The 57671-nt window shown below is 54.0% G+C and carries 35 protein-coding genes, 1 other RNA gene and 1 other annotated feature (1 of these 37 running past the window's edge); of the genes, 32 read left to right on the top strand and 4 right to left on the bottom strand.

The genetic code is table 11. The annotated features are described in order from the left end of the window. From BMW41_RS00885 to yihA, 7 genes are all read left to right on the top strand, one after another. Window positions 1–374 carry the end of a peptidoglycan D,D-transpeptidase FtsI family protein gene (locus BMW41_RS00885; protein ID WP_242870253.1) on the top strand. It extends 1126 nt beyond the left edge of the window, so only the last 374 of its 1500 coding nucleotides appear in the window; its start codon lies beyond the left edge, outside the window; it ends in the stop codon at window positions 372–374. Between the two features lie 140 nt (window positions 375–514). Then, on the top strand, window positions 515–1078 hold the full coding sequence (locus BMW41_RS00880; RefSeq protein ID WP_074648013.1) for a DJ-1 family glyoxalase III: 564 nt from the start codon (window positions 515–517) through the stop codon (window positions 1076–1078). A 216-nt stretch (window positions 1079–1294) separates the two neighbouring features. Then, on the top strand, window positions 1295–2581 hold the full coding sequence (gene tig, locus BMW41_RS00875; RefSeq protein WP_074648008.1) for a trigger factor: 1287 nt from the start codon (window positions 1295–1297) through the stop codon (window positions 2579–2581). Between the two features lie 100 nt (window positions 2582–2681). After that, window positions 2682–3266 (top strand): ATP-dependent Clp endopeptidase proteolytic subunit ClpP, encoded by a 585-nt coding sequence (clpP, locus tag BMW41_RS00870; protein ID WP_031471861.1) that lies wholly within the window; start codon window positions 2682–2684, stop codon window positions 3264–3266. A gap of 27 nt (window positions 3267–3293) precedes the next feature. Further along, window positions 3294–4604 carry an ATP-dependent Clp protease ATP-binding subunit ClpX gene (gene clpX / locus BMW41_RS00865; protein ID WP_074648006.1) on the top strand — a complete coding sequence of 437 codons (1311 nt, stop codon included), beginning with the start codon at window positions 3294–3296 and terminating at the stop codon, window positions 4602–4604. 112 nt (window positions 4605–4716) lie between these two features. Further along, complete coding sequence (lon, locus tag BMW41_RS00860; RefSeq protein WP_074648002.1) at window positions 4717–7251, top strand: endopeptidase La; 2535 nt, start codon at window positions 4717–4719, stop codon at window positions 7249–7251. Next, on the top strand, window positions 7248–7838 hold the full coding sequence (gene yihA / locus BMW41_RS00855) for a ribosome biogenesis GTP-binding protein YihA/YsxC (protein ID WP_074647997.1): 591 nt from the start codon (window positions 7248–7250) through the stop codon (window positions 7836–7838). Before lon ends, yihA begins: the two co-directional genes overlap by 4 nt. Before the next feature lie 121 nt (window positions 7839–7959). Here the strand turns inward: yihA and BMW41_RS00850 are convergent, their stop codons facing one another. Further along, window positions 7960–8493 carry a DUF4364 family protein gene (locus BMW41_RS00850; protein WP_074647994.1) on the bottom strand — a complete coding sequence of 178 codons (534 nt, stop codon included), beginning with the start codon at window positions 8491–8493 and terminating at the stop codon, window positions 7960–7962. Window positions 8494–8527: 34 nt separating this feature from the next. Continuing rightward, a complete protein-coding gene (locus tag BMW41_RS00845) occupies window positions 8528–9676 on the bottom strand; it encodes an NAD(P)-dependent malic enzyme (RefSeq protein WP_074647991.1) in 1149 nt (382 codons plus the stop codon). A 272-nt stretch (window positions 9677–9948) separates the two neighbouring features. Between BMW41_RS00845 and BMW41_RS00840 the strand changes: the two genes are divergently transcribed. The 15 genes from BMW41_RS00840 to BMW41_RS00765 all read left to right on the top strand — a co-directional run bounded on the left by BMW41_RS00840 (window position 9949) and on the right by BMW41_RS00765 (window position 45425). Beyond that, window positions 9949–13425 (top strand): DUF5717 family protein, encoded by a 3477-nt coding sequence (locus BMW41_RS00840; protein ID WP_074647986.1) that lies wholly within the window; start codon window positions 9949–9951, stop codon window positions 13423–13425. Window positions 13426–13442: 17 nt separating this feature from the next. Next, window positions 13443–14666 (top strand): DUF5716 family protein, encoded by a 1224-nt coding sequence (locus BMW41_RS00835; protein WP_074647980.1) that lies wholly within the window; start codon window positions 13443–13445, stop codon window positions 14664–14666. Continuing rightward, on the top strand, window positions 14663–15475 hold the full coding sequence (locus BMW41_RS00830; protein WP_074647976.1) for a hypothetical protein: 813 nt from the start codon (window positions 14663–14665) through the stop codon (window positions 15473–15475). The genes BMW41_RS00835 and BMW41_RS00830 overlap by 4 nt, the downstream gene beginning before the upstream one ends. A 10-nt stretch (window positions 15476–15485) precedes the next feature. Next, complete coding sequence (locus BMW41_RS00825; RefSeq protein WP_074647971.1) at window positions 15486–15902, top strand: zinc-ribbon domain-containing protein; 417 nt, start codon at window positions 15486–15488, stop codon at window positions 15900–15902. 95 nt (window positions 15903–15997) lie between these two features. After that, window positions 15998–16244, top strand: a binding site (T-box leader). Window positions 16245–16419: 175 nt separating this feature from the next. Then, entirely contained in the window at window positions 16420–17469 is a 1050-nt protein-coding gene (pheS, locus tag BMW41_RS00820; RefSeq protein ID WP_074647965.1) for a phenylalanine--tRNA ligase subunit alpha, read from the top strand. A 16-nt stretch (window positions 17470–17485) separates the two neighbouring features. Next, entirely contained in the window at window positions 17486–19906 is a 2421-nt protein-coding gene (gene pheT / locus BMW41_RS00815) for a phenylalanine--tRNA ligase subunit beta (protein ID WP_074647959.1), read from the top strand. 320 nt (window positions 19907–20226) lie between these two features. Beyond that, on the top strand, window positions 20227–20943 hold the full coding sequence (locus tag BMW41_RS00810) for a hypothetical protein (protein ID WP_074647956.1): 717 nt from the start codon (window positions 20227–20229) through the stop codon (window positions 20941–20943). Further along, a complete protein-coding gene (locus BMW41_RS00805; protein ID WP_083378712.1) occupies window positions 20940–22223 on the top strand; it encodes an ion transporter in 1284 nt (427 codons plus the stop codon). Before BMW41_RS00810 ends, BMW41_RS00805 begins: the two co-directional genes overlap by 4 nt. 44 nt (window positions 22224–22267) lie before the next feature. Beyond that, window positions 22268–24298 carry an NlpC/P60 family protein gene (locus BMW41_RS00800; protein WP_074647953.1) on the top strand — a complete coding sequence of 677 codons (2031 nt, stop codon included), beginning with the start codon at window positions 22268–22270 and terminating at the stop codon, window positions 24296–24298. A gap of 151 nt (window positions 24299–24449) precedes the next feature. Continuing rightward, complete coding sequence (locus tag BMW41_RS00795) at window positions 24450–24839, top strand: thioesterase family protein (protein WP_074647950.1); 390 nt, start codon at window positions 24450–24452, stop codon at window positions 24837–24839. A 66-nt stretch (window positions 24840–24905) separates the two neighbouring features. Continuing rightward, window positions 24906–25148 carry a preprotein translocase subunit SecG gene (gene secG, locus BMW41_RS00790; RefSeq protein ID WP_074647947.1) on the top strand — a complete coding sequence of 81 codons (243 nt, stop codon included), beginning with the start codon at window positions 24906–24908 and terminating at the stop codon, window positions 25146–25148. 544 nt (window positions 25149–25692) lie between these two features. After that, a complete protein-coding gene (rnr, locus tag BMW41_RS00785) occupies window positions 25693–27831 on the top strand; it encodes a ribonuclease R (protein WP_074648147.1) in 2139 nt (712 codons plus the stop codon). A 16-nt stretch (window positions 27832–27847) separates the two neighbouring features. Continuing rightward, a complete protein-coding gene (gene smpB, locus BMW41_RS00780; RefSeq protein ID WP_074647943.1) occupies window positions 27848–28321 on the top strand; it encodes an SsrA-binding protein SmpB in 474 nt (157 codons plus the stop codon). A gap of 27 nt (window positions 28322–28348) precedes the next feature. Then, window positions 28349–28705, top strand: a complete 357-nt coding sequence (locus tag BMW41_RS00775; RefSeq protein ID WP_074647940.1) for a hypothetical protein — start codon at window positions 28349–28351, stop codon at window positions 28703–28705. Window positions 28706–29390: 685 nt separating this feature from the next. Further along, window positions 29391–45425 (top strand): Cna B-type domain-containing protein, encoded by a 16035-nt coding sequence (locus BMW41_RS00765; RefSeq protein ID WP_177171120.1) that lies wholly within the window; start codon window positions 29391–29393, stop codon window positions 45423–45425. A 178-nt stretch (window positions 45426–45603) separates the two neighbouring features. Here BMW41_RS00765 and ssrA read toward each other — a convergent pair. Continuing rightward, window positions 45604–45948: a transfer-messenger RNA gene (ssrA, locus tag BMW41_RS00760) on the bottom strand. A 209-nt stretch (window positions 45949–46157) separates the two neighbouring features. Between ssrA and BMW41_RS14075 the strand changes: the two genes are divergently transcribed. The 9 genes from BMW41_RS14075 to BMW41_RS00715 all read left to right on the top strand — a co-directional run bounded on the left by BMW41_RS14075 (window position 46158) and on the right by BMW41_RS00715 (window position 54769). Continuing rightward, complete coding sequence (locus BMW41_RS14075) at window positions 46158–47183, top strand: NADPH-dependent FMN reductase family protein (protein ID WP_083378710.1); 1026 nt, start codon at window positions 46158–46160, stop codon at window positions 47181–47183. A 126-nt stretch (window positions 47184–47309) separates the two neighbouring features. Then, complete coding sequence (gene add, locus BMW41_RS14875) at window positions 47310–48956, top strand: adenosine deaminase (protein ID WP_242870251.1); 1647 nt, start codon at window positions 47310–47312, stop codon at window positions 48954–48956. Between the two features lie 294 nt (window positions 48957–49250). Further along, window positions 49251–50639, top strand: coding sequence for an MATE family efflux transporter (locus BMW41_RS00745; protein ID WP_074647930.1), 1389 nt, complete (start codon window positions 49251–49253; stop codon window positions 50637–50639). A gap of 387 nt (window positions 50640–51026) precedes the next feature. Continuing rightward, entirely contained in the window at window positions 51027–51521 is a 495-nt protein-coding gene (gene infC, locus BMW41_RS00740) for a translation initiation factor IF-3 (protein WP_031473742.1), read from the top strand. 30 nt (window positions 51522–51551) lie between these two features. Continuing rightward, complete coding sequence (gene rpmI / locus BMW41_RS00735) at window positions 51552–51749, top strand: 50S ribosomal protein L35 (RefSeq protein WP_031473743.1); 198 nt, start codon at window positions 51552–51554, stop codon at window positions 51747–51749. 28 nt (window positions 51750–51777) lie between these two features. After that, complete coding sequence (gene rplT, locus BMW41_RS00730) at window positions 51778–52137, top strand: 50S ribosomal protein L20 (RefSeq protein ID WP_074647927.1); 360 nt, start codon at window positions 51778–51780, stop codon at window positions 52135–52137. 373 nt (window positions 52138–52510) lie between these two features. Next, window positions 52511–53185, top strand: coding sequence for a hypothetical protein (locus BMW41_RS00725; RefSeq protein ID WP_074647923.1), 675 nt, complete (start codon window positions 52511–52513; stop codon window positions 53183–53185). 111 nt (window positions 53186–53296) lie between these two features. Further along, entirely contained in the window at window positions 53297–54223 is a 927-nt protein-coding gene (locus BMW41_RS00720; protein WP_074647919.1) for a ketopantoate reductase family protein, read from the top strand. A 327-nt stretch (window positions 54224–54550) separates the two neighbouring features. Further along, a complete protein-coding gene (locus tag BMW41_RS00715) occupies window positions 54551–54769 on the top strand; it encodes a DUF6485 family protein (protein ID WP_031473750.1) in 219 nt (72 codons plus the stop codon). Between the two features lie 2 nt (window positions 54770–54771). Here BMW41_RS00715 and BMW41_RS00710 read toward each other — a convergent pair whose 3' ends face one another. After that, a complete protein-coding gene (locus BMW41_RS00710; protein ID WP_074647915.1) occupies window positions 54772–56493 on the bottom strand; it encodes an MATE family efflux transporter in 1722 nt (573 codons plus the stop codon). 296 nt (window positions 56494–56789) lie between these two features. On the opposite strand from BMW41_RS00710, the gene BMW41_RS00705 reads away from it, so the two are divergent. Next, complete coding sequence (locus tag BMW41_RS00705; protein WP_074648141.1) at window positions 56790–57458, top strand: MBL fold metallo-hydrolase; 669 nt, start codon at window positions 56790–56792, stop codon at window positions 57456–57458. Window positions 57459–57671 lie beyond the last annotated feature (213 nt).

Here is a 57671-nt window from a genome sequence, read left to right as displayed (position 1 = left end):
ATCTGGCGGATCACGTGGAAGCGGCGACGGGGCAGACGGTGAAGAAATTTCTTCCTTCATCGGCGGGCTCGATCATGAGCGCAGCGGAGGCGGAAGCCCTGACAACTTATATGAGAAGTGTTGTGACGGACGGAACCGGATCCGCATTCAGCGACGCATCGTATCAGGCCGCGGGAAAAACCGGTTCGGCCGAAACCGGCGTCGGGGACAATTCTCATGCCTGGTTTGTGGGATTTGCGCCGGTGGATGATCCGAAGATCGCTGTCTGCGTGATCGCGGAGGACGGCGGATCCGGCGGATCGGTGGCAGCGCCGATTGCGCGGAAAGTGATGGATGAATACTTTAAAGATTACCCGGTGACCGGGAAGAAATAACGGAGGGATCACCGGAAGATACAAATGGGCAGCGGCAGCCGGAAGGAATCACTGCGGAGAAAACCGGAAATACTGCCCGGACGCAGCCCGCCGGAGGAAAACCTTCGGGAGATGCGGATTATCGGAAAGGAGAGGGAAAGATGGCACTGGTTTATGCTTTTTTGGCGGACGGTCTCGAAGAGGTGGAATGCCTTGCGGCAGCGGACGTGCTGGTACGGGCGGGAATTGAGGTAAAGTTCATTTCCGTATCGGGAAAAAAGGAAGTGACGGGAACGCACGGCTTCCGGATAACTGCGGATGCCTGCATCGGGGATGCGGATCTCTCCGCTCCGGATTGTTATCTTCTTCCGGGCGGACAGCCGGGAACCCGGCATCTGGCTGAATGCGGAACACTCTGCGATGCGCTGCTCTCTGCGGAGAAGAACGGAAAGCGCATCGCGGCGATCTGCGCCGCACCCACGGTTCCGGGGCGTCTCGGGCTGCTTCGGGGAAAACGCTGCACCTGTTATCCGGGGGCGGCGAACGAAGAAAAGCTTTTGGGAGCGGAATACACCGGACTCGGTGTTGTGACGGACGGTTATGTCACCACGGCGAAGTCCGTCGGATACGCTCTGGATTTCGGACTGGAAGTGGCATCACTTCTTGCCGGACCGGAAAAGGCGGATGAGGTTCAGGACCGGATGATTTATGAGAAAAGGGTCTGAAGGACAGCGCGGAATCACCGCAGCACCGGATGCTCTCCGGGGGGACGGAAGGTGCGGATGAATCATACCGGAAAGCACGCAGAACATGCGGAGAGAGCGCGGAAAGAGCGGCACAAAACCGCTTGAACACCTGCATTTCGTGTGATATAATGTTGATTCGTAGTGTGACGCCGTGAAGAAGAATGGCGGTACAAAAATTCAAGGAGGACTCCACTGATGAGTGTAAAGGTAGAGAAGACAGACGAAAAGAATATTATTAAGCTGACCGTTGAAGTACCGGCAGAGGAATTTACGGCAGCGCTGAACCAGGCGTTCAACCACAATAAGAAGAATATCAACGTTCCGGGATTCCGTAAGGGTCACGCAACCAGAACCATGGTTGAGAAGATCTACGGAAAGGGCGCTTTCTATGAGGAGGCTGCACAGATCGTTGTGAACGGTTCTTACCGCCAGGCAGTAGAGGAGTCCAAAGAGGATATCGTTTCCGGACCGGCGATCAACATCGTTGAGATGGAAGAGGGCAAGACTTTCGTTTACGAGGCAACCGTTGCTGTAAAGCCGGAAGTTGAGCTCGGCGAGTACAAGGGCATCACAGTAGAGAAGGCTGACGATCAGGTTACCGACGAGGATGTTGAGAACGAGCTGAAGAACATCGCAGACAGAAGCGCACGTCTTGTGGATGTTACCGGTGAGATCAAGTCCGGCGATCAGACCGTAATCGATTTCAAGGGCACCGTTGACGGTAACGCATTTAACGGCGGCACAGCAGAGGATTATCCGCTGACCATCGGCTCCAACCAGTTCATCCCGGGATTTGAGGATCAGATCATCGGACACAAGACCGGTGAGACCTTTGATGTCAATGTGAAGTTCCCGGAGGACTATCACGCAAAGGATCTTGCAGGCAAGGATGCGGTATTTGCCGTAACCGTTAAGTCCGCAAAGCAGAAGGAGCTTCCGGAGATCAACGACGAGTTCGCTGACAACCACTCCGAGTTCTCCACTCTGGCAGAGATGAAGGAAGATCTGAAGAAGAAGGTTCAGGAACGCAAGACTGCAGCCGCAAAGACCGAGAACGAGAACAAGGTCGTTGAGAAGGTTGTTGAGAACGCAAAGGTTGAGCTTCCGCAGCCGATGGTTGATACCGAGTGCAGAAGCATGATCGACAATTATGCAAACCAGCTTCAGAGCCAGGGCCTCAGCCTTCAGGATTACCTGAAGTACACCGGCCAGACCATCGATTCCATGATGGAGCAGCTGAAGCCGAACGCTGTTAAGAACATCACAACAGGTCTTGTTCTTGAGGCAGTTGCAAAGGCAGAGAACATCGAAGTATCGGATGAGGACTTTGAGAAGGAAGTTCAGCACATGGCAGATCAGTATAAGATCGAGCTTGAGCAGATGAAGAAGTTTGTGACAGAGGACCAGAAGGAGCAGATCGTAGAAGGCCTCGCAAGAACCAAGGCCATCGATTTCCTGGTTGGCGCAGCAAATCTTCAGTAATTCGTATTTAACAATATAAGAAAACTGTCGAAATATTCCCGGGGGCATCAGCTCTCGGGATATTCGCGATATACGCGATTTATAAGAAAGGACGAAGACAATGGCATCATTAGTACCTATGGTCGTTGAGCAGACCAGCCGCGGTGAGCGTTCCTATGATATTTATTCCAGACTTCTGGCCGACCGTATCGTGTTTCTTGACAGTGAAGTCACGGACGCACAGGCAAGTCTGATTGTTGCACAGATGCTGTTCCTGGAAGCAGAGGATCCGGAAAAGGATATCAACTTCTATATCAACAGCCCGGGCGGTTCCGTAACCGCAGGCATGGCGATCTATGATACCATGCAGTACATCAAATGTGATGTATCCACGATCTGCCTCGGTATGGCAGCCAGCATGGGGGCATTTCTTCTGGCCGGCGGCGCAAAGGGCAAGAGATATGCGCTTCCGAACGCAGAAGTGATGATCCATCAGCCGAGCGGCGGTGCTCGCGGTCAGGAGACCGAGATCCGTATCGTAGCGGAGCAGATTCTGAAGACAAGACAGAAGATGAACGAGATTCTTGCCGCAAACACCGGCAAATCTGTTGAGGAAGTTGCCCGCGACACGGAGCGTGACAATTATCTGACCGCCGAAGAGGCCAGAGAATACGGCCTGATCGACCGTGTAATCGAAAAACACTGATAGAGTGAAAGAATAAGAGGTGGGCGGATGCCAAACAGAAACGACAATGAGATCAGATGCTCCTTCTGCGGAAAAACGCAGGATCAGGTGCGAAAAATGATCGCAGGAGCGAACGGAGTATACATTTGCGATGACTGTGTAGAACTCTGCGGAGAGATCCTCCAGGAAGAGCTGGAAGATTATAAGGGAAAACAGAAAAAGAATATCCGCCCGGATTTCACCGGCATCAATCTGCTGAAGCCGAAGGAGATCAAGGAATTCCTGGACGAGTATGTCATTGGTCAGGATGAGGCGAAGAAAGTTCTCTCTGTTGCGGTATACAATCACTACAAGAGAATCACCTCCAAGTCGGAGACCGATGTGGAATTGCAGAAGAGCAACATTCTCATGCTCGGCCCGACCGGTTCCGGCAAAACCTATCTTGCGCAGACACTTGCCAAGATTCTGAATGTTCCGTTTGCGATCGCAGACGCGACCACACTGACGGAGGCCGGATATGTCGGCGAAGATGTCGAGAACATCCTGCTGAAGCTGATTCAGGCGGCAAATTACGATGTGAGCCGCGCGGAGTACGGTATCGTATACATCGATGAGATCGATAAGATTACCAAGAAGTCTGAAAATGTCTCCATCACCCGAGATGTATCCGGTGAGGGTGTACAGCAGTCCCTTCTGAAAATTCTTGAGGGAACCATGGCAAGCGTTCCGCCGCAGGGCGGAAGAAAGCACCCGCAGCAGGAACTGATTCAGATCGATACGACCAACATTCTGTTTATCTGCGGCGGTGCCTTCGATGGTTTGGAGAAGATCATCGAGAGAAGAATCAATGCCGGATCCATCGGATTCAACTCGGAGCTGGTGGATAAGAACAGCTTCGACTTTGATTCTCTGTTCCGCCAGGTGACCACACAGGATCTGACCAAGTTTGGTCTGATTCCGGAGTTTATCGGACGTGTTCCGGTGACGGTGGAACTCAGCACACTGACCACCGAGGCCCTGATCCGGATCCTGACCGAGCCGAAGAATGCGCTGATCAAGCAGTATCAGGCGCTCTTTGATCTCGACGGTGTAAAACTCGAATTCACGGAGGATGCGGTAGAGGCGGTTGCCAAAAAGGCAGTGGAACAGAAGACCGGCGCGAGAGGACTTCGCTCCATTCTGGAGAACATCATGAACGACATCATGTATGAGATTCCGTCGGATCCGACCATCGGCATCTGCACGATCAACGCGTCCTGTGTCAACGGTGAGACAGAGCCGGCGATCACACACCGTGATTCGTCCGCGGCCAGAAAGTCCTTTGCGAAGAAAAAGGGCAGCCCTGTCGAGAGCGCATAAAAGTGAATAGTAATCCTGCCGGAACATATGGGCAGGGATATAAAGAGGGGTGTGAGATTTCCGCGTCTGCGGACGTTTTACAGCCCTCCTTTGATAAAACGAGGTTTATAGAATGGCAAAAAGCAAGAAAACAATTCCGATGATCGCTCTCCGCGGTCTGACACTCCTGCCGGGAATGAAATCGACCTTCGACTGCGTCACGGAAAAGTCTGTGGGCGCGCTTGCCGCTGCAATGGCGGAAGGCCGGAATGTGTTTCTGGTCAGCCAGATGGATGAGGATGCGGTGGACCCGCTGCAGGATGATCTGTTTTCACGCGGTGTAATCGCACATATTCACCAGTACATGAAGGCTGCGGACAATCTGGCCCGTGTGACGGTGGAGTGCGGTCCCATCGCGGAATTACTGAATATGAGCGATGCCGGAACGTGCTTCCGCGCGGAGATCGCCCGGATCGACCATGTCACCGATGATCTGCCGGCGGAATCGAAACCGGCAATGCTCCGCGTGCTGCGGGACCAGCTCCGGGAACTTCATCGCTTTGCGGGGGAAACCGTGTATGAGACGGTGGATGAACTTCTCAAGATCCGGAAGCTGGAGGTGCTGATGGAAAAACTTCCGACGGAGCTTCCGTGGAACTGGGAGGCAAGACAGTCGGTTCTGGAGAGCGCAACTCTCAGCGAAGTTTTTCAGGTTGAAATGCAGATCCTGATCATGGAGACACAGGCGGATCAGATCCGTCACACGTTCCAGGAAAAGGTTCAGGAGCGCATCGACAAGCACCAGAAAGAATATGTTCTTCACGAACAGATGGCGGAGATCCGGGAGGAACTCGGAGAGCGGAGCGATCCGGAAACCGATGCCGATGAGATGCGGAAAAAGGTGGATGAACTGGTGGCCTCCGACGAGATCAAAGAAAAGATCCGAAAGGAAATCAACCGGTTTGAGAATATGCCCATCGGAAGTCAGGACACGAATGTTCTCCGAACCTATCTGGAGACGGTTCTGGAACTTCCCTGGGACAAGCGGACGGAAGACAACATTGATCTCTCCCATGCCCGTGAAGTGCTGGAAAAAGACCACTACGGCCTGGAGAAAGTGAAAGACCGCGTACTGGAAGCACTTGCGGTCCGCATTCTGACCGGAGAAGGCAACGGACAGATCATCTGTCTGGTCGGACCTCCGGGAACCGGAAAGACATCCATCGCCCGCTCCATTGCCCGGGCTCTGGGACGCAAGTACGTCCGCATCAGTCTCGGCGGCGTTCACGACGAGGCGGAGATCCGCGGACACCGGAAGACGTATGTCGGCGCGATGCCGGGACGTCTTGTGGAGGCCCTTCGTCAGGCTCAGGTGAGCAATCCGCTGATGTTGCTGGATGAGATCGACAAGGTCTCCTCCGACTATCGCGGCGACACCGGCGCAGCTCTTCTGGAGGTTCTCGACACGGAGCAGAACTCGCATTTCCGCGATCACTATGTGGAGATGCCGATTGATCTATCACATGTCATGTTCATCGCGACCGCAAACAATAAGAGCACAATTCCGCTGCCGCTGCTGGACCGAATGGATATCATCGAGGTCAGCAGTTATACGGAAAATGAAAAATATCACATTGCCAAGGATTATCTGATTCCCAAGCAGCTGGAGAGAAACGGCCTGAAGAAGAGCCAGCTGACCATACAGGCGGCAGGACTTCGACGGATCATTCACAATTATACGAGAGAGGCCGGCGTCCGCAACCTGGAGCGACGGATCGGCGACATCTGCCGCAAGACGGCGAGACAGATTCTGGAGAAGGATGAGGTGAAAGTCCGGGTTACCGAGAGCAATCTGGAGAAATATCTCGGCCCGGAGCGGAATCCGGAAGAAGACCGGAACCGTGTGGATCAGGCCGGAATCGTGACCGGTCTTGCATGGACCAGTGTCGGCGGCGTTACGCTTCAGATCGAGGTCAATACCATGCCGGGCAAAGGCCAGCTGATCCTGACCGGGCAGATGGGCGATGTGATGAAGGAATCCGCGCGGATCGCTCTTACCTGGGTCAGAAGCGTTGCGACAGACTATCAGGTTCCGGAAGACTGGTTTGACCGGCATGACATTCACATTCACATCCCGGAGGGAGCCGTGCCGAAGGACGGTCCGTCTGCGGGTATCACCATGTCCACCGCCATGCTGTCGGCGGTCAGCGGACGCAAAGTCCGCGCGGATCTTGCCATGACCGGAGAGGTGACTCTCCGCGGACAGGTGCTCATGATCGGCGGACTGAAGGAGAAACTTCTTGCGGCGAAACAGGCGGATATTCACACGGTTCTTGTGCCGGCCCGCAACCAGCCGGATGTGGAGGAACTCTCGGGAGAGATCACGGACGGACTGGAAATCCTCTATGTGGAGGAGATGAGAGATGTGATTAGGCGCGCATTCTGCCCGGATGAAGCGGGAAAGAGCGCGAAGACAAAAACATCGAAAACATCAAAAACAGCGAAAAAGACACTGAAAAAGACGGCTGCCGCAGATACAGAGAAGGCCGTGAAGGCGGAGAAACCGGTTAAGAAGACCAAAACGTCAGAACCGGTAAATGCGGACCGGCTGTCCGGCAAGACGGAGTCAGCCTCCGGGGAAATGGTTACAGGAAAGAGGAAGAAATGATCATCAAGAATTGTGAGTTAGAGAGGGTATGCGGCATTACCAGTGTTCTGCCGGAGAATACACAGCCGGAGATCGCATTTGCGGGGAAATCCAATGTCGGAAAGTCCTCTCTGATCAACTCCCTGATGAACCGGAAATCTCTTGCGAGAGTCTCCGGAACACCGGGAAAGACGCAGACCATCAACTACTATAAGATCAACAATGCATTTTATTATGTGGATCTTCCGGGTTACGGATATGCGAGAGCCAACGAGGAAGTGAAGGCGCAGTGGGGAAAACTCATCGAGGATTATCTTCATCAGTCCCGCCAGCTCCGCGCGGTCTTTCTTCTCATTGATATCCGCCATGATCCGGGTGAAAATGACCAGATGATGTTCCAGTGGATTACGACCCGCGGATATACGCCGGTTATCATCGCAACCAAGGCGGATAAGCTGAAGAGAAGCCAGATTCAAAGCCATCTCGCAGCGATCCGCCGGACACTGAATCTGGTGGAGGATTATCCGGTTATCCCGTTCTCCTCGGAGACAAAGCAGGGACGGGAGGAAGTCTGGAACATGATCGACGAGATTGTGTCTGCGGAATAAAGAAAGAGTGTTTGGGCGCCACAGGAAAATCCGGGGGACTTTCCTGTGACATAAATAGAGGGGACATCCGCCGGTTTCGGCGGATGTCCCCTCTATTTTGTTCTATACAGTGCACAGCCGTTTACAGTTCGTCGTCTTCCTTCATCAGGGTTTTCATGATGAAGGCGTAGATCTCCTGACTGCGTTTTTTCCAGTGATTGCTCATTTTTCCGGCCTGCTCCTCATCGGGAACCGCGATCTCGAGATTGATGAGATGGGATTTGCCCTCCCGGATCTCGCAGTGGACCATATAATCTCTGGAGTCAGCGCGGTAGAATTCCGAAACGGTACCGACAGCCTCCTTCATGCGGAGACGGTTTTCGCTGAGAAAGGAATCGATGTCCTCGATGATCTCCGGGGAGATCTTGGAACCGAAGAAATCCAGAGCCTGAACGCCTTCGTGCGTGATCTCATATCGGCTGGAGCTGTGAAGCTCCTCCTTCCGGATCAGGCCCGCTTCTGTAAGCTCTGTCAGGGCGTTCTGGAGAGAGAAATAGTTGGTATATTCCCTGGTCAGAAAGAAATCCGAGAACTGTGCGCCGGTGAGCGGGAATGTGACCTTGCTCAGCATGTACAGTACCATCAGCTTATAGAGTGTAACCGGTTCAGACATCATGGTGAAATCTCCGTTATGTTTAATCTATCGTGGATCAGATGAACTTTTTAACTGCTTCCGCGACCGCGTCGGCCACACCCGGAGCAAATGCCGGCGGAAGGATATGGGTGTCGTCAAGCTGGTCATCCGGGACAAGCGCTGCGATTCGGTCTGCGGCGGCAAGCTTCATCTCCTCGGTGATGCCGGCAGCTCTTCCCTCCAGCGCACCCTTGAAGATGCCCGGGAAGATCAGGACGTTGTTGACCTGATTCGGGAAATCGGAGCGTCCCGTTCCCACAATTCTTGCACCGGCTTCTCTGGCGAGATCCGGCATGATCTCCGGAACCGGATTTGCCATGGCAAAGAGGATGGAATCGTGGTTCATGGATTTCACCATTTCCGGAGTGACAATGCCCGGAGCGGATACGCCGACGAAAATATCGGCGCCGACAAGCGCATCGGCGAGAGTGCCGCGCTTATGCTCGAGATTGGTTACCTCCACCATCTGCTCCTGCATCCAGTTGAGTCCGTCCATGCCCTTCGAGAGCATGCCGGCTTTATCACACAGGGTGAGGTGCTGGAAACCGTAGCGGAGAAGAAGCTTGGAAATGGCGATTCCGGCGCTTCCTGCACCATTGACCACGACCCTGCAGTCTTCCTTTTTCTTGCCGGTGACTTTCAGCGCATTGATGATGCCGGCGAGAACGACGATGGCGGTACCGTGCTGGTCATCGTGGAAAACCGGAATCGAAAGACGCTTTTTCAGACGCTCCTCGATCTCAAAACAGCGCGGCGCGGAAATGTCTTCCAGATTGATGCCGCCGAACGCCGGAGCAATGCGGCAGACGGTCTCGATGATCTCCTCGGTGTCCTGTGTGTCCAGACAGATCGGGAAGGCGTTGACACCGCCGAATTCCTTAAAGAGAACACATTTTCCCTCCATGACCGGCATTGCGGCAAGAGGACCGATGTTGCCGAGCCCGAGAACCGCGGAACCGTCGGAGATGACAGCAACGGTGTTGGATTTGATGGTATAACGGTAAACCGCCTCGGGATCTTCGGCGATTACTTTGCACGGCTCGGCAACGCCCGGTGTGTAGGCGAGAGCCAGATCTTCGGCGTTGTTTACTGAAGCCTTACATTTCGTTTCGAGTTTACCGTTCCATTCTTCGTGAAGCTGAAGCGCTTTTTCTGCATTCGTCATTGCATGCTCCTTTTGCCATCCGTGCGGCTGAAAATTTTGGAAATGTGGGTCCCGCGGCCGAAAAAAACAGGAAATGAGGGCGGGAATATCAATATTATGTACAACATAACTATATTATCAGGGAAATGTGGTTAAATCAAGATTCTGACGAATGGAAAAATTGAGGGGCGGATAGTGAATTCAGTGAAAAAATATGCTATGATTAACGTCGATGTACTCTGCCCTGACGGCGGGAATTTTCGGAATTACTAAGATAAAAGGTGACATAGGGTATGAAAGAACGAATCAATCGTCTCGCAAGAGGCATTATAGATCAGGAAAAGCCTGAGATGACATGGCAGCCGGAAGTGGCCGGAGAGATTGTTCGTGCAGACGGAGTTTCCGGGCATGAACTGATCGTGAGCTCGGCAAACGGCTTAAATGTCAAGGGATTCGTGTACTCATCGTCAGCGAGAGTGAGGATTCCGGAGTCGGGAAACTCATTCGGCGGTCTCCGCAACCGGATCCGCTATGAGGTGGATACTTCTTACCTGGCACCGGGGGACCGGATTGAAGGAAAATTTATTCTGGTAACCAACTGCGGAGAGCAGGAAATCCCATACGAGTTTACGGTGGACAGCGGGGCTCCGGGAGAGCGGCTGGCGGATCTGAAGACGCCGAAGGATTTTCTGCGGATTGCGGAGCAGGATCAGGAGACAGCACTCCGGCTGCTGGGATACCGCGATTTTATCGATGCCCCCTTTATGCAGGATCTTCATATCCGTACCGTTTATGACGGTCTGGCCAATCACGGAAGCCGCCAGAACTTTATGGAAGAATTCCTGATTGCCATCGGCGTCAAGAAACCGGTGCGTCTGATGACGGACGGAGCTCCGCGGGAATATTCGGATCCGGCGGAACGGATCGAGGACAACATCGTGATCCGCTGTGATTCGTGGGGTTATTTTTCGCTGGAGGCGGAGAGTGATTCGGATTTCATCCTTCTGCCGAAAAAGAGCGCAACCGAACAGGACATCCGGGACGGTGCGCTGCGGCTGCCGTTTACGGTGCTGCCGGATCATCTCCATCAGGGGATCAATCTGGGAGCCATCCGCATCCGGTCGACACTTTTGAATATCTCGATTCCGGTCACGGTTCGGATCTCCTCCGACCGGAACCGCGACGAGAGAGTCTGCGCCGGCAATGAAGTGGTTGGGATCTTTTCAGAAGCGCTGGAGTCGCTGAAAAACGGAGAGTCCGGCACACAGATGGCGGAAAAAATCCGCAGAAGAATCGAACGGCTGGAGGCAATTGACGGAGAGCAGAAGAACCTTCTGATCTACCGTCTCTGTGCCGATACGCTGGATGAAAAGCGAAGCACCAAGCAGTTCATGGCGGATATGCGGGAGGCAGGAATGTCGGGAAACCGCACCGGCGGTTCGGCCGGGGATTCGTATCTTGCCATGCTGGAAGCATGCGGGATGTTTGACGGAGACGAGGACGGCATTGCGCTCTATTCCATGCTGGAGCGTGTCTTTGACCGCGGATCCCGAAGCCCCTTCCTTTATCAGCGGGTGCTTCAGATTTTTGAGGTCCATCCGGAGATTATGAGGGAGGCGGATGATCTCACCGTTCTGACGGGCTGGTATGCCGTCCGGAAAGCATCTGTTTCGAGGGAGATGGCATTCCGTCTGGCGGCGCTGGTGGAAGAGCGCAGGGACTATTTTGCTCCTGCCGTGAGCCTGATGAAGAAGCTTTACGAACAATATCCGGACGACCGGATTCTGACTGCCGTTGTCCGGATGCTGATCCGCGGCGACCGCAGGGAAGAAAAGGATTTTCCGTGGTATGAAAAAGCCGTAAAGCATGACATCAGCCTGACCAAACTGTACGACTATTTTCTGTATTCTCTTCCGGAGGCCTATGACCGTCTGCTTCCGGAGAGCGTGCTGATTTATTTTACCTATGCGCAGAATCTGGACCGCGAAAGCAGAGAGGTTCTGTATTACAATATTCTCCGGTATGCGGCACCGGATTCCCGGATTCTTGAGGAATATCGTCCGATGATGGAGAGGGCGGCGCTGGAGGAACTGTTTGAGGGCCGGATCAACCGGAAACTGGCGTTCCTTTACCGTGCGACCATCTATGACGAGATGATCGACGCGCAGCTCGCGAGAATTCTCCCGCCGATCCTCCGGAGCGCGCGGATCACCTGCCGGAATCCTCAGATGAAATACGTTGTGGTTGTTCATGAGGAGCTGGCCACGGAGGACGCGTATCCGCTGAAACGGGGCAAGGCATATGTTCCGCTGTTCGGCGATCGGGATGTCATCCTCTTCCAGGACAGCTTCGGAAACCGCTATGCATCGGTGAAATACGAGTGTACACCGGCCATGGACAATATTGACGCTACGCTTGCGGCATGCTATGCTCGGTGTCCGGACAATCCGATTCTTCAGACGGATGCATGTATCCGTGTCATGGAAAAGGAGGAGATCGGAGCGGAGGAAGCGGAGATTCTGATCCGTGCGGACGAGACGCTGGAACTTCATCCGCTTTTCCGCGCGAAACTGCGCGCGGTGCTGATCCGTTATTATCGGAAGAACGCCGGTAAGGAAAATGATTTGCTGAGCGACGGGGACATCCGGTATCTGCTCCGCCTGGATCCGGCCCGGCTTTCGCAGGATGACCGGACCATGATCTGCGCAATCCTTGTGGAGAGCGGACGGCTTTCGGAAGCCTGGGAGATGATGGAAAAATACATCCTGACCGGACTTTCTGATGAACTGACGGCGGTTCTGGTTTCCCATCTGATTCTGGAACGGCTCTTTGAGGAGAACGGTCTTCTCCTTCATCTCGCGTTCCGGCTGGGAGAGAGGGACCGGGAAGACAGTATCATTCTGGATTATCTGTGCGAGCATTTTAACGGCACGATCTCGCAGATGATGGGGATTCTCCGGAAAGCAATCCGGAGCCATGTCGAGACGTATGACATGGAAGAGCGCATTTTAGCCCAGATGCTGTTCACCGGACTGACCGAGAAGATGGATTCGGTGTTTGAACTCTATGCTTCCGGGGAACACACCAGTGAGAATATTGTGCGGGCATATTTTACCGTCCGCTGCCGGGAATATTTCCTTGAGGACCGGAATCCGGGCGACCGGATGTTCCAGTATCTGGAGGGACTGGTGGATGCGACGGCAGAAAAGGAAAAACTTCCGGACATCTATATGCTGGCGCTGACCCGTTATTACGCGACACTGCCGGATCTGGACCACGCGCAGCGCGCGATCTGCCAGACACTGGTTGATGCGCTGATTGCCGAGGGACGGGTATTCGCCTATTACAAGGATCTCGCAAAATTCATTCTTGTCCCCGGGGATATCATGGACAAGGAGATCGTCGAATATCACGGGAAAAAGGATATCGTCCCGTATCTGCAGCTACGGATCCTTCCGGAGGAGGAAGAGTTCCACTATGAGGGCATGAAAACGGTTTATCCGGGAATTTACATCCATGAGAAGGTTCTGTTTGAAGGGGAGATCATGGAGTACCGGATCGAGGAAGTGCAGGACGGCGAAAAGACCATTGTGGATGAGGGAAGCGTATCCTGCAGGGAAGTACGGACCATTGCCCCCGGAAACCGCTTTGCGAATCTGAATGAGATGAGCCTGTCAGCGGACATGAAGAGTGACAGGGGACTTCGCGATAAAATGATCGAATATATCAAAAAAGACGCCGCAGTGGGAGAGCTTTTCCCGCTGCAGTGAAGGGGAATTGATTTGAGATGGAAGGTTTGATAATTGGCATTGATTTGTGCAACAACCGCACGCATATTACGCTTGCGGAGCCGGAGATGACCTGGGTGATCCCGACGGTCCTCTGCAAAAACCGCAAATTCGATGAATGGTATGTGGACGAGGAAGCCTACGCCCACACTCTCGTCGGCGACGGCGTGATGGAGGACAAACTCCTTACGCAGGTTATGAAGGACGGCACGGCGACCATCAGCGGCGTAAAATACGAGGCGCTGACGCTGCTCAAAATTTTTCTGGAGAAATGCCTTCTCTATCCGAGGAAGGAGACCGGAATCACGGAGATTGAGAGTCTCGTCATCACAACAACCAGACTGGATGTAAAAATGATGGACAGCCTGATGTACTGTGCCGATTATCTCGGCATTGACCGAAGCAAGGTGCACATCATCAGTCACACGGAGAGTTTTGTCTATTATGTGGCGAGCCAGAGAAGAGATGTCTGGAGCAATCAGGTCGGTATGTTCGACCTGGAGGATGAGGAACTCCATTACTATGAAATGCGCGTACAGAGATCCCTTCGCCGGACGGTGATTCTGGCGGACGGCGAGCGCATGGAGGAGGGGTTCCGTCTGGACGTCCTCGACAGCGACGCAGGTCAGAAGGTGGGCGACCGGATTATGAGCGCCTGCGCGGACCGCAATCTCGGACGGAGACTGTTTTCTGCGGTCATCCTGACGGGAAAAGGGTTTGAGGACACCGATTGGGCACCGGATTTTATGAAGAAGGTCTGCTATCGCCGGAGAGTCTTTACCGAGACGGATCTCTTTTCCAAGGGAGCCGCGCTTCGGGCGAAAGATCTGACTGCCGAGAAGACGGCATTTCCGTTCACGTGCATCTGTGACGGTCATCTGCGGACCGGTGTCTCGCTTCGCATTCAGGACCGCGACCGGGAAGGGCAGCTCTCCATGGCGGCGGCAGGCGAGAACTGGTATGAAGCCAGAAGCACAACGGAATTCATCGTGGCCGGAAAACCGGAGATCGAATTCATCCTCACGCCGATCGATCAGAAGAAACAGACGACGGTGACCATTCCGCTGGAGGGATTCCCGGACCGGCCGGACCGCACGACAAGAATCAGTCTTTCTCTTGGATTTGCCAGTGAAAACCGGATGATCGCGGTGATCCGTGATCTCGGCTTCGGAGAGTTCTACCCGGCAACGGGGACCGTGATTCGGAGGGAGGTAGAGTTATGAGTCTGATCATGGTCAGACCGGAGCAGGTAGAACATCCGTATTATGTGGAACCGCTCGGCGTCCATATCGGGTCTTCTCAGGAACTCTGCTATGTGATTTACAACAATCTTCTGATTGTCATGAATGATTTTGTCAATGACCGCCTGATCGATTTTATCCGACGGGAACTGGGACGCCCGCTCCTTGCCGACCGGCTTTCCGCGTGGAAGCGAAGCAGAGAGAATCCGGCCGAAATGCTGGCGATCATTCTGGATGACTGTAATTATTACACCACGAGAGAGGTCAACGCATTCCGCCAGAGAATCGAATCCCTACGGAAGATGACCCAGAGTGAATTCTGGAAGGAGACGGCGGACAATTACTATCGTCTTCGTCAGTACGGAACGGCGGTGCGCTATTACGAGAAGATTCTCGATGAATGGCGGAACGGCTCCCTGACGGACGAGTTTACCGCGAATGTGTGGAACAATGTCGGCGCATGTTATGCGGGCATCTTCTGGTTTGAAAAAGCCATGGGCGCGTATGAAATGTCCTACAATTTCCGAAAGGAAATGTCGACCATCAAAAAGCTCTATCTTCTGACACTGCTGAATCCCGAACTTGTGCTGAAAGACCGTTACCGAGTACTGATCACAGAGGAAAAACGCCTCGAGTGGAAAGCGGAGCTCCGGAAGGCGATGGAAGAAGCGGGAGAATGCCAGAAGGTGAAGGACGTGGAACGGCTGTTTGACCGGGATCCCATCCGAAGAGCCGAGGGGGCGGAAAAAATCATATCCCGATGGAAACGGGAGTATCGAAAGATGCTGTGAGGAGGAAGGAATGTACTGTCCAGAGTGCGGCGCAAAAGTGCGCAGAGATGAAGATATCTGTCCGGAGTGCGGGGCGGATCTGTGGGCGGATGAGACGTCCGGGCCGACCGAGCAGGAACTCCTCCGGATGGAAGCGTGGGTTACAAAGCGGAAAGTACAGCATCGGCTTCTGTCTTTGCTCGGTTTTCTGTTGGGGGTGATGATCTTTTTCGGATCGATTCTGTTTGCCGCACAGAAACTGGCCGGCAGCGATAAAGTTTCCAAGATTTATAAAAAACTCGGAATCAGCACGGAAGAGGCGGGTCCGGAGGAAACCGTATCCGTGGAAAATGCTGCCGGGGTAGTCATGGAAGACCAGCAGGCGGAGAATACCGAGGCCCGTGAGACGTCGACGGCTGCCGCCAAGGCGAAGTCAAAGAAGGGATGACGGCGTTCCGGCAGAGGAGGATCCGACTTCCCGCCGGCAAATCTTGACAAAAGGACTTTGTGCCGATAGAATAATCAATGTTTACAACATGAAAGCAAAAAGCGATGAAGGTGAACAGTAGGAAAGCGCACACCCCGACAGAGAGAGAAGATCACTGGCTGGAAGTCTTCTCCGGAACGAGCACCCTCCGAATTTCGCACCGGAGCTGCCGTGCTGAATCCCCAAGACGGGGCGGTAGGCGCGGACGGGCCGTACACGTTACGTATAAGATAAGAGCCTGTATTCAAGGAATACGGGAACCGGGGTGGTACCGCGGGATCAAAAGAAGATCACGTCCCTGCAGCGTAAGCTGCAGGGATTTTTTGTTTCATCGGAAATTCTCCGAAATTCCCTATGAAACAAAATCGCTCCGCGAGGATGCGTCACCCACCGGGCGGGAGAAAAAAAGCTGCCTGAGCAGCACGCACAGGGCGCGCAGAGTTTCCCGTGTGAGACTCAGAAACTATGGAGGAAAAAGATGGCTGATTTAAACGAACTCAAAGAAGCGGCGAAATCGCTTCGCGATGAGATCCTGAACAATGTCAAGGATCTGGCAAACTCGAAGGAAGCGTATGAACTGCGCAAGGTGTTCCTGGATTCCAAACAGGGCAAGATCGGACAGCTCATGAAAGAGATGCGCACGGTTCCGAACGATCAGAAGCAGGAGTACGGAAAGACCGTCAATGAGCTGAAGCAGTGGGCGCAGGCCCGCTTCGAGGAAGTGGACCGCGCGATGAAGGAGAGAGAACTCCAGAGCCGCTATGAGAGAGAAAAACTGGATGTCACCATGCCGGCGGTGGAGACCGTTCCGGGAAATCTTCATCCGGTCACCCAGGTCAGAGAAGAGCTGATCGACATTTTTGCCTCCATGGGTTTTGAGGTCTACGAGGGCAAAGAGATCGAGAACGATTATTACAACTTCACGGCGCTGAATACCCCGCAGGATCATCCCGCCAGAGATATGCAGGATACCTTCTATGTCTCCCCGGAGTTTCTTCTGAGAACGCAGACCTCCGCAGGTCAGATCCACGTCATGGAGGCGAAGAAGCCGCCGATCAAGATTCTCTCTCCGGGACGGGTTTTCCGCTCCGATGACGATGCAACCCATTCTCCGATGTTCCATCAGATGGAAGGTCTTGTGGTGGATAAGCACATCACCCTCAGCGATCTGAAGGGAATGTTGGATACCTTTGTGCAGAAGATCTACGGCGAGAACACCACGACGAGACTTCGTCCGTCCTATTTCCCGTTCACGGAGCCGTCGGTGGAAGTGGATGTCAGCTGCTTTGAGTGCGGCGGAAAGGGCTGCGGACTGTGCAAGGGAACCGGTTGGATCGAGGTTCTGGGCGCAGGTATCGTCAACCGCAAGGTTCTGGAGAACTGCGGTCTGGATCCGGATGAGTACAGCGGTCTGGCGTTCGGAATCGGTCTTGAGCGTATTGCGATGCTGAAGTACGGCATCAACAACATCAAGCTGATGTTCGAGTCCGACATGGACGTTCTGAAGCAGATCAACGATCAGGAGTAAGACGGGGGGAAGAAATATGTTAGCACCATTAAGCTGGCTGAAAGAATATGTAGATATCGACGTAACACCGCAGGAACTGCAGGACAGACTTTTTTCCTGCGGATTTGAGGTGGAAGAGCTTTATCAGGTCGGAAAAGACATCGACGGCGTCGTGGTAGGATATGTGGAATCCTGCGAGCCGATTCCGGATACCCATCTCCACGTGTGCCAGGTCAATGCCGGCTCTCACGGAACCTTCCAGGTGTGCTGCGGCGCGGACAATGTCACCGCGGGAAAGAAGTTCCCGGTAGCCCTTGTGGGCGCGCAGGTCATCGAGACCGCAAAAGATCATGTGACGGTTCTCGGAACCGCAAAGATCACCAAGGGAAAGCTCCGCGGATATGAGTCCAACGGCATGCTCTGTTCCGGTACCGAGCTCGGCCTGAACGAAGACCTCTATCCGGGTGCCGGATACAACGGCCTTCTGGTTCTTCCGGATGACGCGGAGATCGGCGCGGACATCAAGCCCATCGTCGGACTCGACGACTGGATCTTTGATATCTCCGTCACCGCGAACCGTCCGGACTGTCAGTGCATCTACGGCATTGCCCGCGAGGTTGCCGCAGTGCTGGAAAAACCGCTGAAGGCACCGGCTCTGGATTATCACGAGACCGATGTGAAAAATGATGGCTTTGACGTAACCGTTGAGGCGGAAGATCTCTGCCCGCGCTATATCGGCCACTATGTATATGATGTGACCATGGGAACCGCTCCGCAGTGGATGCGACGCCGTCTTGCCCTTGTCGGACACAATTCCATCTCCAACATTGTCGACATCACCAACTATGTCATGACCGAACTCGGACAGCCGATGCACGCCTTTGACGGAAACTTCCTCAGAGGAAACCGGATCATTGTTCGCAGAGCGGCAAACGGAGAGAAAATCACCACTCTCGATGAGAAAGAGTTTGAGCTGACCGAAAAGAACCTGGTGATCTGCGACGCGGAAGGACCGGTTGCGCTGGCCGGTGTCATGGGCGGTCTCAATTCCGAGATCCGCGAGGATACCACAAGTGTCACTTTTGAGGCGGCAAAATTTGCCAGAGACAATATCCGCAAGACATCCCGCGGCCTCGGACAGATCTCTGATGCATCCGCGGCATTCAGCAAGGGCGTCAACGAGTACACGGTGGAGATGGCCATGAAGAGAGCGCTTCATCTGGTGGAGGAACTCGGCTGCGGCAAGGTTTCCTCAACGCATGTTGACCGCAACACCGGCAATTCTCTTCTTCCCACCGAGATGAAGGCGAGCATCCGCCGCATCAACGGCGTTCTCGGCATTGAAGTGCCGAATGACGATATTGTCCGCATCCTGACCAATCTGGATATGAAGCCGGTGATCAGCGGCGATGAGCTGACCATTCAGGTTCCGGCCTACCGCGAGGACATGGAGTCTTATCCGGACATCGCCGAAGAGCTGATCCGTATGTATGGCTATGACCATGTAAAGAGCACCTTCCTTCAGAATGCGCAGGTAACCGCCGGTGGAAGAAATCCGAGACAGAAGGCGGAACTGAAGCTGAAGAGACGGCTGTGCGAAGCCGGCGTATACGAGGGAATGCATTATTCCTTCTTCGGCCCGTCGGATCTGGACCTTCTCCGTCTTCCGGACGATGCGCCGGAGAGACATGCCATCCGTCTGATCAATCCGATCACGGTGGACCTGTCACTGATGAGAACAACGCTGGCTCCGCAGATGATCCGCGCCATCGCCCGCAACCAGAAGAAGGGCAACTATGACGGCCGTGTCTTCGAGCTGGCAAGCCGTTTTATTCCGAAGGATCTTCCGCTGACCGAATATCCGGAAGAAAAGTCCACGCTCTGCATCGGAATCTGGGGCGAGAAGGAGAGTTTCTTCACGCTGAAGGGTTTGTGCGAAGTCGCAGCGGAAATGCTGAACGTGAAGTTCACTTATGAGCCGGCGGAAAAGACCTACCTTCATCCGTACCGCACCGCGAAGATTCTGGTTAACGGCGAAGAGGCGGGTTACCTCGGACAGATCGCATATCCGGTTCAGAATGATGTGGATATGCGTGATCCGGGTTACATTGCGGAGATCGATATGGAACTGCTGTCGAAGTATTACGGCGCAGTCCGCAAATTCCGTCCGCTTCCGCAGTTCCCGGTGCAGAAGAGAGACCTGGCTCTGGTTATGGATAAGACCGTGAGCTGCGCGGAGGTAACCGAGGCGATTGAGAGCTCTTCCAAGCTGATCACGGATGTCCGTCTCTTTGACGTATATGAGGGACTGCCGATTCCGCCGACCAAGCGCTCGATGGCATTCACTGTCACCTTTACGCCGGACGGAGAAGAGCTGACCGCGGAGACGGTGGACGGTCAGGTTGACCGCATTCTCCGCAAACTCAGCCACACCATGGGAATTGAGCTGAGAAGCTGATATCATAAACGCAATCATGGACGAAACTGAAACGGGTCGAAACACGCTTCGCGGGTCTCGAGCGTTTCGCGGCAGCCGACAGTGCCTCGCCGGAGCGTGGGCTTTGGCGAGTCAGCCGCGTAAATTCAAGGGATCCGGGGCAATATCGGCCCCGGATTCTTTGTTTCCTTTATCAAACTGTGTTATGATCAATGCAGACAGTGAGTGAGGGGCCGCGCCTGCACGGGGGGCTGCGACTGCCGCGATGACGGGCGGAATCCGGAGATCCTGTTCCGGGTGTGTCCCGTTTCACAGGATATGTTTATTTCGGGGGTGTGTATATGAAGAAAAAGCAGGTATGCGCTGCGGCATTTGCGGCCGCAATGACACTTCTTTTGACTGTTCCGGCTTCTGCCGCGTCCTGGCACCTTGGCGACGGCGCCAATGCCGGACGGTATTGGTACGGTGATGCGGCCAATTATCTCCGGAACGGATGGTTCTGGGTGGACGGCAACTCGGACGGCGTTGCCGAGCGGTACTATTTTGACGCGGAAGGATGGCTTTTGGTCAACGGAACCGCACCGGACGGGAATACCGCCAACGACCAGGGCGCCTGGGTGCTGGACGGCGTTGTCCAGAGAACCTGGGTAAGACCGGGACCGGCTCAGGACATTATCTCCGCGTCCTACGGCGGCCCGACAGGAGAGATCAAGCGCGGAAACAACAAGCCGCCGACAGCGGACGGCCGCGAGGATATCTCGAATTTCCAGAAGGCTGAGTACACGGGCGGATCCTGGAGAAAGAGCAAGTACAGCGGTAAATACTACATCAATTCCGACGGATACCGCGTCTGCAATACGCTGGCGGTGGTGAACGGAGAGACCTTCCTCTTCGGCGACGGCGGTTTCCTTCTGACCGGCTGGAGAAATGTGGACGGCCACTGGATGTATTTCTACAAGAAGAATGATATTCTCGGCGGAAATGAAGGCGCCGCCGCGGTGAACACCTATGTCGGAAGCTATCGCCTGAATGATCAGGGCGTATGGGACGGTGAATGAATACGGAGAAGCAGGGAGACGGAACGAACAATAAGGCGTCCGCGGCCGGTGCGCGGAAAGAAGGAAAATGGCCCCGCATTCAGGAAAGACTCTTTAAGATGGTGTCGGTCGGCGTGACGGACGATGTGCTGAATTTCGGCTATGACATCGTCAGCACGGCGGCGCTGGTGGTCAATCTTCTGGTGTCGATTCTCGGAACGTATGATTCGTTCCGGGGATCCTACGGGGAGCTGATCACAGCGGTCGAAGCGGTTACGGTTCTGTTTTTTACGGTGGACTATGTCCTGCGGGTCCTGACGGCGGACAATCTCTATCCGGCGTGGAATTCGCGGCATTCGATTCTGAAATATGTCTTTTCGGTGGCCGGCATCATTGACCTGTTTTCGTTTCTGCCGTATTATCTGCCGTTTTTCTTCCCGGCGGGAGCGGTGACGTTCCGTATGTTCCGTGTGATCCGCATTTTCCGGCTGTTCCGGATCAATGCGTACTACGATTCGCTGAATGTCATCACGGAAGTTCTGGAGAGTAAAAAACAGCAGCTGCTGAGTTCGGTCTTCATCATTCTGACGCTGATGATCTCGTCGAGCCTGTGCATGTACAGTCTGGAACATGAGGCACAGCCGGAGATCTTCTCGAATGCGTTTTCCGGGATCTGGTGGTCCGCGTCCTCGCTGCTGACGGTGGGATACGGCGATATTTACCCGATCACTCCTCTGGGAAAAGTCTTCGGCATTCTCATCACGTTTCTGGGGGTTGGCATGGTTGCGATCCCGACCGGTATCATTTCGGCCGGTTTCGTGGAGCAGTACACAAGGCTGAAGAACATTGGGGAATACGGTTCCGAACAGGATGTTTCTTTCATCAGTGTGAAGGTGACGGCGCCGGACCCGTGGATCGGAAGTGAGATCCGCAGTCTCGGACTGCCGCGCGGCATGCTGATTGCGGCGATCCATCGCGGAAAAGAGGCGGTGATTCCGCGGGGGAATATCCGGATCCGGTCGGGGGATGTGCTCATCATCGGCGCGGAAAATGTGAAGACGGAGTCCCTCACACAGATTCAGGAGATTCACCTTTTGAAGAATCACCCGTGGGTCGGCCAGAGTCTGAAGGACCTTGATATTTCCAGACAGAGTTTTATTATTATGATCCGCCGCGACGAAAAGACGATGATTCCGAACGGGCGGACGATTCTCCGGCCGGGGGATGCCGTTTTTATGTACACACGCCGGAGGGTCGGTGATTACGATCTCGAGCCGGAGGAACGGCCGAAAGAGAATTAAACGGATGCGCGGCAGCGTATCCGGAGAGCAGTAAGAGGTTAATTGTGCAGGAAAAAGATAATCTGTTCCGCCGCGGTCGGGATATCAGGCGGTTTCGCCGGCATTACGCCGGAATCGCGCTGATGATCGCGGCGGGAATTCTGATATGTGCGGTCGGTGGTCCGCTGGAACATCCGATCCGCGGTATCGAACCGGAACGTGAGACAGCAGAGGAGACGGAGGCGGAGAGCGAGCCGGAGACGATGACGGAGGCGGAAGAAGAGCCGGATTATGCGGCGGACCGCTTTAATCTCGCCCTGATCTGGCCGGAGGGAGCCGATCCGACGGATCCGATGCAGAGTTTTGGCGGGATCGAGTTCAATCGGCTGTTCGATATGGACAATGCCTGGGCGCAGACCGCCTTCGGAGCCGGCTACGGAACGCCGGCGGAAGCGGCGAAGAAGATGGGACGGAGCGTCATGGGGCGCTACAACGCCTCGGATTCGGAGCAGAATCCGGAGGATCCCTCGACGTGGACGATCCGGAAATGGACGAAGATTACCGTCGATGTCCGGGACGGAGACGGAAAACCGCTTCAGAATGTCTCCAATGTCAAACAGATTCTTGCCATGGCCAGCGTCTACACCTGGTATCATGACCGGAATGACACGGATGCTTTCCGCGATTACGCGGAAAAACTCTGGAAGACTTCCCATTTCAACCGTGCGTCCATGAGTGAAGTGTATTACGATGACGGGTGTCTGGATTCCGAAAAGGTTGCCGAGACACAGGAAAAACTCGGCAATACCAACTACCGGCTGGCAGAGAGGGGAGAAGATTATTCCATCGTTTCCGCAAGGGACGACAGCGGTGCGGCTGTCTCGGACGAGGAAGAGGAGGAGACCACAGCCGATGCCGGAAGCCCGGCGGATTATGCGACAGATTCGGTGAGGGTGATCAATCACACCGGTGAGGTCCACGGCCCTGCGGCCGGCACAGCCGGAGCCGCGGCGGAAGCCGTGCAGGAAAATGCGCTTCCGCAGGAACCGGAGACGATGACCGCCGGCGCCGATGGGAATTCCCGGCAGAGCGCGTCAGAACAGGCGGCGGAGGTTTCGGCTTCCGGAGCGTCCGCGGAGATGAGCGGCGGAAATGAATCCGCAGCCGCGGCGGTGTCCGGAGCGGCTGTGTCCGGTATGGCAGGAGATGGAACGGCCGCGGCAAAGGCGGAAAACGGCCGGAAGAACGGCGAGAGTTTCGGGGATGGCTTCCGGAGCGGGGAAGACGGCATCGCAGAAGATGAGGCATCCGAAGACGATGAGGCGCTTCCGGAAGGCAGCAGTACGGATGCTTCGGTGTATCCGAACTGCCCGGGACATGTGGATCTTCATGAAAAAGCCGTGATATACACGATGGACGGAAAGAAGAACCTCTTTACTGTCGATGCTGTGGGCAATGCCGAAGAATCAAAGAATGACCGCTGGCAGGGATGGACCGAACAGGCGATGGCGGAAGCAAGGACACTCGCGGAGTCGGACTGGTATGCGGATTACGGCCTTTCCGCGAACCTTCTCACAAAGACCGCCTTTCTGGGCGCGGAGGAGATTGCGAAGGAGATGGCATTTCTTCCGGCGGATCTCTCGGAGGACCGCAGAAAGCTGGCCGAGACGGCGCTGGGAAGCATCGGACGGATTCCGTATTATTTCGGCGGCAAGCCGGTATCCGCGCTGTATGAGGGCAACAGCTTCGGCTCCATTGTGGAGCCGGATTATAAAGGACGCGTCTTCCGCGGCCTGGATTGCTCCGGATGGGTTACCTGGGTGTACTGGAACGCCTTGGGCATGAAATTCTCCGAGCAGGGAACTGGCGGGCTGATTCATCTTGGCAGAGGAATCCGGCGCAATGAACTGAAAACCGGTGACCTGATTGTTCGAAGCGGAAACGAGTCCACGATCGGCCATGTGATGATGTTCCTGCGATGGGGAGCAGACGGTGAGGCCGTGTGCGTTCACTGCACCGGCGGTGTGACAAACAATGTCTGCATTTCGAACAATACTGATTACGGCGCGTCCTGCAGGGACATTCTGGGCAGATAGCATTTTTGCCGTAACGGCAAAAAAACGGGGATGTAAAGACAGAAAACCGGGGCCGTGACGGCAAAAGGCCGTGGTGACTGCCGGAAAAATATGGAGCCCGCAGGCCGGGTTCCGGTTCCATGACAATGATTTACAAGAAAGGAAGAGAACAATGGCAGAACAGGCGAAAGAGTATTCCCTTACCTGGGAAGTGACCGATGAGATGACCGCAAAGCGGATCGGAAGCGCGGGATCCAAGATCCTGTCCACGCCGAACATGGTTGCGCTGATGGAAGCGGCATCCCTTGAGCTGGCGAAGGAATATCTGGAAGAGGGACAGACAACGGTCGGCGCGGAGATTACCTGCCGCCATCTTGCTCCGACTCCGGTGGGCATGAAGGTGACCGCGGTGACAAAGCTCCGCAGCATCGAGCGCCGCAAAATGTGGTTTGACATCGAAGTGTTTGACGAGAAGGGAAAATGCGGCGAGGGATCCCATCTGCGCATTATGGTCAACTCGAAAGCGATGGCGGAAAAAGGTGCCGCAAAGAGTGAATCATAAACAAATGCTTGCTTTGAACGGACATATGTGCTAAACTTTTTATGTTTCGCTGGGAGGTGTAATCAGGTGGCAGCTTTAAAAATCGCAATTACAGTTCTGTTTATCATTATATGTATCTTCCTTTCTGTTGTGATTCTGATGCAGGAAGGAAAGTCGGCCGGACTTTCCGGAGCCATCAACGGTATGGCGGATTCCTACTGGGGCCATAACAAGGGCCGTTCTATGGAAGGAAAGCTTGAGAGACTGACAAAGATCGGTGCGTTTCTCTGGATTATTCTGGCATTCGTGCTGAATCTGAAGATTTGGTAAAGAACCATGCGGGGCACTCCATTTGCGGAGTGTCCCTTTTCATGTTTCATAGGAAATTTCTCCGAAATTCCCTATGAAACAAAAACGCTCCGCGAGGATTCGCACGCCGCTGAAACAAATATGTCACCTAACGGTGACCAGCGGCGGCGCGCAAAGTCCGCTTGCGGACTTTGTTCCGGACGTTAGGGAAATGCTGTTTAACGCATTTCCTTCGACAATGATCGAATTGCCGGCGGAGATGCCGGCGGACACAGAAAGCGGGTGAACACGAATTATGAAAAGAAAAAAGAAAATAACGGAAAAAGATCTTCGACGTGTGATGAAGGAGGGGAAGACGGCCACAGGGAAAAACAAAGGGCCGTACGGTGTCTCCTCTGACAAAAAAGGGCATGCGGGACACGACGGAAAAGAGAAAAAGAGAAGCCGAAAAAAGGGAAGTCATAACGGAAGCGGCCGTCCCCTTGGCGTAATCCGCCGATCGGAAGAGAATCTTCCGGGATTTGACGGAAGAAACGAACATGATTTTACGCCGCGGTATCAGACCATGGAGGAACTGGAAGACCGGGAGGAACTGATCCTCGATCTTCTGAAGGATCCGAACTATGAGCCGCTTCGCAAAAAAGAGATTGCGCTGATTCTGAACGTGCCGAAAGAAGACCGGAATGCGCTGGCGGAGGTGCTGGATCATCTCTATGTGCAGCACAAAGTCGAGATCAATCGACGGGGCCGGTATACCGTGCAGTCGAGAACGGTTCTGACGGGTGTGTTCTGCGGCAATGCCCGGGGCTTTGGCTTTGTGACCGTGGAGGGCCGGGAAGAGGACGTCTTCATCTCGAATGATCATGTGGGCAGTGCCATGCACGGCGATACCGTGGAGATCATGATCCTGAAAGAGGACGTCAGCGCCGGCCGGGCCGAGGGCGCGGTGATCCGCGTCATCGAACATGCCAATGACCGGGTGGTCGGCCTCTATGAAAAACACAAGACCAACGGCTTTGTCATTCCGGACAATACCAAACTGGGAAAAGACATCTTTATTCCGGCGGGACGGGATCTGGGCGCCGTGAAGGGACACAAGGTTGTGGTCCGGATCACGGATTTCGGAAACGGACATAAGAGTCCGGAAGGTGAGATTATCGAGATCCTGGGCCATCTGGACGATCCGGGTGTGGATATCCTGTCGATCGTCGAGGCGTACAATCTTCCGCAGAAATTCCCGGAAGAGGTGGAGCGCGATCTTCTCCGGATTCCGGACCATGTCACGCAAGAAGAGGCGGAGGAACCGGGAAGACTGGATCTCCGGGATCTTCCGACGGTGACCATCGACGGCGACGGAACCAAAGATTTTGACGATGCGGTGACGCTGGAAAAGACCGAAAGCGGATGGAGACTCGGAGTTCACATCGCCGACGTCACTCACTATGTGACGGAGCACAGTCCTCTCGACCAGGAGGCCCTTCGGCGGGGAACCAGCGTGTACCTTGTGGACCGCGTGATTCCGATGCTTCCGCATCAGCTGTCCAACGGAATCTGTTCCCTGAATGAAGGGGAAGACCGCCTCACTCTCAGCTGCATCATGGACATCGGCCCGAGAGGAGCGATCCATTCTCACCGGATCACGGAATCGGTGATCCGCGTTGACCGCCGGATGACCTACCGCAAGGTGAACCGGGTGATTATGGATCACGATCCCGAGACGATGAAAGAGTATCAGGGATATACGGATCTGCTGGAAGAAATGTTCAAGGTGTCCAAACGGCTCCGTTCCCGCCGACATGCCCGCGGCAGTGTGGATTTTGAGTTCCCGGAGTCAGAGATCCGGCTGGATGAAAACGGAAAACCGGTGGAGATCCTCGCTGCGGTCCGCGGTGAGGCGGAGCGCGTCATCGAGGACTTTATGCTGGCGGCCAATGAAACCGTGGCGAAAGATTTCCATGACCGGAAACTTCCGTTCCTCTATCGCATTCACGAGGATCCGGATCCGGAAAAGGTTAAGAAGCTGGCGTCATTCGGCGCGAACTTCGGCGTGGTTCTTCACACCAAAGACGGCAAGATAACACCGAAGCTTCTGCAGGAATTCCTGGAAAAGAGTGCGGGAAAACCGGAAGCACCGCTTCTGGAGATCATTTCTCTCCGGAGTATGCAGCAGGCAAAATATGCGCCACAGAATCTGGGGCATTTCGGGCTGGCCGCGCCGTATTACTGTCATTTCACCTCGCCGATCCGACGGTATCCGGATCTGCAGATCCATCGCATTATCCGCGAGACGCTTCGGGGCGGGATGAGTCCGAAGAGGATCGCGCATTACGACACGATCCTGCCGAATGTGGCGGTTCAGACATCGTCCACGGAGCGCCGGGCGGACGAAGCGGAGCGCGAGACTGACAAACTGAAGAAAGTGCAGTACATGGAGCGATACATCGGCGAGGAGTTGGACGGAACCATTTCGTCCGTGACCGGATGGGGGTTCTATGTTCAGCTTCCGAATACCTGCGAGGGCCTTGTCCATATCGCAGAGCTGACGGATGATTATTATATTTTCGATGAGCAGCACTACGAGCTCGTCGGACGGATGACCGGGAAGAAATTCCGCATCGGTCAGCCAATCAGGGTTTTTGTGACCGGTTGTGACCGGTTTATGAGAACCGTCGACTTTATTCCTGCCAATAAGAGCTGGGAGTGAAACAGGAGGAAATAAGATGGGGAAGGAAAGCATTAAGGTTGTCTCGAACAACAAAAAAGCATTTCACGATTATTTCATCGATGAGAAATTTGAAACCGGAATCGAGCTGTTCGGCACCGAGGTTAAATCCATCCGAATGGGAAAGGCGAGTGTAAAAGAGGCCTTTGTGCGCATTGACAAGGGGGAAATGTGGATTTACGGCATGCACATCAGCCCGTATGAGAAAGGCAACATTTTCAACAAAGATCCGCTGCGGGCGAGAAAGCTCCTGATGCACAAAAAGGAGATCATCCGGCTGGAATCCAAGATCAAAGAGGCTGGATTCACCATTGTCCCTCTGGAGGTCTACTTCAAAGGAAGTCTTGTAAAAATTCAGATCGGACTTGCACGGGGTAAAAAACTCTACGATAAGCGCGAGGATATCGCGAAGAAAGACGCAAAGCGGGAGATGGAGCGTGCCTTTAAGGCAAGAAATTCGAAGGAATATTAAACCGGTGGTTCGATGGGAGGTTAACATATGGGAATGGTTGAGACACTGACGATCGACGGTACATGGGAAGAGAAGGCCGGTGATCCGGAGAAGGTGATCCGCAGCATGTTCACTTTGATGACGAAGCAGAAGATTTCGACGGTGTTTATCGAGTCCAGAAAACCGGATACGCTGGATGTGATTTCGGTTCCGGATCCCTATGATCTGTTTAAGAGCAAAGATGAGTTTAAGAAATCCATGAAAATTGCCCGCCGATGCCTTCAGGAAGCGGGTTACACCATCGTGGAAGACACGGAGGCGGAGCGCATGGGGCGGGAACCCGGAATCAGTGCCGGAGAGACGGAGAAAAAGAAAGGTTTTTTCCGGAGGCTGTTTAAAGACTGAACCAGATGCAGAAAGGCGGAGTGAACGGAGGAGAAAACCGTTCCTCCGTTTTTTTTCATAGGAAATTTCTCCGAAATTCCCTATGAAAAAAACGCTCCGCGAGGATGCGCACGCCGCTGTAAGCAAATTCACTAAGCTCGAGAAAACCTCGCTAAGTGAATTTCCATGGCACGCACTAAGCTCGAAAAGACCTCGCTAAGTGCTTCGCCAAGGAAGCTGTCACCTAACGGTGACCAGCGGCGGCGCGCAAAGTCCGCGGGGCTCCCCTCAGGACTGAGGGGATGGGGGAGCCAAAGTCCGCTTGCGGACTTTGTTGAGGGCAACGAGCAGAAATCCCTCCCGCGGAGGGGCATCACAATCGGCTGCGCTCCGCCCAACATATACAGGGGCTCAGTAAAACTTATTTTCATGGTTGAAGATCCGAATATATATAATTGGAAAGTTATCGTTCAGCATTTCGAAAATGAATGGAACAGGAGCGTTCCAAACCCGGAAAATGCTGGCGGGACACAAAAAAAAGGAATATAATAAGTTTTTCGAGTGTTTTTTGGAGAAATGAATTTAAGGCAATAATGCTCCGAAATTTAATGAAATATCACCGGATTCCGAGGGATAGGAAATCACAATCCGGATGGAGGATAGATATAAAATGAAAAGATCTTTTTTAAACAGAGCATCCGCACTCATGCTGAGTGTTTTGATGTTTGTCAATACGAGTGCGTCCACAGTTCTGGCAGCTACCGGCGGAGAGGATGCGCCGAGTGATGTGATCGAGCGGATTCAGGAATTGGATGACTCCGTGCGGGAGCAGACAGTTCCGCTGGGAACCGAGCTTTATAAGCTGGATCTCCCGAAGACCATCCGCGCGGTGGTGGTGGATCATTCGTTCTATGATACGGACAAAGCCTACGAGGTCTATAATTCGATCGCCCCGACCGGTGATGAGGCAAAAGACCGGAGAGAGACTTCTTCCGATGAGGAAGAGGAGGAAACGGAGAAGACCGACAGGGCGGCGAAGCCGAAGGATGCCGAAGAGGAAAAAGCTTCCGCCAAGGCAGGGAAGGAAGAAAACGCAGACGAGTCCGGAAAGACCGACAGGGCAGGGAAAGGAACGGATGCCGAGAAGACCGGGAAGGCAGAGAAGGAGACGAAAACCGACAGGCCGGAGGACACTGCAGAGGGAACAACGTCCGCCGGGGCAGTGAAGAAAGAGAACGCTGACGAGCCCGAAAAGAGCGACAAAGCAGAGAGAGAAACGAAAGCGGAGAAGCCCGACAAGGCGGAGAATACGGTGAAGTCCGAGGAGAGCTCCGGGGACACCGAAGCGGAGACAAAGCCCGCAAAGGCAGCGGAAACCGAAGGGAAATCCGAATCCGCAGAAGCGGCGGAGACGGAAAAAGAAAACGGAACCACAAAGGAAGCGGAGACGGAAAAAGAAAGCGGAACCGAAACGGAAGCGGAGACAGAAAAAGAAAACGGAACCGAAACGGAAAAGGACGCAGAAAGCGAGGAGGATTCCATAAAAGAAGCGGACGCCGGGAAGAATACCGATTCGAAACAGGAAGCGGACGAGGAAAAAGAAAACGAATCCGGGAAGGAGACGGATGCGGAGGAGACGAAACCGGAAAACGTTTCGGAATCGGAAACCAAAGCGGAGGAGCCTGCTGAAAAAGAAGAGAAAGCCGCAGCAAAGGAAGAAGCAGAGAAGAAAAAGAAAACCGAAGAAAAGAAGAACGCATACTGGGATCAGGATGAACTGAACGAGTATTTTGACGGACTGCTGGACGGTTCCATCCCCGCTTCAGAAGCACCGAAGGGCATGAAACTCCGCCCGGTGACGGTTCGCTGGAACATTGACCCGGATCAGTCTGTGTCGGATGTCTACGACCCGGAGGTGCCGGGAACCTATGTGTTCCGCGCAGAAGTGAAGAGTTCCAGACTGGTTCCGGGCGACGGGGCGGAAATGCCGGAGATCACCGTGACGGTGGATGACGGTTCACTTCCGTTCCATAAAACAGTCCGACACGTCGGCAGCGAAAGCGGCCCGGTGAATGTGACGGTGGATGCCGAGGCCGGCGTGATTCCGGCCGGAACAACGCTGAGTGTTCTGCCGGTCAAGGGAAATGCGGCAAAAAAGACGGTTCGCGGTTCCGTGGAGGAAGGCATCAGCCGGTATGCGGAAGAACAGTATATTGAACTTCCGGAGATCGAAAAATTATATTCTTTCGAAGTTCTCCTGACCGACCGGGACGGCGAAACCGTTACTCCGGATACGTCGGAGGGTGAGCTTCACGTGAGTGTGGAGCCGGTAAACATGGACGGCATAGCGGACGGCGAGAGCAGCTATCACGTGTTCCGCATCGATCCGTCAGGACTTGGAATGTCCGACACAGAGGCAAATGACGGCGTTCCGGATACGGATGCGGAAGAAAAAGACGAACCGGAGCGGGAAGAAAGCAGTGAGGATTCCGAGGACAAGTCAGAGACAAACGGAGGCATGGACGGTGGAATTCTCAGCCGGGTAAAAGACGGCATGGATCTGGTCGGCGACACGGTGGTCAAACCGGTCATCGATACCGTAAAGGACATCATCCCGGAGTCTTCGGATTATCCGGAGGCGGAGATCCTTCCGGAAGAAGATATCGAGACCGATGAAGAAAACCGGGAGGTTTCATTCCGTGCGGAGGAGACCGGCGTGTTTGCCGCGGTCAAAATCAGCCGAGAAGAAGCGCAGACCGCGGAATTCAACAAGCATATTACCATTGACAGCGTCCGCATTCAGGTGAGCGCGCCGGCGGGAGTATTTCCGGCAGGAAGCTCCCTGAAAGCAGTCAAAGTGGCGGATTACCGGAAAAAGACCATTGACCATGCGCTGAGGGACACCATCGGAGAGAAGGAAGCGGCCGAGACGGAGAACGGGGAGAACGCAGAGGAAAAGCCGTCCCTGATCCGCAGCTATGTCTTCGACATCACCATTCTGGATAAGGACGGAAATGAAGTTCAGCCGGATACGTCAAAAGGCGAGGTCAGCGTCCGTTTCTCCAGACTGGACATGACCGCGATCAAAAAAGGGGAGGAGCGCGTGGCGGTCTTCCATCTGGATGAAGAGAAGAATGCGGAAATGCTGCCGACCGCAGTGGATACCGCAAAGAAGAGTGTGGAAGTCAAGGCGGATCACTTCTCCGAGTTTGCGGTGGCTTTCATGACGGCAGTGGAAAACGGTATCTGTCAGGAATTTGAACTCCGCGCGGAAGAAGTTTCGGATTCTGCAGAAGAGAGCGAGGACACTTTCATTACATACGCCATTCATGATGTGAAGGCGAAGATGGTGAAGGATCCGGACGGAGAGACCACCGGAGAAAATGTCCCCGTAGAATTCGGAGTGAAGGTTCCGGCAGAAGACGGCGAGACGGAGATTGTGGAAGTGAAAGACGGATTGTTTACCCTTCCGGCGAAAACCGCAGAATTTACCCTGATCGCCCGCGGCGTGACCGAGGATACCGCGGCAGAAAACGAAAAACTGTCGGTGTCCTTTTCCGTCGGAATCGACAGTGTCCGCATCGGAAACGACACCTGTCCGGTACGATATGAATCCAAAACCGGAGACGGGGAATACCGGACGGAAGCTCCGGCAGAACTGGATTCGGAGGATCCGGAGAAAACATCCGCAGCATTCCGCTGGGAAAAGAGTGCCGTACGCGTGGATGTGAAATACATGTGCGGCGACGAGGAGATTCCGGAGACGGATCTTGAAAATATCTCCTATGAGATCGCCGACCGGCTGGCGGACGGAGCGCTGGACAGCGAGAACGCGCCGAAGATTTACAAATATGATTTTGACAAAGCAGTTCTCCGGATCGGTGACGACGAGATTCCGGTGACGGCTGTGAGCCGGACCGGATACCGTGCGGAAAATGTGCCGGAGTCGTCTGCTCTCCGTCAGGATGCAGAACTTCTTCTTATGTATAAGAAGAGAGAAGAGATTACGTATAAGGTACAGCTCTCCCTTTATCCCCAGAACATGAATGCTGCGGTTCCTTTCCGGGTGACCGGATTTGCGGAGGGAGAGCGCGCGCAGATCGCAGAGCTCACCGAAATCGAGAACGGAGCGAATGACGGTATCGCTGACCGTAATGAAGGATATTCCTTTGCCAATCAGACGCTGACTTTTCGCGTCAATATGGAAAATCCGAGAACGCTGACCATTAAGACTTATTCCGACTCGAAGGATTTGAAGCTGTCCGTGGATAATGATGCGGCAGAGGCGGAGGGATTCCGCTATCAGACGCTGGGTTCCGCACCGGAGAAGGATCTGGACGATGCTTCGGAGACGACAGAGTATACGGTCCAGATGCCGTCCCAGGAGGGCGTTCTTCTGGATATGCGCTGGAATGACAATAACAACCCGAAGACGAATCTGACGCTTCCGAAACTGAAGCTTCAGTATCGGATTCAGGGTGAAAATGACGATGACGCATGGAAAGATGTGGAAGAAGACGGAAACGGCGACTGTTACTTCGACGCCGGAGCCGGAAGCCGCAAGGGACTGGATCTCTCAAATGCGGAGATTCTCACTGCGGAACATCCTCTTTCCGACAGCGGAATCGGTCTCCAAAAATCCAATAACATGAGCTGGGAGTACAAATTTGTCCAGAAGCTCTACGGATATTTCTATGATGATATCAACGGAAGCGGTCAGGTAAAGAAGGTGGAATACCGCCTTGCCGTGGACGGAGATAACGCTTACCTCACGCTGGAAGACGGCCGGAAGCTTTATTATACGAGCCGGTATGACACGAACAAAGAGCGGACGGAGAACAATCAGATTCTCGTTCACACCCTGAAATCCGATTACCGGGCTGTCGCGGAGTGGGGAGATAACGGTGATAAGTACGGAACCCGACCGGAACTGGATCATTTCCCGGAAGGGACGGTGCTGACCAGAACCCTGGATCAGAAGACGGAAGAGGCGACGGTGGATACCGCTTCCAATACCGCTGCGTTTGAAGACGGCATGCAGGTGACGGTTTCCTGCGAGCGGACCGAAGCCGGAGAGGATGTGATCACACTTCCGGATGCGCCGGGCTTTGACGCGAATAACCATCCGTATGTCTACACACTGAAATTTCCGGAACTTGCGGAGGAGGATAAGCTGATCGGATCACGGGCGGTTTCCCGGTTCGAGATGAAGACCGCGGACGGCCTGAAACTCTTCAAGAACGTTTCCGGCGCATATTACGGCGCGTACTGTGAGAACACGGACGAGTCCAATGACAGCATGAATGAAAAAGAGCTGTACAGCGGCGGAAAACTTCATCTGGCGCTGACCGGAAAGACGTCCTTCACGATGAATTACGTCTGGAACGACGCGAACAAGTATAACGACGAGAATAACGGGAACCGTCGTCCGAAATATCAGGGCGTTCTCTACCGCTACATCGACGCGGAGGGAAAGAGCTTCCAGACGGCGTCCCCGGTTCCAAATGTGGATTCGGTCAGTCTGGCAAATGATTCGGCCGCAAATGAGATTCAGAATATCCGCGTTCCGGAGGACGGTTCCGGGACGGAACTGAAATACCTGAATGCGTTTGACGAGAACGGAAATCCGTATGTCTATTTCCTGAAGCTGGCTGCAAGTTCTGCGGGAACGCTGAACGCAGGTGATTCCTTTAAACTGGATCGCCACGCCGGAAAGAGGGAGGTGAACCGGAATTCGGATGAAGACGGGGAATCCGCGGAAAACGGATGGTTTGACGCGAAATCCGGATCAAACTTCATCTATAACGGAAATGAGCTCCACCTTGTGCTCACCGGCACCACGGATGTCACGGTGACAGAGAAGTGGATTGACGCGGCGAGAGCCGACAAAAAGTCTTATGTAACCTTAAAACTGAAGAGAAAGAAGCTTCCGGCCGTGATTCCAACCGGCGCGGATGTGGATTCCCTCTATGAAGATGACAGTGCCTATAACAGCGGAAACGGGGGGCTGACAGAGGTTCTCGGCCCGTTCAACGCGGAGACCAAGAGCATCACGAGCTCAAAGTTTACGGGGCTTTCCCGCTATGACGAGAACGGCCATGAATACAAGTACTACGCGGAGGAAGAGGAGATCCGTTTTGAGGAGGACGGCGATCAGCCGGCGGCGGTGATCACAGAGAACGACAAACAGTATGTCATCTCCCACACCGGTTACCGCTACCTTCATACCATGTCCAACGACGGGAAGCTCATCACCAACGAACTGGTGGGCGACGCAGAGGTCTACATCACGAAGCTCCTTCCGAACGGCGTTCTTCCGTATGCGGCGGACGGTCAGGATACCAAAAAGCTGGATACCGTGATCACCTTTACCGTCTATCGGGACGGAGTGGAGATCGGAACCGTTGACTATAAAGCAGAATACAGGGAGGACGGCTCCGGAAATCCGGTTGAAAGCAGGATGTTCACCGGAGATCCGGCCTACAGGGATAAGACCGAATATGAGGCGCCGGCGGACCCCTCCTCCGGCGACAATGCCGCGGCGAGGGTCTACCGCGTCGACTATGACGAAAAACTTCTTGTCGATTCCTATGAAAAGCTGACGACGCGCAAAAACAGAATTCCGTCGGAGGGTGCGCTGCCGCGCTATGACGGCGCCGGAAGACAGTATCACTACACGGTAAGCGAGACGGCGGTAAAACTGACAGACGGCACAAAGGTTATGGATCTGTACCATCTGGATTATTCTAACACCGCGGGCGAGGGAACCGGAGAAGCGGTTGTGACCGGCACGGATATTCATGAGAAGTACAGTCTGGACAAGGCGGTATTTACCAACACGAAGAAGGTGACCGGAAAGGCCAATTATACGGTGACGAACCGCTGGATCGACGGCGGCGATTCCATGTATCACAAGACTGTGAATTTTGCCCTGCAGTACAGCGCAGACGGCGAGACAAACTGGACGACCGTGGACAAGGGGAGCATTCAGCCGAGCCAACAGTATGTCCGCCGAAGCCTGCCGGACAAGGCGATGGTCGGCGGAGAGGAGATCGATCTGCAGGCTGCGTGGAAAACCGGAAAAGATTCCCATTTCCGCGTAGTGGAGACCGGCATCGGTTACGACAGTGAGACCGATCCGTCCAATGTGAATTATCACTATTATACAAAGGAATCCATGGCACAGGAGGAGGCGGACCGGAAGAACTCCTATCCGGAGTACTATCTGGATGGCAATAAGGCCGGGGAAATGGACTTCGCCGTCACGCCGGATCAGAACTATGCGGTTCTTCCGGTGGCGGAGCGAAATGCGACCTACGACGGCGGAACCTATGATTTTGCCCTGACGAACCGGCGCATCGGTCTTCTCTACATCGACCTGACCAACAACTGGGTGGACGGTTCCGATCATCAGGGCGCGCGCCCGGTGACCATCGTCTATCACGCCAACGGCAACGGCGAGTCCGCGGTTCCGATGGAGGTAAAGGCAGAGGGAGAGTATACCGGCGATGTGTGGCATTACCGTTCCGAGGCGCTCCCGAAGTACAGCGTCAGTGACGGTGAAATTTTCCACTACAATGTCCGTGCCGACCATGTAACCACGGAGAAGGACGGAACGACAGCGGAGATCCAGGTGACCGGCGGTTCTTTTACAACGAAGACGAATGACGGAAGAGACCTGACGTATTCCAATCAGACGGAGGAAGATAAGAGCTCATACAAGATCGGCGCACACCACACCGGTGATGTTCAGAATGTAACCGTTGACAATGTTCTGACGGAAACTTTCAGCCTGAGCGTCAACAAGTACTGGATGGATCTCGGAGATGCCGAGACCGTGAACCGGAGACCGGATATCTATATGAAGGTTTACCGGAAATACTATGACAGCAAACTCGGAAAGGACGTGACCGAGGCGGCGGGATATTTTGACAATGACTGGGTGATCAAGTCCAGCCACTGGTGGGTGAACACCTTTAAGAATGTTCCGCGTTACACTGCGGCCGGTGACGAATATACTTATTACTTTGTCGAGCAGTTCCAGGATGCGCAGGGCGACTATGAGATCGTCGGCGCGTTCTCCGGAGAGCCGACAGCGGAGGACAACGGATTTGCGATTGATGAGGAAAAACGCCTCCCGCAGGTTAATATCTCCGGAAACGGTGAAGAGAATCTTCAGACCGCGGCGGTCTTTGACAGTGAGAAGAAGATTTCTTCCACCATTGTGAACCGTCCGGTGAAAGACCGGACCATCTATGGAAAGAAGATCTGGAATCTCCCGGAGGGAACCGTATCCCTCAGCGAGGTACACCTTCCGACCATCACCATTGTCCTCACAAGGGCGGAGTACCGCGGCACGGACGCGAGCGGCAATGTTTCTTACGGGCCGTATGAGCCGTGCACGGAAAAATATGATGAGAACAGAAACCTCATCTCCAACATGGTGGACGGACATACGGAGCCGATGTTTGTGGAACTGACCGCACAGAAGGACAGCTACAGTTTCGGCCCGCTGCCTGCCTATGACGGGAACGGCCGTCTGTATAAGTATCAGGTGATCGAGCTCTCCCGTCTGTACAAGCTGGATGAGCCGGATGCAAAAGAGGAAGAGGGCGGAACCAACGGAGCGTTTGCCGCTCACAGGGCAGAGTGGCCGAATCTTCTCTCCGATGAGCGAAAAGCTCAGGCAGATATGGTCGGAAAACTTTACAGAGAGGGCGACGGCACCATCAGCGAGAAGACCAACAGCATCGCGCTGACCAATACCTATGATCCGCCGCTCAACTACCGCATTACGGCAGAGAAGACCTGGGAGGGCTATGATTCCCTGACAGAGGTGCAGAAGTCAAAACCGGTCAGTGTAAAATTTGTTCTCTACCGCAGCGTCGGTCTGGGAATCGACGGAACGCCGCTGACCTACGCTACGGCCAAAACCTGGCTGAAGGCAGCGGAACAGACGGTCACGCTGAATCCGGAAGATTTTGCGGGGCTTGCGGCAGCAGGAAACCGGTCAGAGGTCACCTTTGACAGTCTTCCGTACTACGGACCGGACGGATCTCCGTATCTCTATAAGATTGCGGAGGAAGATCCGGATACCACGAAAAAGGTGGTGGGAACGGCTTATGCCGTGCTGACCGAGACGGAGCAGGACGGACAGAAGCTGGCGGTGAAGACGGCCAACAGCACGGTTCCCATTATGAACAGCAAAGCGCCGGCCGTGGATGCCGACGGCACCGATGCAACCGCGTCCGGAAACGGACTCGGAACGGCTGCGCTGATCAACCACTACAGCAATGACCTCTCGCTCACGGTAAAGAAAGAGTGGAAGGATGGCGCTGCGGAAAAAAACGGCACAGACCATATGCCGGGAGAGATTCATGTGACGGTTTACCGCACGGCGGACGGATATGAGCCGGAGACGGTGGCGAACCTCACATTGACGAAAGAACACGGCTGGACTGTCAGCGGCGAAACAGCGGCAGAAGGTTCGGCGACAGAAACCCCGGCAGCAGAGACCGATTCAAGGCTTTCCGGACTTCCGAAGTATGCGCCGGACGGCTCGGTCTACATCTATCATGCGGCAGAAAACCTCTCCGGGGATGAGGATCGTGCTTTCCATATTCCGGCGGATGCCGAAGATGCCGCGGAGGCAGAGAATATCGGAAAACTTGCTCTTCCGGATGAGTGGAGCGGGGTTTATACGAAGCGGCACGTTTCCGGCGATGTTTACCGCGCAGACGGAGCGGCCGCGCAGACCGATACGGTTCTGACACTGAACAATGAGTTCCGTCTTGCGACCGTGACACTTTCCGGAAAGAAACTGACGGATCAGGCAGGCACGGAGCTGACCGCGGAGCAGATCGCATTTGCGGACCGCTTCCGCGGCATTCCGGAGGAACTGACTTTCCGGATCGCCTATACGACGGATGACCTGTCGGATGATTCGAAAAAAGCGTCTGCAGTCTGGAAGGTTCTGACGGAAGATACCGCTTCCGGTGCCGGATATCCGGTTGAGCGGAAAATGACTCTCAGCCGGACAGACTGGAAGTATTACGGAGACGGAGCCGACAGGACGAAGACTTCGCTGACCATGACCGGTCTTCCGCGGTTTATCCCGGTGGACGGTGAATACCGCGAGGCCCATTACCGTTTCTTCGAGTACGCGATGGCGTATCCGGATGGAGCGGGCGGTGTCGCCGCGCCGATTCTCCGCTCCGGCGTAAATGCGGACGGAACGGTGGACAGCCTTCTGGCAGAAACTGCCATCGGTTCGGTCACTTCCGGTTTTGGGGAGGAGAGTTCCTTTGCTTCGGCGGAGGACAATGGCTTCTATTCGGATTCGACCACCGATTCCGCGACCTGTGTCAACCGCATTCCCATGCGGAGTCTGGAAATCTGCAAAGAATGGGATGACCAGTTTGACCGCGACGGTGTGCGGCCGCAGAAGATGACCTTCCGGATCGCGCAGGGAGATGACAATGCGGAAAATTCTTCTGTTTATCAGGATGTCCAGCTGACCGGGGACAATGTCTCCACCAAAGCGGCGGGAGATGAGAACGCAAATATCTGGAGAAGCACAAAGACAGAAAACGGGGATCTTCCGTCATATTCTCTTCCGGTATACCGGGAGGGAACGTCTAAGGCGGCGTCCTACCGGATCCGGGAGGATGTTTCCGGAGACGGTGCCGCTTCTTATACAAGACATCAGGTGAAGCGGAATGAAGGTGCTTATACCGATCAGACGGAAATAGCGCTTCCGGCGTATACAGCCGAGGAGAAGAGCGCTTCCGCCGGCGAAGTGAAGGGCGATACGGTCTGGTTTAAGAACGGAAGGGACGCTGACACCATCGCGCTCTCAATCCGGAAACTCTGGAGATTTGCCGGAAAAGACTACGACGGAACAGAAACCGCCGTACCGGCTGCGCTGAAAGATTATTTTGCGGGCAACTTGCCGAAAATGATCTTCAGTCTTCAGTACCGTGAGGCAGGGACCGATGATTGGAAGAATGTGGTTCAGGATGAGGACGGAACGAAGAACACCGGATTCACCGGGAACAACGCCCGTTCGGTAAGCCCTGCGGTGCTGGAGAGCGGAGCACTGAGCACATCCGATCCGGATGGTCTTATGTGGCTTCAGGTTCCGGTTCACGCCGATGACCATGACCTTGCGGGCACGCCGGCCTTTGAGTTCCGGCTCCGCGAGTCGGTAAAACTCGGGGCGGACGCTTTTACCGCAAAGGAGGTCTTCTCCGATCCGGTTTCCGCGGCTGAGGTCCGGAAAGAGCAGGAGAAAGCAGAGGCCGATGCGGCTTATAAACTCACGGTAACCAACGAGTTTAAGTCTGCGTCCCTTTCGGTAAAGAAGACCTGGGACGATCAGGAAAATCGCTACGGAACAAGACCGGCTGCGGTTCTCTATGAGATTCAGGTGAAAGAAGACGACGGCGATGCACGCCCGCTCACCGAAGAAGAACTGAAAACCTTCGGTTTTGCGGGAACGATCGTCACCGAAGACGGCATTTCTCTGGCAAGAGGAGAGAAGGATGCGGATTACGCGATCCGGATCTCCGGCCTTCCGGAGATCTCGCCGGAAGGAAAGGAACTCCGGTACCGCGCGGTGGAGCGCAAACTCCTCTACGGGGCAGCGGATGATCCGGCTTCCGATCGGGAGATTCCGGTGGGAACCCGGAACGGTGAAACAATCTATTACACGGAGGCTTCTGCGGCAAATGATCCGGCGGAACGGTTTGCGGTGAAGAAAACCGCGGACGGAAAGACCGCGTTCGAGCAGGAGATCCGGAATACCCTGTCGGGTGTGAGTCTGACCGGAACAAAGATCTGGGACGACGGCGCACTGACGGAGGGCTGGAGCTTCGGAAAGACGATCGCTTCGGTGACCTACGGTGTGCAGAGCAGAGCAGGAGAAGATTCGGACTGGAAAGATGTGAAAACATCGGGCACCTCCGGAGAAACGCTTCTTCAGAAGACTGCCGCGCATACCGGAACAGAGGACAGTGTTTCATGGTCCGGCGAAGACGCGCTTCCGATGTTTGACACAGATGGAAACCGCGTTGAATACCGGATCCGCGAGATCTCTTACCGCCTGAATGACGGCACGGAGGTTTCGGCGAATCGCGAGACTCCGGAGGTAAACGGAGAGACGGAGCCGGCAGAGCGCGCAAGGATCGGAAACTATGTCATCACGTCCGATGCGGACACGGAGTCCGTGAAGGCGGACGACGGAAGCTTCCGTTCCACCCTGACCAACACCGCGATTTCGGCGCCTCTTGCGATCCGGAAGATATGGGAAGATCAGGATGACCTCGATCAGCTTCGCCCGGATCACGTGACGGTCACTGTAAAAGCGGCGGTCACAAAGAGCGGAGCGGAGGATTATGAGACGATCTCCATTCCGGCTTCGGCGGTCTCCGCTGCCGCGGCTGCGTCGGATGACGGAAGGATCACTGTGAAAAACGGTGAGATTATCCTGACGCTGACCGCCGCCGATGCGGCGGAAGACGGCTCCTGGGAGCGCACGCTCACGGGACTTCCGGTCTACGACCTGAACGGAAACAAAATCCGCTACACGGTCAGCGAGCCGGAAACCATCGAGAAATATACCGCTTCCGGGAAGGTATTCTACGGAACTGACCGGAAGAAAACAGAAAAAGGAAACGGCTACTTTGCGCTTGCCGAGCTGAATGAAGCCGGCGAGGGAGCAGCGCCGACCACGGTGGTATTCACGAACAACCACGGACAGAACGTGGTGGAGATCCATGTGGAAAAACGCTGGGAAGGCGACGGCGAAAACCTGCTGGGCGATCGCCCGCTTCAGGTGAAGGCCCGTCTCTATGCCTCCTGGATGGGAGCGGACGGGAAACTTACGGAGCCGGCGCCTGCCGTTGATACGAACGGAGTCACTGTGGAACCGGTGATTCTCACCGGAGAGAACGGCTGGAAAGGAGGCTGGACAGAGGCGATTCCGCTCAAAAAGAGAGTCGGAAATGACCCGACCAGCGCCGGAACGCCGATCATCTACAGCGTCCGCGAGGAAGTCGCGGACAATGTGTGCATTGATCCGGAAACCGGCGGCTATGTGCCGGAGAAGACCGATACCGGAAATGCCGGTTCCTATTCTTACGGCATCGGCGTTCTGCAGGCGGAAGACGGAAACTATGTTCTCACGAACCGTATGAAGACATCCGGGATCCGGGTGACCAAGACGTGGACGGAGGAGAATAGTGAAAACCGGACGGATGCGGAGAAATTCCGCTACGGTAACATTGACCGGACAAAGGGCCTGGCTTCGGCGTCCCTGATGCTTCAGCGGACGGCGGATACCGGACTCGTGCCGGGAAGCGCCGGATGGGAAAATGCCGACTGGAAGGATGTACCGCTGAAAGTGGACACGGACGGAGACGGCACGATCCTTCTTGCAAGAAGCAGTACCGAAACGGAAGAGAGCAAGACGATCGGCAGCGTGGTCGTCCGGACCGTCTCCGGCCCGGAGCGCGTGACCGTAGAGTTCAGCGGTCTTCCGATGGCGGATGCGGACGGAGATACCTATCTCTACCGCGTAAGGGAAAACGAAACCAGCGGCTATGAGCCGCATGTCTCCTATCCGGAGTCCGACGGGGTATCCATCGGCAGAGGAGAAGAGGCGGCGCTGGAAAACCGCTTTATGCGCGGCGATCTGACGGTGACGAAAGTCTGGGAGGATGACCATGACCGCTACGGTACACGTCCGGAGAAGCTGAAGATCACGGTGATTCCCAAGATCGGAGCGGATGCGGACGGAAACGGCGGCGAGGAGATCGCTGTCGACGGACTGAACGCGAAGAAAGACGGCGTCCGGGATGTCGGCTTTGAAAGCGCGTCCCTGTGGGCGGGAATCTTCGGGGCAGATGCCGAAGACGGAGAGTTCCTTCTGGACAAAACTTCCGCGGATGAGAGCGGAGACAAATGGAGTTACACCTGGAAGAACCTTCCGGTGAAGACCCCGGACGGAGAGACCATCACCTATGTTGTCACAGAAAGCGGAGCGGAGAGCAATGCGCTGACCGGCTATCTGGCTGTCGATGCGGATGGCAGTCCGACCGATCGCCTGACGCAGGCGGTGGTTCTCGGCGATGCGGACGGCAGCGGACAGAGAGCTGCCGCGGTGACATTTACCAACCGGTTAAAGACCACCGCCTTTAAGGTGACGAAAGTCTGGGAGGGCGGATATGACGATTCGACCGGTGTGAACCGCCATGTGAAGAGCGTTCTCGCGGTGCTGCAGAAGCAGGAAGAGGGCTCGGACGAGTGGCAGACCGTGAAGGCCGGTTCCGGGCAGAAAGCGGAAGAGATTTCGCTTCGTCCGGATTCGGATGCGGAGCGGAGCTGGTCCTACACCTGGACGAAGCTTCCGACGCACACGGCGGACGGAAAGGCACTCCGCTACCGGGCGGTGGAAACCGGTCTGGAACTGACCCGGCAGAAGAAGGACGGCGGCAATCTCATTGCCGAAGCCGGAAGTCTGACCGATCAGGGAAGCCTGAACGCGTACCGGTACCGTACGACCTGGGATGAGGATGACAGCCTTTCCGGGGCAGAGGGCGCGAAAGCCGGGACGATTGCCAACACGCTGATCACCGGAAATCTTTCCGTGACAAAAGTCTGGGATGACGACCGTGACCGGGACGGAATCCGTCCGGATACCGTGACGCTTCATCTGGTAAGAGAAGCCGGCGGACAGTCGGAACAGCTTCCGGAGGAATTTGACCGGAAACTGGAAAACCAGAAGGCAAGGGGCGAGGGCGACTGGACCACTGCCGTATGGGAGAATCTCCCGGTGCGCGACGCGGACGGCACGGAATTCCGGTACACCGTAACGGAAGAAGCGGATGAAATGCCGGGGTATGTGCCGTATCAGAAGCTGGATGCGCTGTTTGCCGGAGAAGTCAAAGCGCCGGCGGCATTTGCGCTGAGCGCAGACGGAGAAACGAAGCTTACCGTCACCAACCGCCATCTTCCGGCGGAGACGAAGGTGGAGATCCGAAAAGAGTGGAACACGAAATTCCACGGCGCTCGTCCGGATTACGCAGAGTTTGAACTCACCGCGCACTGGACCGAAGACGGCACGGAGCGCAGTGAGGCTGTCACCGTGGGTGCCGTAAAAGAGACCGCCGATGACGGGGAGCACTACTGGTTCCGGGTCGGCGAGGGAGATGATGAGAGGGATCAGAAGACCATCTGGTCCCGCACAATCGAGAAACTCCCGGCATTCCGTCAGGGACTTTCCGGCGTTCCGGTGACTTACGAGATCACGGAGCGTCCGGTGGAGGGATATAAGACCGCCTATGAGAAGAAAGCGTCTTCCGCGGTCACCTCTTCCGATATCCGGAAAATGACGCTGGACGAGGAGGGAAGAACGATCGTTCCGGTTCAGCTGACGGCGGTGAACACGCCGGAAACCACCGACCTCACCATCTCGGTGGATTGGGACAATGAAATCCCGGTGATTGCCAGGAGCATAGACAAAGTGGTGTTCCGGCTCCAGAGACGCCATGTGGGCGCGGATGAGAGCTGGCAGTATGTCTGGGTGACGGATGAGAAATCGTCCAAACCGGTGGAATTTGAGACAGAGATGCCGAAGGTGCTCGGCGCAAAGCGCAGAGCGGAGGTTCATGTGGAAGATCTGCCGGTGTACGATCCGGGATATGAAGTATTTACCCTTCTGAGGGCCGGCGAGGATGAAAAGCGAAAGAGCAGCATGTTCGAGTACCGTGCGGTGGAAGACCGGATGGCTCTCGTGAACGGTTCGGAAGTCAAACTCCGGAATTATGAGGAGGGAGATTTTGTCGGAAGCTATCAGGCTGTCGGAACCGACGGCTCGGAGCGGAAGGAAGGTTCGGCTCTGGGCGTGCGCAGATACCGCTCTGACTGGAAGAACACCAGCCACGCGGTAAAGATTGCGGTTTCCAAGAAGTGGACCGACGAGGCGGGAAAGGCCGAAATCGGCACGGACTCCCTCGACGTCACGATCTCGGCGCAGGCAGAGAACACTGCCGTGGATCTGGAGGAACTGACGCAGACCGTGACGCTCTCGAAAGAGAACGGCTGGTCGGCGGTTGTGGAGGACCTTCCGGATGAGACTGTGGAAGGATATCCGGTCACGTTTACGATCCGGGAAGCCGGAAGAAACAATTACAAGGCGGCCTATGAGGTGAGTGAACCGGCGCAGATGCAAAGCGGCATGCCGCATTCCGGCGACGGAAGTGTTGCGAGGTTTATCACCGGCGACAATGTCGAGGTAACCTTTATCAACAGCCGGGTCATGAACGGCACACGAGGTTCGGGCAGCGGAAACGGAGGTTCCGGCACCGGTGGTTCCGGTTCCGGCGGAAAGTATTCGGGCGGAAACGGAAAACATTCTTCCGGAATACCGGAAGGACCGGCAAAGGAGATTGTGGAGAAAATCCAAAAGGATGGTGAGATCATTACCGAATCCCTGATGCCGGAGCCGATGGTCGAGAAGTCGATCCGTCAGTCGGAGGAGGCGAAGAAAACCTTCTCTGCGGTGGCGGACGGCAATCCTTCGGAGGGCTGGAGAACGCATCACCGGACTCCGGGAACGCATCAGGTGCCGCGCACCGGCGACGACCGGCAGATGAAGCGGGAGGCTGCAACGGCAGCGCTTGCGATCTTCGGTCTGGCCGGATGGACGATATACCGGAAGCGTTTTGAACGGAAAGACTGATCAAAACAGACAGGGCGGGAACCGATTCCGAAAGGAAAAGGCTCCCGCCCTGTCTGTTATGTTGTGGGAAAGATCTCGGGTTTTTGCTGTGACAGAGAACGCTCCGCGGGGATAGGTATGATGTTGTAAGGAAGAAAAAACAGGGTTCCGAGCCGATTAAGCTCAGAACCCTGTTTCGTCGTGGAGCAGACGGGGGTCGAACCCGTGTCCAAAAACCTGTCCCCTGTTCTTCTACTATCATAGTCTGTCCTTTGACATTCCCTCTGCCCCGCGGGGATAGACACCCTCAGAGTTTCAGTAGTTCCTGATACGCCCGATGATGCGGAACCTTCTCATCGTCGTTTCTCACATATTCGATGCCAGATTCTTAAAGTGTGAGTGCTCTAAGGCTGACACACGCTGCGATTAGGCAGCGAGAGCTACAGTATTTCTGTTAGCGTTTAATTTTAATTTTGCCATTTAACGCATTGCATGCGGATAGCTTCACCAGCTTCGAAGTCCCTGTCGAAACCGTTACTGCCCCTTATTGCCGGGAATTGTTCCCATGGCATAAAGTCCGTTTCTTAGTATAACGCTTTTTCTGGCGGAATGTCAAATTTCCTTTTCGCTTTTTTTATCGCTTTATTGTGTGAAACTTCTGTGAATGTGAATCGCTATAATAAACAAAAAAAGGATTAAATTGGAAGGATACCGCACTGAATGCATTTTGGGAAAACAGGCGGGAGGAAAGCTATGGAGAAATACGGAGAACTGTTGCTGGAGCTGAAAATGATGGCTTCGGCAATCGGTTTGAATATCAATGATGAGCGGTTCGCAGCCTACAGCCACTACGCGGAGCGCCTTCTGCATAAACTGGACGATCGCGAACACAACAGAATGCTGCCGGACAAGAAGCTGGTGCATGACATCGAAGAGCTGGTTGTGGATTTCAGCAATTCGATCAACGAATACGTGGAAAAACATCACGACCGGCTCTCGGAGCAGCTGTATACCAGGGCTCTTTTGACCAAGGGCCGCGTTATGTCGGAACTTTTCATTGAAGAGCATATCATGATCCGGGAGATGGCGGAAAAGTCGGCGGTTTTCCGCGCTTATCTCGAGGAGGCGGGAGAACCGGAAATTTCGGAAGAACATGTCTCCGGCCGGAGAGATGTCACGGAAGATCCGGAACTGTGCCGGAAACTCCGGATGTATATTGTTATTTTGAACGGTATGTCACATTCCATGATGGACCCCGCAAATATGGCTGCAACGGAAGCACAGGTGGTCGCATCCATACGGAATATGGGAATTCGCATTCCGGCGGCAGAGCAGGCCGTGAGGAATGCGGCGCAGACCTCCGCGGGAGAGCGGAAATACGCGGTCCGTTACTTCACCCAGTCCGGCAACACGCGGAGAATCGCAGAAGAAATAGCGCTTGAACTGGAGGTTCCGGCGCTGACGGTGGACCATCCGCTCGAGGAAACAGCGGATGTTCTCTTTCTGTGCAATTCCATGTACTGGGGCGGAGCGGACCGGCATGTGATCCGGTTTATCGAAGAGAATGCAGACCGGATCGGAAAAATCGTCAATGTAAGCACATCCGCTCTCGGACGATCAACCTGCGTTTCGGTCAAAGCGGCGGCAGCGCGGGCGGGCGTAGCGGTTGCGGACAATGAATTTTACTGCCGTGGATCGTTTCATCTGCTGCACCGGGGACACCCGGACGAGGCGGATCTCGAAGCGGTGAGAGCATTTGTAAAGCGAGTTGCGGAGTAAAAGTTTCCTTTTCGGATTATCCTGCGTTATACTGAGAATACTGAATGACTGAGAAGACCGCCCCAAAAAAGACCGGGGAAGGACGGATTCACAGATGAAGGGCAGGAATAAAGCGAGGATAAGACGATGGAGATTTTGGAAGAAGTAAGAGAACTTGCCAACGGAAGACACCGCGCAGTCCTGGTGAAAATCCGGGAGACGGAACCGGGACTTCCGGAGCCGGAGAAGATGGAGCCGTCTGCCTATGCGGTGCGCCGCATTTACCGGACGAGGGAAGAACTGCTGGATGCAGTGGAATACTGCCGTCTGCTTCGCGAAAAATATATGAAGGCGGCGCGGATTCTCGAGATCAATGAGGAAGAACGGACGGTCTATTACAGTTTTCTTCCCGGAAGAAACGCACTGGATTACCTGAATCTGGAAGAGCAGACGGAGAAACAGGCGGATTTTGTCCGGCTGATGATCTGGAGCCGGCTCGCCGACTGGATGATGGACATGTATGAGCGGACGGGATTTCTCATGAAATATCCGGATCTGCGGAGTTTTATCTTTGAAGAAGAGACGGATGCGGTTGCCTGCATCGCGTTTGAAGGGGAGCGGACCGCCGATGCGGCCGAAGGGTTCGGAAATCTGCTCACTGCCATCCGGATGACCGAGCCGATAAACACGGAGACGAAACTTCAGATTACCGACGTGATGCGGGGATGTTTCCTCGGCGGCTGTGATGTCGACGAAAATGAACTCCTCGACGCGGAAGACCGCTATGAGAATGAGATTATGAAAATCCGGAAAAAAAAGAAAAAGTATATTGATCTCCACGCGCATCTGGACGGTGCAATTACAGTGGACATCCTGAAGAAACTGGCGGAACTGCAGAATCTTCCCCTTCCGGCTTCGGATGACCGGGAACTGGAGACCATGATCTCGCTTCCGCCGGACAGTGTGGATCTGAATGATTTTCTGAAATGTTTTGAGCTTCCGGGACGATATCTCCAGACCGAGACCGGGATCCGCGAGGCGGTGCGGCTCGTACTGGAGAGCATGGCGTCAGACGGTGTGATCTATGCCGAGATCCGCTTTGCCCCGCAGCTGAGCACAGAGAAGGGGCTTACGCAGCGGGATGTCATTCAGGCAGCGGTTGAGGGACTTCACAGGGCGCCGATTCCGGCAAACCTGATTCTCTGCTGTATGCGGGGCGCATCGGAAGAGAAGAATCTGGAGACGGTTGAGCTGGCAAGAGAGTTTCTGGTGGATGACGGCGGCGTGACGGCGCTGGATCTCGCCGGAGCGGAGGGACTTTTCCCGACGGAGGATTACCGGAATCTGTTTGCGAAGGCGAAGGAATACGGCATTCCGTTCACCCTTCATGCCGGTGAGGCGGCGGGACCGGAGAGCGTCCGCTGCGCCATCGAGATGGGAGCGGTCCGCATCGGTCACGGCATTCGGGCAGCGCAGGATCCGGAGGTGATGCGTCTGATCCGCGAGAAGAACATCACGCTGGAGATGGCACCGACCAGCAACCGGCAGACCCATGCGGTGGATGATATGGCAGATTATCCCATCCGCACGTTTCTGGAAAACGGAATCAAGGTGACGATCAATACCGACGATCCGGCGATCGAGCGGACGACCCTTTCCGGGGAATTCCGGTATGTGGAAGAAGTGTTCGGAATCACGCCGGAAGAGGAGAAAAACATGCTGGTCAATGCGGCAGAGGCGGCGTTTGCCTCGCCGGCCCGCAGGGAAGAGCTTCGGCGGCAATTCTTGACGTAATTCAGGGAACGTGCTATTCTCTGTCTTGCATGAAAGACCGTTATTTTGCTCTTATCTGACGAAGCGCGGATACAAGGATATCATATAATTCAGAAGGAACCGGGGAAATGCACGATGACATTTCCCCGGTTTTATTGTGACAGGCCGGCCGCAGGAACACGGGACGCGAAGGGCGGAAGGTTTTTTGCGGCAGCCGGCAGATTTTCATAGAGAAGTCGGAACGCAATGGTTCGGACTTTGGAAGGCGGCTCAGACAGGCGCGAAGGTTTTCCGGCCTGAGCCAGGAGGATGATTATGGAACAGGAAAACAAACAGAATGACTTTTCGAAGGGATCCATGGCAAAGAATATTCTCAGCCTTGCGATTCCCATGACGCTTGCCCAGCTGGTAAATATTCTCTATAACGTGGTCGACCGCGTTTATATTGGGCTGCTTCCAGAAGATGCAACGCTGTCCCTTACCGGACTGGGGCTGTGTCTCCCGATTATTTCTCTGGTCGGCGCGTTTGCCAATCTGTTCGGCATGGGCGGATCTCCGCTGTCCTCCATTGAGAGAGGAAGCGGCAACAATGAAAAGGCCGAAAAGATCATGGGCAATTCCTTCGGAATGCTACTGGGAACGGGACTTCTTCTCACGGTGATTCTTTTTCTGGTGCACCGCCCGATGCTGTATCTGCTCGGTGCCAGCGACCAGACCTTCCCGTTTGCACAGAAATACCTTCTGATCTATATGCTGGGCAACGTCTTCGTTATGACCGGACTCGGCATGAATATGTTCATTAACGCACAGGGCTTTGGAACGATTGGGATGATGACGGTGCTGTTCGGTGCCATCACGAACATCATTCTGGATCCGATCTTTATCTTCGGGATGAAGATGGGGGTGCAGGGCGCGGCACTTGCGACGATTCTTTCCCAGTTGGTCTCAACAGTCTGGATTCTGAAATTCCTCACGGGTGAGAAGGCCATCCTGAAGCTGCGGAAAAAATATGTGTTCTCCATCGAGCCGGGCATTGCAAAAGAGATCGTGACGCTGGGATTTTCCGGCTTTGTCATGCTGGCGACGAACAGCCTGGTTCAGATGTGCTGCAATTCCACGCTGGAAGCATACGGCGGCGACTTATATGTCGGCGTTATGACGGTTGTCTCTTCGGTTCGTGAGATCGCGCAGCAGGCGGTTCACGGCATCACCCACAGCGCCCAGCCGGTTCTCGGATTCAACTACGGCGCGGAAGAGTACGGGCGCGTCAAGCGGGGCATTTTTTTCACAACCGTGGTCACTTCGATTTATGCCGGCGCGGTATGGCTGATTGTCTGGTTTTTCCCGGACTTCTTCATCCGTCTGTTCAATCGGGAGCCGGAGCTGATTGCAGCGGCGATTCCGGCCATCCGGATGTATTTCTTCGGATATATTTTCATGGCACTGCAGATGTCCGGCCAGAGCGTGGCGGTGGGACTTGGCCGCTCAAGGCAGGCGATCTTTTTCTCCCTGTTCCGCAAAGTCATGATTGTGGTTCCGCTGACCCTTCTTCTTCCGGGAGCCTTCGGCATGGGAACGGACGGTGTTTTTGCGGCGGAGCCGATCTCCAATTTGCTGGGCGGCGCGGCATGTTACGGCACAATGCTTGTGACAATCTGGCCGGAAATGACAAGAAAAGAGAAAGAACAGAAGCAGGCGGAGTAAGCTGCCGCGGCAGAAACTGCGTTTGTTTGGAAAAATGTGGTTGACAATATGAGGTGGATAGGCTAATATAGACGTGCTGTGAGAAACACAGTATCAGGAAAGCAGGTTATCCACCTCACCCCATCACAGAAGGTGACACGGGGTTCATATGGAAAATGCGGCAGGTCTCGGTACTTGAACACCGAACTTGCAGTCATGGACTATGAGAGTGAGCGGATGACTGTCCGGTCGCTTTTTTTGTGTAAAAGGTAAGAGCTTTGAATTTCCCGATCACAAAAATCGCTCCGCAAGGAAAGGAATCCTTTCAGCGGTGAAGGGGAAGCGGGCGGACGGACGCAACATGTATTTGGCTTAATTGATGGGAGGTACACGGCCATTAGCGATTTAATGATTAACGAACAGATCCGTGATAAGGAGGTTCGTTTGATTGGTGAAAACGGAGAACAGCTCGGAATTATGTCCTCTAAGGACGCATACAAACTTGCCAGAGAGGCTGAGCTTGACCTGGTAAAGATTGCGCCGACAGCGAAGCCGCCGGTATGCAAGATCATCGATTACGGCAAATATAAGTATGAGATGCTCCGCAAGGAGAAAGAGGCCAGAAAGAAGCAGAAGTCGATCGAGGTGAAAGAGATTCGTATGTCACCGAACATCGATGACAATGACATGAATACCAAGATGAACAACGCAAGAAAGTTCCTCGAAAAAGGTAACAAGGTCAAAGTCACACTTCGTTTCCGTGGCCGTGAGATGGCTCACATGACACAGTCCAAGTACATTCTTGATGATTTTGCAGAGAAGGTTTCGGACATCGCAGTGATCGATAAGCCGGCGAAGGTTGAAGGCAGAACCCTGGTTCTGTTCCTTTCTGCAAAAAAATAATCAATCGTTGATTCAAGGAGGAATTACATCATGCCGAAGTTCAAGACAAAGAGTGCAGCTGCAAAGCGCTTCAAGAAAACCGGAACAGGAAAGCTTGTTAGAAATAAAGCTTACAAGTCCCACATCCTGACAAAGAAGACTTCTAAGAGAAAGAGAAACCTGAGAAAGGATATCGTAACCGATATCACAAACAGCAAGGTAATGAAGAAGATCTTACCGTACTTATAATTGACAGGATTGAGGAGGATATAAAGCAATGGCAAGAATTAAGGGTGGCTTAAACGCTAAGAAGAAGCACAACAGAGTATTAAAGCTTGCAAAGGGCTACAGAGGCGCTCGTTCCAAGCAGTATAGAGTAGCGAAACAGTCCGTTATGAGAGCTCTTGCATCTGCATACGCTGGACGTAAGCAGAGAAAGAGACAGTTCAGACAGCTTTGGATCGCTCGTATCAACGCTGCAGCTCGTATGAACGGCATCTCCTACAGCCAGCTTATGCATGGTCTGAAGGTAGCAGGTGTTGACCTGAACCGTAAGGTTCTGGCTGACATGGCTGTAACTGACGCACAGGGCTTCACAAAGGTTGCTGAGTGCGCAAAGAACGCTCTGAACAAGTAATGGAATGAAGAGCATCGTTCATGGATGAACGTACCGGGTCCGGTTCCGCAAGGAACCGGGCTTTTTTTATAGGAAATTTCTCCGAAATTCCCTATGAAAAAAACGCTCCGCGAGGATGCGCACGCCGCTGTAAGGAAGCTGTCACCTAACGGTGACCAGCGGCGGCGCGCAAAGTCCGCGAGGCTCCCCTCAGGACTGAGGGGATGGGGAGCCGAAGTCCGCCTGCGGACGGCGCTTTCATGGCGGACTGCCCATAATCCGTGACAGCGGGAGGTTTTGGAGGACGATAATCTGTTGCAAACGACGGAATTGGTGTATCATAAGATATAGATGAAAAACTCAGGAAGAGGAATACCACAAAAGGAGAGTATTTATGAGAAAATCACAAGTTGTCCCGATTGCACTTTTATCTTCTCTGATCTTTGCTTTTTCAGCTTCAGCGGGTGAATGGAAAAAGGACCCGAACGGATGGCGGTATGATAATGGCGGCGGAAACTATTCTGCGCGCACCTGGCAGTGGATCGACGGAAACGGGGACGGAACCGCCGAGTGCTATTATTTTGATATAAGCGGTTATGCACGGACCAGTACGACCATCGATGGATCGGAAGTGAATGCGGATGGTGCATGGGTTGTGAACGGAATCGTTCAGACTAAGAATACGGCTGAAGCTTCCGAAAACGGACATCCGGATTCGGCAGGATACGGCTGGGCCGATCCCGGCCGGTTTAATTCCGCTGCCGGAGCGGAGGACTTAAAGGGTACGCTGGCGTATTCTCAGGGAACGATGTCAAACATCACGTTTCTGAGCGCCGAATCCTTCCTGAATTTATACACTGCTGATTTTACCGATGTGGATGGAAATCAGTGGCTTCTTCTGATCTCCTCGGCGGATAAGCAGATCGATGAGCTCAAGTCCAAGGTTGAAGGAAAGACGGTTGTGGTATACGGAAAGTACGACGGTTATTCCGAAAAAATGTCAAAGCCGTCATTTAAGCTGACACACTGCGTTGTGGATGGTCAGGGATTCTACTTTATCGGTGCATAAAACGGTGCGGAAAATGTCAGTTTAAAATTGACCGGAAGAGTATCGGGGCCGGTTCCGTATGGAACCGTTCCTCTTTGTTCCGGCAGACCACGTTGTTCGGGGGATCATCCAATGGAGTTTAAAAGAGTCGTAATTATCGGAGCGGGCGCTGTCGGAAGCTATGTTATCTGGGGGCTTTCCCGGAAGAACCATATCGATTTTTCGGTTGTCGCCACAGGAGAGCGCAAAAAAAGACTTGAAACGGACGGCTTAAACATCAATGACAAACTTTACCGGCCCGCAGTAATGACACCGGAACAGGCACATGGAGCAGATCTTGTGATTGTGGCTGTAAAATATAATGCCCTGCCGGCGGCAGTCCCGGATATCCGGGAAATCACAGATGAACACACCGTAGTGTTGAGTCTGATGAACGGCGTTGACAGCGAGGAGATCATCGCGGCCGCCATCGGTGAAGAACACATCGTTCCGGCACTGATTAAGGTCGCTTCGGAACGAAGACAGAACCGGATCATTTTTGATCCGGAAACCACCCTTGGAATTGTCTACGGGGAGAAAGACGGCAGGAGTACGGAACGCACCGATGCGCTGAAAAAACTTTTTGAAGGCACCGGCCTCCATTACCGGGAGACCAATGTCATACTTCCGGAAATATGGAGCAAGTTCCGGCTGAATGTGGGCAAGAATCTTCCGCAGGCAATGCTCGGCGTCGGTGTCGGTGCATACGAGGACAGCGCCCATGTTGCCGCAATCCGGGAAGGACTTGTAAGGGAACTGGATGCGATTGCCAGTGCAAAAGGGATCGATATGTCCCTGGCGGATTCCTCGGCGAACAGGGGAAGCAAGGTTCAGAAATGGGCAAGATACTCGACCCTTCAGGATCTTGACGCGAAACGGCACACCGAGATCGATATGTTTTCGGGGGCGCTCATTCGTATGGGCAGGGAACTGGGAATCGCGACACCGTATAACGAATTCACTTTTCATATGATAAAGGCTTTAGAGGAAAAGAACGACGGCTGTTTTGATTATCGATAAAGCGTCATAAAGGCTGTCGAACCGGTTGAAGATGCTGGCTGCAAGTAGGATACCATCCTCGTGACAACCATGTGCTGTCATTACACTGCCGGGTGGAAATGATATTTATCGGGTATTTCTTTGGAAAGCGCTATTGGAGAAGCGCTGCCATTGACAGAATGAAAATCTTTTGGTAGAATCTGAAAATCAAACAAGCAGGCGCCCGTTGCTGCCGAGTAACGGGATCAACGTCATTTCCCCCGCCGTCAGGTCTTTGCAGGCAGAGGAAATGACGTTTTTTTGGTTTGGAGAGGAAAATGCTTCGCCTCATTGAAAGGAGAGATATTTATGAGCAACATCAGTCCGTTTTGCACCTGTACCGACCGGAAATGTCCGTGTCATCCGGCCAATCATGACAGGGGATGTTCCCCCTGCGTTGCGAAGAATCTGCAGCAGGGTGAAATACCGTCCTGTTTTTTCAAAAAAGTTAATCCGGATGAGAAACCGGATGCGTACTTCTTTGAGGATTTTGCAAAGTTTTATCTGAAAAACCGGAAAACGGAGTGATATCAGTTTTGGGCTGTCTGCCGGAAGCGTATCATATTCCGGTTATATCCGGTAGTCACAAGATAAGTCTTTTCGCGATGCGCTTCCATGAGCCCGCTGAGTATGAATCCACTCAAGCCCCTGATTTCCGCGTCAGGATCGGTCAGATCAAACAGGACACCCGAATCGCGCTCGATGATAAGAACCTCACTGTCTTCAAAGAAGAGGGAAAGCTCTATTAAGAGCGGTTTCTTCGATTGCTTATTCCGTTCGATAATCGAAAGGCCGATCTCCTCGGCAAACAGCGCCGCGCGATGAGCGGTATCACTGGGATACTGATGGGAAAGAAGGTGCTGTTCCGTCTGCTCGGAGAGAGCAGACGCGGTTTCCGGGGTAAGGACCTCATCCATGACAATGATCTCCGAATCCATCTCCTTCAGCAGAAACGGGAAATTCTCCCTTCCGAATCGCTGATATACATAGAACATGGCGCAGATCAGCGTCAGGATGGGGGCAAGGACAAAGCCTGCCCACATTCCGTTGCTTCCGATAAGAACGGATCCCACGATTGGCAGGCAAATGTACAGGAAACCGTTCTGAATACATGCGATGCCGGTTGCCATGCCGATATGATCAACCAGCATATAATAGGAGGTTGTAAGTGACACCGAACTGCAGAATATAAATCCAAGCGAGACGATTCGGATGGCAGTCATGGACGAGGTGAGTGATTCACCGCCCGAAACGCCGAACAGGCCGCAGAACTGCCTGGAGAAGATCCAGATCAGCAGCGTTGCCAATGCTCCTTCTGCGACCGCTGCTTTTATGCCGGAACGCATCACCCTTTTGATGAGTTTGTGATTCTTTTCGCCGAAATAGGTTCCGATCAGCGGCTGCATCGCCATTCCCACACCATCCATCACAACGCCGAATTCGATGAGGCTGACGACCACAGCGAGGGCAATCAGGCCGGAATTCCCGTAGTGACGGGAGATAAACCCGATCATGACGTAGTCCATCAGTCCCCAGCAGATGTATACCGAAGAGTCCACAATGCTGTATTTGGATGTCAGAAGAAAATCTTTAAAGGACAAATGCCATACAAAGTGCAGCGTGCTGCTCTTGCGGAAATAGTGCCAGAAACAGGTGAGAATACCAAGAGCATTGCCGATCACGGAGCCTAAGATAATTCCGGTCATTCCCATAAATCCGGCCAGAACAACAGAGCAGATGATATTTCCGCCGATCTGAAAACCGTAGCAGATATTGTTGCAGAGCTCATCCCCGTCACTGTAGACCATCTGCTCAAGATAGAAGATTACAATCGTCAAAAACGCATTGATCGGGATAAAACGGTAATACTGAAGTGCTTTCTCAAGGGTCTCTCCCGTTATGCCGCTCACACCGAAATACAGGCTCCGGATGATGAAAATCAGAGCCGCGGATATCAGTCCGATGCCGATGCTGATGCTGAGGCCCTGGGAATAGATCTCGTCTGCGCGTTGCTTTCGCATCGCACCGATTTCACGCGTATAGACAATTCCGACGCCGGTTGATACGAGATCACCAAAGAAAGTGACAATGGCGGTCACCGGTGTGATCGCATTGATTCCGGCAACGCCGGACTCGCCGATAAAGAAGCCGGCAATGATGCTGTCACTGAGCAGCATCAGATACATCACCGCTTTGGTGAAGGTGCCGGACAGCAGCATGGAATAGAATTTCTTTTCACAGAAACCTTTCATAGACAATTCCGCCTTATTTCATCCGAATTTTTAAAGGGAACAGAGCTCCGATACGTGAAAGACTCTGTATACTATTAAAGATAATCTTTTTCAAGAAAAATAACAATGCAGAATAGAGAGCCGATACGGAGGGCCGGCATGATGCGGAAAAAAAGGTTTTGAGAGAGAAACGGAACTGCATTTGTTCTATGCGGAATGTGGATTTGCGGTATAATAAGGGATGGAAGAAGACGACAGGAGTGAACGCGCGGGAAGTCCGGAACAGGAAACAGACTGCGCACGAAAGGAAGCACAATATGGGAAATGTAAAATTAACCTGGCTGGGACACAGCTGCTTTGCACTTGAGAAAGAGGATTACCGGATTATTTTTGATCCGTATCTTGACGGCTCAGCGCCGGGGTATGCACCGCTTCGGGAGACAGCCGATCGGGTTCTCTGCAGCCATGAGCACAATGATCACGGCGGAAAAGATCACGGTGCTGGGGGTGTTGAACTGACGAAAAATGCAGCAGAAAAAGAGTGTCCGTGGGAGATTACCGAGATTCACTCGTTCCATGACGGGAATCAGGGCCGCGACCGCGGTGAGAACATCATCCGGGTATTGGATGACGGTGAATTCCGCATTGCACATATGGGCGATCTCGGCTGCGAGATGACCGAAGAGCAGAAAGAGCAGCTTCGCTTTTTGGATGTGATGATGGTTCCGATCGGCGGATACTTTACCATGGAGCCGGAGGATGTAAAAAAACTGGTGGATGAGCTTCAGCCGACCGTGGTTGTTCCGATGCACTATCGCTTTGGCAAATACGGATATCCGGCGATCGCGGAAGCAGAGCGGTACACGAAGCTTTGCGAGGATGTGATCGAATACGACGGACCGACGCTGGAACTCCCGGAGGATGGCAGCCCCCAGACTGCGATGCTCCGCTATCTTGGTTCGGGGATTGATGTCTCCAGAGAGTGATAGCCGGCAGAAATTCACTGAAATAGAACCATTTATTAGAACAAAATAAAAAATTTAAAAAAGTGCTTGCATTATTCCGCACGAGATGATATTATACAGAGGTCGGCGCGAGAGCGCAGACGAAAAGAATAAAGATGCGGAAGTGCTGGAATTGGCAGACAGGCAAGACTAAGGATCTTGTGTGCGTATACACGTGTGGGTTCAAGTCCCATC

It is taken from the genome of [Clostridium] aminophilum, from assembly GCF_900101295.1.
Classification (GTDB): Bacteria; Bacillota; Clostridia; order Lachnospirales; family Lachnospiraceae; genus Clostridium_R; species Clostridium_R aminophilum_A.
Note: the sequence above shows the minus strand (reverse complement) of the source record. Positions and strands in the feature narration are given on the sequence as shown.

Coding starts and splice junctions, on each gene's coding strand:
- BMW41_RS00880 (WP_074648013.1), top strand. CDS start 515: ATGGCACTGGTTTATGCTTTTTTGGCGGACGGTCTCGAAGAGGTGGAA.
- tig (WP_074648008.1), top strand. CDS start 1,295: ATGAGTGTAAAGGTAGAGAAGACAGACGAAAAGAATATTATTAAGCTG.
- clpP (WP_031471861.1), top strand. CDS start 2,682: ATGGCATCATTAGTACCTATGGTCGTTGAGCAGACCAGCCGCGGTGAG.
- clpX (WP_074648006.1), top strand. CDS start 3,294: ATGCCAAACAGAAACGACAATGAGATCAGATGCTCCTTCTGCGGAAAA.
- lon (WP_074648002.1), top strand. CDS start 4,717: ATGGCAAAAAGCAAGAAAACAATTCCGATGATCGCTCTCCGCGGTCTG.
- yihA (WP_074647997.1), top strand. CDS start 7,248: ATGATCATCAAGAATTGTGAGTTAGAGAGGGTATGCGGCATTACCAGT.
- BMW41_RS00850 (WP_074647994.1), bottom strand. CDS start 8,493: ATGATGTCTGAACCGGTTACACTCTATAAGCTGATGGTACTGTACATG.
- BMW41_RS00845 (WP_074647991.1), bottom strand. CDS start 9,676: ATGACGAATGCAGAAAAAGCGCTTCAGCTTCACGAAGAATGGAACGGT.
- BMW41_RS00840 (WP_074647986.1), top strand. CDS start 9,949: ATGAAAGAACGAATCAATCGTCTCGCAAGAGGCATTATAGATCAGGAA.
- BMW41_RS00835 (WP_074647980.1), top strand. CDS start 13,443: ATGGAAGGTTTGATAATTGGCATTGATTTGTGCAACAACCGCACGCAT.
- BMW41_RS00830 (WP_074647976.1), top strand. CDS start 14,663: ATGAGTCTGATCATGGTCAGACCGGAGCAGGTAGAACATCCGTATTAT.
- BMW41_RS00825 (WP_074647971.1), top strand. CDS start 15,486: ATGTACTGTCCAGAGTGCGGCGCAAAAGTGCGCAGAGATGAAGATATC.
- pheS (WP_074647965.1), top strand. CDS start 16,420: ATGGCTGATTTAAACGAACTCAAAGAAGCGGCGAAATCGCTTCGCGAT.
- pheT (WP_074647959.1), top strand. CDS start 17,486: ATGTTAGCACCATTAAGCTGGCTGAAAGAATATGTAGATATCGACGTA.
- BMW41_RS00810 (WP_074647956.1), top strand. CDS start 20,227: ATGAAGAAAAAGCAGGTATGCGCTGCGGCATTTGCGGCCGCAATGACA.
- BMW41_RS00805 (WP_083378712.1), top strand. CDS start 20,940: ATGAATACGGAGAAGCAGGGAGACGGAACGAACAATAAGGCGTCCGCG.
- BMW41_RS00795 (WP_074647950.1), top strand. CDS start 24,450: ATGGCAGAACAGGCGAAAGAGTATTCCCTTACCTGGGAAGTGACCGAT.
- rnr (WP_074648147.1), top strand. CDS start 25,693: ATGGAGGAACTGGAAGACCGGGAGGAACTGATCCTCGATCTTCTGAAG.
- smpB (WP_074647943.1), top strand. CDS start 27,848: ATGGGGAAGGAAAGCATTAAGGTTGTCTCGAACAACAAAAAAGCATTT.
- BMW41_RS00775 (WP_074647940.1), top strand. CDS start 28,349: ATGGGAATGGTTGAGACACTGACGATCGACGGTACATGGGAAGAGAAG.
- BMW41_RS00765 (WP_177171120.1), top strand. CDS start 29,391: ATGCTGAGTGTTTTGATGTTTGTCAATACGAGTGCGTCCACAGTTCTG.
- BMW41_RS14075 (WP_083378710.1), top strand. CDS start 46,158: ATGGAGAAATACGGAGAACTGTTGCTGGAGCTGAAAATGATGGCTTCG.
- add (WP_242870251.1), top strand. CDS start 47,310: ATGGAGATTTTGGAAGAAGTAAGAGAACTTGCCAACGGAAGACACCGC.
- BMW41_RS00745 (WP_074647930.1), top strand. CDS start 49,251: ATGGAACAGGAAAACAAACAGAATGACTTTTCGAAGGGATCCATGGCA.
- infC (WP_031473742.1), top strand. CDS start 51,027: ATGATTAACGAACAGATCCGTGATAAGGAGGTTCGTTTGATTGGTGAA.
- rpmI (WP_031473743.1), top strand. CDS start 51,552: ATGCCGAAGTTCAAGACAAAGAGTGCAGCTGCAAAGCGCTTCAAGAAA.
- rplT (WP_074647927.1), top strand. CDS start 51,778: ATGGCAAGAATTAAGGGTGGCTTAAACGCTAAGAAGAAGCACAACAGA.
- BMW41_RS00725 (WP_074647923.1), top strand. CDS start 52,511: ATGAGAAAATCACAAGTTGTCCCGATTGCACTTTTATCTTCTCTGATC.
- BMW41_RS00720 (WP_074647919.1), top strand. CDS start 53,297: ATGGAGTTTAAAAGAGTCGTAATTATCGGAGCGGGCGCTGTCGGAAGC.
- BMW41_RS00715 (WP_031473750.1), top strand. CDS start 54,551: ATGAGCAACATCAGTCCGTTTTGCACCTGTACCGACCGGAAATGTCCG.
- BMW41_RS00710 (WP_074647915.1), bottom strand. CDS start 56,493: ATGAAAGGTTTCTGTGAAAAGAAATTCTATTCCATGCTGCTGTCCGGC.
- BMW41_RS00705 (WP_074648141.1), top strand. CDS start 56,790: ATGGGAAATGTAAAATTAACCTGGCTGGGACACAGCTGCTTTGCACTT.